The organism is Levilactobacillus angrenensis (genome assembly GCF_003946085.1).
In the GTDB taxonomy this organism is placed as follows: Bacteria; Bacillota; Bacilli; order Lactobacillales; family Lactobacillaceae; genus Levilactobacillus; species Levilactobacillus angrenensis.
In genome coordinates this window covers 114,367-171,515 of sequence record NZ_RHOB01000003.1, presented here as the reverse complement: position 1 = coordinate 171,515, position 57,149 = coordinate 114,367, and the positions used below count along the sequence as shown (strand labels likewise).

The 57,149-nt window shown below is 49.0% G+C and carries 65 protein-coding genes and 1 riboswitch (2 of these 66 only partly in view); of the genes, 61 read left to right on the top strand and 4 right to left on the bottom strand.

Annotated features, from left to right (window positions below):
* The 4 genes from EKM83_RS02745 to EKM83_RS02730 all read left to right on the top strand — a co-directional run.
* Nucleotides 1-291 carry the 3' portion of a UbiX family flavin prenyltransferase gene (locus EKM83_RS02745; protein ID WP_125575112.1) on the top strand. 273 nt of this gene lie to the left of the window's left edge, so only the last 291 of its 564 coding nucleotides appear in the window; its start codon lies off the left edge, out of view; its stop codon occupies nt 289-291.
* 2 nt (nt 292-293) lie between these two features.
* Nucleotides 294-704, top strand: a complete 411-nt coding sequence (gene lpdD, locus EKM83_RS02740) for a prenylated flavin chaperone LpdD (RefSeq protein WP_125575111.1) — start codon at nt 294-296, stop codon at nt 702-704.
* Between the two features lie 669 nt (nt 705-1,373).
* A complete protein-coding gene (locus tag EKM83_RS02735) occupies nt 1,374-1,913 on the top strand; it encodes a hypothetical protein (protein ID WP_125575110.1) in 540 nt (179 codons plus the stop codon).
* Nucleotides 1,914-2,335: 422 nt separating this feature from the next.
* A complete protein-coding gene (locus EKM83_RS02730) occupies nt 2,336-3,034 on the top strand; it encodes a type 1 glutamine amidotransferase (protein ID WP_125575109.1) in 699 nt (232 codons plus the stop codon).
* 366 nt (nt 3,035-3,400) lie between these two features.
* Here the strand turns inward: EKM83_RS02730 and EKM83_RS02725 are convergent, their stop codons facing one another.
* Nucleotides 3,401-4,243 carry an alpha/beta fold hydrolase gene (locus EKM83_RS02725; RefSeq protein WP_125575108.1) on the bottom strand — a complete coding sequence of 281 codons (843 nt, stop codon included), beginning with the start codon at nt 4,241-4,243 and terminating at the stop codon, nt 3,401-3,403.
* Complete coding sequence (locus EKM83_RS02720; protein ID WP_125575107.1) at nt 4,240-4,668, bottom strand: MarR family winged helix-turn-helix transcriptional regulator; 429 nt, start codon at nt 4,666-4,668, stop codon at nt 4,240-4,242. Before EKM83_RS02720 ends, EKM83_RS02725 begins: the two co-directional genes overlap by 4 nt.
* Nucleotides 4,669-5,030: 362 nt before the next feature.
* On the opposite strand from EKM83_RS02720, the gene EKM83_RS02715 reads away from it, so the two are divergent.
* The 26 genes from EKM83_RS02715 to EKM83_RS02590 all read left to right on the top strand — a co-directional run bounded on the left by EKM83_RS02715 (nt 5,031) and on the right by EKM83_RS02590 (nt 28,036).
* Nucleotides 5,031-5,936, top strand: coding sequence for an energy-coupling factor transporter transmembrane component T (locus EKM83_RS02715; protein ID WP_225418606.1), 906 nt, complete (start codon nt 5,031-5,033; stop codon nt 5,934-5,936).
* A complete protein-coding gene (locus EKM83_RS02710; RefSeq protein WP_125575106.1) occupies nt 5,924-7,570 on the top strand; it encodes an ABC transporter ATP-binding protein in 1,647 nt (548 codons plus the stop codon). Before EKM83_RS02715 ends, EKM83_RS02710 begins: the two co-directional genes overlap by 13 nt.
* A 70-nt stretch (nt 7,571-7,640) precedes the next feature.
* Nucleotides 7,641-8,279, top strand: coding sequence for an ECF transporter S component (locus EKM83_RS02705; RefSeq protein WP_125575131.1), 639 nt, complete (start codon nt 7,641-7,643; stop codon nt 8,277-8,279).
* A 15-nt stretch (nt 8,280-8,294) separates the two neighbouring features.
* Nucleotides 8,295-9,344, top strand: a complete 1,050-nt coding sequence (locus EKM83_RS02700; RefSeq protein ID WP_125575105.1) for a prenyltransferase/squalene oxidase repeat-containing protein — start codon at nt 8,295-8,297, stop codon at nt 9,342-9,344.
* 28 nt (nt 9,345-9,372) lie between these two features.
* Nucleotides 9,373-10,083, top strand: coding sequence for a DUF4430 domain-containing protein (locus EKM83_RS02695; protein WP_125575104.1), 711 nt, complete (start codon nt 9,373-9,375; stop codon nt 10,081-10,083).
* Between the two features lie 147 nt (nt 10,084-10,230).
* Nucleotides 10,231-10,791, top strand: coding sequence for a cob(I)yrinic acid a,c-diamide adenosyltransferase (locus tag EKM83_RS02690; RefSeq protein WP_125575103.1), 561 nt, complete (start codon nt 10,231-10,233; stop codon nt 10,789-10,791).
* Nucleotides 10,792-10,838: 47 nt separating this feature from the next.
* A riboswitch (adenosylcobalamin (AdoCbl) riboswitch) is annotated at nt 10,839-10,990 on the top strand.
* Nucleotides 10,991-11,262: 272 nt separating this feature from the next.
* A complete protein-coding gene (locus EKM83_RS02685) occupies nt 11,263-12,402 on the top strand; it encodes a 1-propanol dehydrogenase PduQ (protein ID WP_125575102.1) in 1,140 nt (379 codons plus the stop codon).
* A gap of 145 nt (nt 12,403-12,547) precedes the next feature.
* Nucleotides 12,548-13,117 carry an ANTAR domain-containing response regulator gene (locus EKM83_RS02680; protein WP_125575101.1) on the top strand — a complete coding sequence of 190 codons (570 nt, stop codon included), beginning with the start codon at nt 12,548-12,550 and terminating at the stop codon, nt 13,115-13,117.
* On the top strand, nt 13,117-14,559 hold the full coding sequence (locus tag EKM83_RS02675) for a sensor histidine kinase (protein ID WP_125575100.1): 1,443 nt from the start codon (nt 13,117-13,119) through the stop codon (nt 14,557-14,559). The genes EKM83_RS02680 and EKM83_RS02675 overlap by 1 nt, the downstream gene beginning before the upstream one ends.
* A 121-nt stretch (nt 14,560-14,680) precedes the next feature.
* Nucleotides 14,681-16,114: an ethanolamine ammonia-lyase reactivating factor EutA gene (gene eutA / locus EKM83_RS02670; RefSeq protein WP_125575099.1), complete on the top strand. Its 1,434-nt coding sequence runs from the start codon at nt 14,681-14,683 to the stop codon at nt 16,112-16,114.
* A gap of 38 nt (nt 16,115-16,152) precedes the next feature.
* On the top strand, nt 16,153-17,517 hold the full coding sequence (locus EKM83_RS02665; protein ID WP_125575098.1) for an ethanolamine ammonia-lyase subunit EutB: 1,365 nt from the start codon (nt 16,153-16,155) through the stop codon (nt 17,515-17,517).
* Nucleotides 17,518-17,533: 16 nt separating this feature from the next.
* Nucleotides 17,534-18,460 carry an ethanolamine ammonia-lyase subunit EutC gene (eutC, locus tag EKM83_RS02660; RefSeq protein ID WP_125575097.1) on the top strand — a complete coding sequence of 309 codons (927 nt, stop codon included), beginning with the start codon at nt 17,534-17,536 and terminating at the stop codon, nt 18,458-18,460.
* Between the two features lie 35 nt (nt 18,461-18,495).
* Nucleotides 18,496-19,149 carry an ethanolamine utilization microcompartment protein EutL gene (gene eutL, locus EKM83_RS02655; protein WP_125575096.1) on the top strand — a complete coding sequence of 218 codons (654 nt, stop codon included), beginning with the start codon at nt 18,496-18,498 and terminating at the stop codon, nt 19,147-19,149.
* A gap of 14 nt (nt 19,150-19,163) precedes the next feature.
* The gene (locus EKM83_RS02650; protein ID WP_125575095.1) at nt 19,164-19,772 is read left to right on the top strand and encodes a BMC domain-containing protein; all 609 of its coding nucleotides are present in this window, start codon (nt 19,164-19,166) and stop codon (nt 19,770-19,772) included.
* The gene (locus tag EKM83_RS02645) at nt 19,769-21,247 is read left to right on the top strand and encodes an acetaldehyde dehydrogenase (acetylating) (protein WP_125575094.1); all 1,479 of its coding nucleotides are present in this window, start codon (nt 19,769-19,771) and stop codon (nt 21,245-21,247) included. Before EKM83_RS02650 ends, EKM83_RS02645 begins: the two co-directional genes overlap by 4 nt.
* 29 nt (nt 21,248-21,276) lie before the next feature.
* Nucleotides 21,277-21,585 carry a BMC domain-containing protein gene (locus EKM83_RS02640; protein WP_125575093.1) on the top strand — a complete coding sequence of 103 codons (309 nt, stop codon included), beginning with the start codon at nt 21,277-21,279 and terminating at the stop codon, nt 21,583-21,585.
* A gap of 41 nt (nt 21,586-21,626) precedes the next feature.
* Nucleotides 21,627-22,280, top strand: a complete 654-nt coding sequence (locus EKM83_RS02635) for a hypothetical protein (protein WP_125575092.1) — start codon at nt 21,627-21,629, stop codon at nt 22,278-22,280.
* Nucleotides 22,277-22,912, top strand: a complete 636-nt coding sequence (gene pduL / locus EKM83_RS02630; protein WP_191987394.1) for a phosphate propanoyltransferase — start codon at nt 22,277-22,279, stop codon at nt 22,910-22,912. Before EKM83_RS02635 ends, pduL begins: the two co-directional genes overlap by 4 nt.
* A 9-nt stretch (nt 22,913-22,921) precedes the next feature.
* On the top strand, nt 22,922-23,530 hold the full coding sequence (locus EKM83_RS02625; protein WP_125575090.1) for a hypothetical protein: 609 nt from the start codon (nt 22,922-22,924) through the stop codon (nt 23,528-23,530).
* Nucleotides 23,531-23,558: 28 nt separating this feature from the next.
* Nucleotides 23,559-23,834, top strand: a complete 276-nt coding sequence (locus tag EKM83_RS02620; protein ID WP_125575089.1) for a EutN/CcmL family microcompartment protein — start codon at nt 23,559-23,561, stop codon at nt 23,832-23,834.
* A gap of 32 nt (nt 23,835-23,866) precedes the next feature.
* Complete coding sequence (eutH, locus tag EKM83_RS02615; RefSeq protein WP_125575088.1) at nt 23,867-25,003, top strand: ethanolamine utilization protein EutH; 1,137 nt, start codon at nt 23,867-23,869, stop codon at nt 25,001-25,003.
* Nucleotides 24,993-25,436 (top strand): cupin domain-containing protein, encoded by a 444-nt coding sequence (locus EKM83_RS02610; RefSeq protein WP_125575087.1) that lies wholly within the window; start codon nt 24,993-24,995, stop codon nt 25,434-25,436. Before eutH ends, EKM83_RS02610 begins: the two co-directional genes overlap by 11 nt.
* A 76-nt stretch (nt 25,437-25,512) precedes the next feature.
* Complete coding sequence (locus EKM83_RS02605) at nt 25,513-25,836, top strand: BMC domain-containing protein (protein WP_318531772.1); 324 nt, start codon at nt 25,513-25,515, stop codon at nt 25,834-25,836.
* 63 nt (nt 25,837-25,899) lie between these two features.
* Nucleotides 25,900-26,748 carry an ethanolamine utilization protein EutJ gene (gene eutJ / locus EKM83_RS02600; RefSeq protein WP_125575085.1) on the top strand — a complete coding sequence of 283 codons (849 nt, stop codon included), beginning with the start codon at nt 25,900-25,902 and terminating at the stop codon, nt 26,746-26,748.
* 25 nt (nt 26,749-26,773) lie between these two features.
* Complete coding sequence (locus tag EKM83_RS02595) at nt 26,774-27,220, top strand: EutP/PduV family microcompartment system protein (RefSeq protein WP_125575084.1); 447 nt, start codon at nt 26,774-26,776, stop codon at nt 27,218-27,220.
* 27 nt (nt 27,221-27,247) lie between these two features.
* A complete protein-coding gene (locus EKM83_RS02590) occupies nt 27,248-28,036 on the top strand; it encodes a tyrosine-protein phosphatase (RefSeq protein ID WP_125575083.1) in 789 nt (262 codons plus the stop codon).
* Nucleotides 28,037-28,076: 40 nt separating this feature from the next.
* Here EKM83_RS02590 and EKM83_RS02585 read toward each other — a convergent pair whose 3' ends face one another.
* On the bottom strand, nt 28,077-29,165 hold the full coding sequence (locus EKM83_RS02585) for a helix-turn-helix domain-containing protein (protein WP_125575082.1): 1,089 nt from the start codon (nt 29,163-29,165) through the stop codon (nt 28,077-28,079).
* Between the two features lie 268 nt (nt 29,166-29,433).
* Here EKM83_RS02585 and EKM83_RS02580 point away from each other — a divergent pair, with 268 nt between their 5' ends.
* From EKM83_RS02580 to EKM83_RS02570, 3 genes are all read left to right on the top strand, one after another.
* On the top strand, nt 29,434-29,697 hold the full coding sequence (locus EKM83_RS02580; RefSeq protein WP_191987393.1) for a EutN/CcmL family microcompartment protein: 264 nt from the start codon (nt 29,434-29,436) through the stop codon (nt 29,695-29,697).
* A gap of 24 nt (nt 29,698-29,721) precedes the next feature.
* Nucleotides 29,722-30,789: an oxidoreductase gene (locus EKM83_RS02575; protein WP_125575080.1), complete on the top strand. Its 1,068-nt coding sequence runs from the start codon at nt 29,722-29,724 to the stop codon at nt 30,787-30,789.
* A gap of 441 nt (nt 30,790-31,230) precedes the next feature.
* Nucleotides 31,231-31,935 carry an MIP/aquaporin family protein gene (locus EKM83_RS02570; protein ID WP_125575079.1) on the top strand — a complete coding sequence of 235 codons (705 nt, stop codon included), beginning with the start codon at nt 31,231-31,233 and terminating at the stop codon, nt 31,933-31,935.
* 112 nt (nt 31,936-32,047) lie between these two features.
* Here EKM83_RS02570 and EKM83_RS02565 read toward each other — a convergent pair whose 3' ends face one another.
* Nucleotides 32,048-33,109 carry a helix-turn-helix domain-containing protein gene (locus EKM83_RS02565; RefSeq protein WP_125575078.1) on the bottom strand — a complete coding sequence of 354 codons (1,062 nt, stop codon included), beginning with the start codon at nt 33,107-33,109 and terminating at the stop codon, nt 32,048-32,050.
* A gap of 294 nt (nt 33,110-33,403) precedes the next feature.
* Here EKM83_RS02565 and EKM83_RS02560 point away from each other — a divergent pair, with 294 nt between their 5' ends.
* From EKM83_RS02560 to EKM83_RS02425, 28 genes are all read left to right on the top strand, one after another.
* The gene (locus EKM83_RS02560; protein ID WP_125575077.1) at nt 33,404-33,697 is read left to right on the top strand and encodes a BMC domain-containing protein; all 294 of its coding nucleotides are present in this window, start codon (nt 33,404-33,406) and stop codon (nt 33,695-33,697) included.
* Between the two features lie 18 nt (nt 33,698-33,715).
* Nucleotides 33,716-34,543, top strand: a complete 828-nt coding sequence (pduB, locus tag EKM83_RS02555) for a propanediol utilization microcompartment protein PduB (RefSeq protein ID WP_125575076.1) — start codon at nt 33,716-33,718, stop codon at nt 34,541-34,543.
* An 18-nt stretch (nt 34,544-34,561) separates the two neighbouring features.
* Nucleotides 34,562-36,238 (top strand): propanediol/glycerol family dehydratase large subunit, encoded by a 1,677-nt coding sequence (locus tag EKM83_RS02550; RefSeq protein WP_125575075.1) that lies wholly within the window; start codon nt 34,562-34,564, stop codon nt 36,236-36,238.
* A gap of 23 nt (nt 36,239-36,261) precedes the next feature.
* Nucleotides 36,262-36,942, top strand: coding sequence for a propanediol/glycerol family dehydratase medium subunit (locus EKM83_RS02545; protein ID WP_125575074.1), 681 nt, complete (start codon nt 36,262-36,264; stop codon nt 36,940-36,942).
* 26 nt (nt 36,943-36,968) lie between these two features.
* Nucleotides 36,969-37,490: a diol dehydratase small subunit gene (locus EKM83_RS02540; protein ID WP_125575073.1), complete on the top strand. Its 522-nt coding sequence runs from the start codon at nt 36,969-36,971 to the stop codon at nt 37,488-37,490.
* Nucleotides 37,491-37,510: 20 nt separating this feature from the next.
* Nucleotides 37,511-39,343: a diol dehydratase reactivase subunit alpha gene (locus EKM83_RS02535; protein WP_125575072.1), complete on the top strand. Its 1,833-nt coding sequence runs from the start codon at nt 37,511-37,513 to the stop codon at nt 39,341-39,343.
* Nucleotides 39,343-39,717, top strand: a complete 375-nt coding sequence (locus tag EKM83_RS02530; protein WP_125575071.1) for a glycerol dehydratase reactivase beta/small subunit family protein — start codon at nt 39,343-39,345, stop codon at nt 39,715-39,717. The genes EKM83_RS02535 and EKM83_RS02530 overlap by 1 nt, the downstream gene beginning before the upstream one ends.
* Nucleotides 39,718-40,251: a BMC domain-containing protein gene (locus tag EKM83_RS02525; RefSeq protein ID WP_125575070.1), complete on the top strand. Its 534-nt coding sequence runs from the start codon at nt 39,718-39,720 to the stop codon at nt 40,249-40,251.
* 47 nt (nt 40,252-40,298) lie between these two features.
* Nucleotides 40,299-40,577, top strand: a complete 279-nt coding sequence (locus tag EKM83_RS02520) for a BMC domain-containing protein (RefSeq protein ID WP_318531771.1) — start codon at nt 40,299-40,301, stop codon at nt 40,575-40,577.
* 30 nt (nt 40,578-40,607) lie between these two features.
* The gene (locus EKM83_RS02515) at nt 40,608-41,261 is read left to right on the top strand and encodes a phosphate propanoyltransferase (RefSeq protein ID WP_125575130.1); all 654 of its coding nucleotides are present in this window, start codon (nt 40,608-40,610) and stop codon (nt 41,259-41,261) included.
* Nucleotides 41,262-41,283: 22 nt separating this feature from the next.
* Nucleotides 41,284-41,787, top strand: a complete 504-nt coding sequence (gene pduM, locus EKM83_RS02510) for a PduM family microcompartment protein (RefSeq protein WP_125575068.1) — start codon at nt 41,284-41,286, stop codon at nt 41,785-41,787.
* Nucleotides 41,775-42,038: a EutN/CcmL family microcompartment protein gene (locus tag EKM83_RS02505; protein ID WP_125575067.1), complete on the top strand. Its 264-nt coding sequence runs from the start codon at nt 41,775-41,777 to the stop codon at nt 42,036-42,038. Before pduM ends, EKM83_RS02505 begins: the two co-directional genes overlap by 13 nt.
* Before the next feature lie 18 nt (nt 42,039-42,056).
* The gene (locus EKM83_RS02500; protein WP_125575066.1) at nt 42,057-42,638 is read left to right on the top strand and encodes a cob(I)yrinic acid a,c-diamide adenosyltransferase; all 582 of its coding nucleotides are present in this window, start codon (nt 42,057-42,059) and stop codon (nt 42,636-42,638) included.
* A complete protein-coding gene (locus EKM83_RS02495; protein ID WP_125575065.1) occupies nt 42,638-43,108 on the top strand; it encodes a GlcG/HbpS family heme-binding protein in 471 nt (156 codons plus the stop codon). Before EKM83_RS02500 ends, EKM83_RS02495 begins: the two co-directional genes overlap by 1 nt.
* Nucleotides 43,109-43,115: 7 nt before the next feature.
* Complete coding sequence (locus EKM83_RS02490; RefSeq protein WP_125575064.1) at nt 43,116-44,564, top strand: aldehyde dehydrogenase family protein; 1,449 nt, start codon at nt 43,116-43,118, stop codon at nt 44,562-44,564.
* A gap of 3 nt (nt 44,565-44,567) precedes the next feature.
* Entirely contained in the window at nt 44,568-45,689 is a 1,122-nt protein-coding gene (locus tag EKM83_RS02485; RefSeq protein WP_125575063.1) for a 1-propanol dehydrogenase PduQ, read from the top strand.
* A 30-nt stretch (nt 45,690-45,719) separates the two neighbouring features.
* Nucleotides 45,720-46,901, top strand: coding sequence for an acetate/propionate family kinase (locus tag EKM83_RS02480; RefSeq protein WP_125575062.1), 1,182 nt, complete (start codon nt 45,720-45,722; stop codon nt 46,899-46,901).
* Nucleotides 46,902-46,916: 15 nt separating this feature from the next.
* Nucleotides 46,917-47,261 carry a BMC domain-containing protein gene (locus tag EKM83_RS02475; protein ID WP_125575061.1) on the top strand — a complete coding sequence of 115 codons (345 nt, stop codon included), beginning with the start codon at nt 46,917-46,919 and terminating at the stop codon, nt 47,259-47,261.
* A 13-nt stretch (nt 47,262-47,274) separates the two neighbouring features.
* Complete coding sequence (locus tag EKM83_RS02470) at nt 47,275-48,072, top strand: tyrosine-protein phosphatase (RefSeq protein ID WP_125575060.1); 798 nt, start codon at nt 47,275-47,277, stop codon at nt 48,070-48,072.
* 87 nt (nt 48,073-48,159) lie between these two features.
* Entirely contained in the window at nt 48,160-48,990 is an 831-nt protein-coding gene (locus EKM83_RS02465; RefSeq protein WP_164505567.1) for an NAD(P)H-dependent oxidoreductase, read from the top strand.
* 32 nt (nt 48,991-49,022) lie between these two features.
* A complete protein-coding gene (gene eutJ, locus EKM83_RS02460; RefSeq protein ID WP_125575058.1) occupies nt 49,023-49,874 on the top strand; it encodes an ethanolamine utilization protein EutJ in 852 nt (283 codons plus the stop codon).
* 22 nt (nt 49,875-49,896) lie between these two features.
* Nucleotides 49,897-50,346 (top strand): EutP/PduV family microcompartment system protein, encoded by a 450-nt coding sequence (locus EKM83_RS02455; RefSeq protein WP_125575057.1) that lies wholly within the window; start codon nt 49,897-49,899, stop codon nt 50,344-50,346.
* A 124-nt stretch (nt 50,347-50,470) separates the two neighbouring features.
* Nucleotides 50,471-51,676, top strand: a complete 1,206-nt coding sequence (locus EKM83_RS02450) for an MFS transporter (protein WP_125575056.1) — start codon at nt 50,471-50,473, stop codon at nt 51,674-51,676.
* Nucleotides 51,677-51,753: 77 nt separating this feature from the next.
* Complete coding sequence (locus EKM83_RS02445; protein ID WP_125575055.1) at nt 51,754-52,929, top strand: MFS transporter; 1,176 nt, start codon at nt 51,754-51,756, stop codon at nt 52,927-52,929.
* A gap of 65 nt (nt 52,930-52,994) precedes the next feature.
* Nucleotides 52,995-53,837: an aldo/keto reductase gene (locus tag EKM83_RS02440; RefSeq protein ID WP_125575054.1), complete on the top strand. Its 843-nt coding sequence runs from the start codon at nt 52,995-52,997 to the stop codon at nt 53,835-53,837.
* A gap of 294 nt (nt 53,838-54,131) precedes the next feature.
* Nucleotides 54,132-55,991: an LPXTG cell wall anchor domain-containing protein gene (locus EKM83_RS02435; protein WP_125575053.1), complete on the top strand. Its 1,860-nt coding sequence runs from the start codon at nt 54,132-54,134 to the stop codon at nt 55,989-55,991.
* A gap of 232 nt (nt 55,992-56,223) precedes the next feature.
* Complete coding sequence (locus EKM83_RS02430) at nt 56,224-56,793, top strand: TetR/AcrR family transcriptional regulator (protein ID WP_125575052.1); 570 nt, start codon at nt 56,224-56,226, stop codon at nt 56,791-56,793.
* Between the two features lie 100 nt (nt 56,794-56,893).
* On the top strand, nt 56,894-57,149 hold the 5' portion of the coding sequence (locus EKM83_RS02425; RefSeq protein WP_125575051.1) for a MerR family transcriptional regulator. The gene runs 164 nt beyond the window's last position; 256 of the gene's 420 nt are visible here — the first part of the coding sequence; the start codon lies at nt 56,894-56,896; the stop codon falls past the right edge of the window.

The following is a 57,149-nucleotide window of genomic DNA, read 5'->3' as shown; positions in this document are numbered from 1 at the left end:
GTGGCCAGCATCGCTTACGGCTTCGGCGAAAATTTGGTTGCTCGGGCCGCTGACGTGACCATCAAGGAGCAACGCAAATTGGTCATCGTCCCCCGAGAGACGCCGCTGAGCGTGATTCATTTGGAAAACCTGACCAAATTGGCCAAGCTGGGCGCCCAAATCATTCCGCCGATTCCTGCCTTTTACAATCATCCGCAAACCATTCAGGACCTGGTCGACCACCAAACGATGAAGGTGCTAGATGCCTTTGGGATTGCGGTGCCGCAAGCCAAACGTTGGGAGGGGGATTAAGCATGCCACAATTTCGGGTAACACAGGAAAATTATACGATTACCGCCGACTTGACGGTGATCGGCCGAGACCTGCTGATCGTGGTGACCGGCGGCAGCAATCCCCACATTGGCGATGTGACCACGCTGACCAAGGACACCCCGCTGCAAACCATCAAATACCCCAGTCATGACGGTCGTTTTCACAAAGATAATTTTGTGGGCGAACGGGTGGCCCGCGTGGTGCAGCCAGTCTTACCAGGCAGCTGTACCGTGACGGCCGGGATTCACGTCAACCAGATTACCAAGGCCCAAATCGCGGCGTCGGCACCGATGGGCGAGGAACTTGGTCGCCAAATCGTGGCTTGGCTGGCCCAACATCCCGTAGAAGCGCCAACGCCCGAGTATTACAGCGATACGGAACAGCCGCGTTGATGACCAGATTGGTTGTGAACTAAAGGTTGAAAGATGAAAATTAGCTAGAAGTATCGGCATCACGCAACTCATGGCATAAAGATTAGTCGTTTACAGCTTCGTAGTGTGTACTGGCCGCCTACCGTCCGCCAACTATGGGTTGGAACGCGGTGGGCGGACCGGACCGAGCCTGAGAAACGGTCTCGGCCTCGCTTTGAGCCGAAGGTCGCGTCTCAAAGACGCCAGTTATCTAAGCGGCATGAACCGCGCCGCTAAGATAACTCCCACGGCTGAACCCATAGTTGGCGGACTCTCGGCTACAAGTGTGCGTGCTAGTAACGGTTGACTTAGCCCCAGTTAGCAGTTGATTTAACACCTATTCTTTAAAACACCATCTTGCTGATAATCGCCAACCCCGCCGGAGGCAGCCAGAGGTGGAGCCAGCTGTGTCGAACCGGAAGACCGTTCCACAGACTGGAGGTGTTCCCCATAGCAGGCGGAATCTCTGGCTGACGCAGGCCCTGGTTTCACTAGTTTTAGTGAACAGGATACTGTCATTTCGGAAATTGCCACGTTAATGCCACTTTCAATCTTTGGTTGTGAATCTGTAACACTTTCTCCCGCCGACCAAGTGTATAATTGGAGGTAACAAATGGGCTGGACCCGTTTGGAATCGGGGAGGATTCACACATGAAAAAAATGTTAATGGGACTGGCCGTACTGGCCACCGTGGCCACGGTGGGTTCCGGCCAATTGCTGACACCAACTACGGCACAAGCGAAGGCGAAAACCACGCTGAAGACGCTGCCTAAACGTTACCGTCACACCTGGTATCATTACGCCAATGGCCAGCTATCGACGCTGACTTTTAGCAAACGAAAGATTGCCGGGCGAACTTATTATGAGCGGCACCAACCGGCGGTGAAATACTTGGCCCACATCCACGCGCACAAGTTGACGACGACCAAGTTTCGGCGCCACGTTACCTGGAGTGCGGCCACGTCGGTGCGAGCTCACCGCAGTCAGTGGCTCAACATTCGGGGCTGGAATCAGGGCATGGGCGACGGTGATTTTTACCGGGTCATGACCAAAACGGTGCACGGCAAACGGGTCCAGGTTTTGAGCCAAGCTGGCGGTGCCGGTGTTTGGACGGCCGCGCACTATTACCAGAGCAAACAAGTCGCTAAGCAGCGTGGTACCAAGCATTTCAGCGGGGAAGTCTACTACTAGTGGCGGTTGGAAATAACATGGTTCATTGAATCTTCAAAGTGATAGTACTCTGTCAACTGAAATTAGTGAAATCGGAGACTGCGTCGATCAGGGATTGGTATTCATCTGAGATCATGTGTTAACCCTAATTTGAAGGGCACTTAACTGCCACCAAGGGTTAGAGTTGTTTCACGGAGAAACGACTCTTGTAGCCGTTAGTTCGCCAAATATGGGTTCAGTCGTGGGAGTTGCCTTAGCGGCGCGGGTTCATGCCGCTTAGGCAACTGGCGTCTTTGAGACGTGAATTTCGGCTCAAAGCGAGGTGGCGAGACCGCTCCTTGGCTCGTCCCGTCCGCCCACAGCGACCCAATCCCATATTTGGCGAACGGTAGGCGGCCAGTATGAACTGTGTTATTGAATTGTGAATTAGGGAGGAATCAAACGTGCGGGTGAACGTGTTACAACAGACGCCTGACGAAGGTCCTGGCGCTATTCAGAGTTGGGCCAACGCCAATCGGCATGAACTTTACATTTACCATCCCGCCGAGTTCGGTCAACTACCGACCGCGGACCAGACGGATATGTTGGTGATTTTGGGTGGGCCGATGAGTCCCAATGATGAATTGCCGTGGATCAAAGCGGAACGGCAGCTGATTCAACAGCTCTTAACCGCGCACAAGCCCATCTTCGGCGTTTGTTTCGGGGCACAGCAGATTGTCAAACAACTGGGCGGAGCTGTGCATACGGCGCCGGCCAAGGAAGTGGGCTGGGCACCGGTCACGCGGCAAAGTACTGCGATTCCGGGCGTCCCTGCCGAAGTGACTGTGCTCCACTGGCACGAGGAAATGTTTGACCTGCCAGCATCAGCCCAGTTGCTCTTCTCCAGCGCGCATCTGCGTAATCAAGGTTTCTTGCTCGGCGACAACGTCATCGGCCTACAATTTCACCTGGAACCGTTACCGAATAACGTGCGGGAAATGGTGGTCAACGATGGTGACTACGCGACCGGGTCCGTCCTGGGCCAAACACCACAGCAGATCCTCGCCTACCCGGAATCGGTCGAAACGGAATCGTTAACGTTTCGGCTGTTGGACTTTATTACCAAACATCGCTCCGTGGCAGGTCAGGGTCAGTTGAGCTAAATGCGGTGTCTACTCTTACAAACGAAATTCAATCGCTGTTTGTGACCTCCTGGGCAACCGTCTTAAGAAATTTTTACGGTTTGCGGGCACGTCATTGCAAAAAATAAGCGAAAATACACCGGTAACGCGCGTCTATTTGACGACGGGTTACCGGTGCATTTTTAAATTTACTAGAGGTTGAAAGATGAGCATTGGCTAGAAACATTGTCACCACGCGACGCATGATTTAAAAATTAGTCGTTTACAGCTTCATAGTTCCTACCGTCCGCAAAATCTGGGTTAGAGCGCTGTGGGCAGACCGAACAGAACACTGTCGTTCCGGGAACTACCACTACCGCGTTAATGCTACTTTCTTTAGGGTTTAATTTACCCAAAATACCGAATAATCAACTGCGCAATCGTGCTGGCGTGAGTCTCTAAGGCGAAGTGGCCGCTGTCGAGCAGGTCGACTTCGGTGTTGGGGTCGTCTTGCTTGAAGGCCTCGGCACCGGGATAAATGAAGGAGGGGTCATTCTTGCCCCAGACCGCCAATAACTTTGGCTGGTGTTGCCGAAGGTAGGCTTGAAATTGGGGATACTGCTTAATATTATTTTGATAATCGAAAATCAAATCCAGTTGCCGTTCCGCGTAGCCGGGCGTTTGGGTGTAGGCGATGTCCAACGTGTAACCGTCGGGACTGACCGTGTGTGGCGCGGTTCCCGTGAGGTATTGGCCCCGAATCGTCGCGGGGGCAAAGGCTGTCCGGTAGCGGTCACGCTTAGCCGGGGTCGGGTGGTCCCAGAAATCTTGGCGGTCGGCCCATTTTGCGCCCAAGCCCGCCTGGTAAACGTTGCCGTTTTGACTGACGATACCGCGAATCCAGTCGGGGTGGGCGGCGGCGATGCGAAAGCCGATTGGCGCGCCGTAGTCAAAGACATAAATGTAGGCGGGTCCCAAGTCAAGCGCTTGCCAAAAAGCCGTCATGATGTCACTGAGGTGGTCAAAGGTGTAGGCAAACTGCGTGTGGTCGGGTGCACTAGATTGGCCGAAGCCAGGGTAGTCCGGCGCAATCACGTGGAAGTGGTCGGCCAAGGCCGGCATCAAGTCGCGGAACATGTGGCTGGCTGAAGGGAAGCCGTGAAATAAGAGCATGGTCGGTAGACTAGGATTGCCGGCCTCGCGGTAAAAAATCTCTAAGTCATTAACGTTAAGTGTGTGGTAGCTGATCATAAGGTATCCTCCCGTAATTTTTGATTGTTTTTCGTCAATAGAGCCGTCATCGGGGCCTTGGTGTCACCCAGTACGTGGTCAGTGGCGGCGCTAAAAGTGGCGAGGCAGTCGTTGGCCGTGCGCAGAAAGTCGGCACTAGTGGCGGTCAGATCAATGCTGGTGGCCCGTCCCTGCGCCGTGAGCGTGACTAACTGGCGATTGGCCAGCGTTTTGACCATCCGTGAAATGCTGGAACGCTCATACCCCAGCTGGGTGCTTAGTGTCTTGATGGTTTGGGGATGCTGATCTTCTAGGGCCAACATGATGTAGGCATAAGCCGGTTTCATCCCGGTCGGCGCATAAATTCGGTCAGCCAACTGCTCGACGCTGCGCATGTAGCGCGCTGCCGTGAAGTAAGCGCAGGTGGTGGTAAAGTGATGAGCCATAGGTATCGTCCTTTCTTTATCGTGTACATACACAGTACAACGTTTTTTAAGAAATTGCAAGGCCAACGTTGACCAAGAGATAATAACCTGTCGGCAAATTGTGAAAAAGATTGAAAACTGGCTGTAATCCAGTCATTAAGCGGCGTTGTTCCCGTCAAGCCCCCATCTTTTTAATTGTGGGCTAGCAAAATAGATAAGCAAACTGGTATAATTTCTACCCGTACCGACAAGAATTCCTTAAAAACGCAAAAAAACACCATTGGTAGTACAAAAAAGGATAATCTTAACAAGATATTGTGGACCTTCCGCAGTTAAAAATGATAAGATAGAAACCTGGAAAACGGTTTCAAGAAAGCGGGTGGATGGAGACCATGCGGGTCGGGATCTTTGATGAATTGACATTTTTTAGCCGAGTCCACCCCTTAGTGGCGGCAGGTTATTTTGTTGAGCTCTTCACATTACTGCTGATTTTCAACCACTTGCTGTTGACGCTGGCGCTCTTCGCCGGGCTAAGCGGCCTGTGCAGTTGGTACTTCAACCGCCAAAAGGTGCTGAGTACGCTCAAGGGTGTCGGTTCACTGATGGTCCTGATCTGGCTGTTCAATGTGGTGTTGAATCAGACCGGGGCTCACGCCTTGTGGGTCGGCCACCTAGGCAGCTTGACGTTTCGCGTGACTCAGACGGCGGTCCTCTACGGGCTGACCATGGCGCTGTCACTGGGAGGCATGATCCTCGCGTTCGTGCTGTTCAATGGCGTGATTACGACGCCCAAGCTCAGCTACCTGCTGTTTCCAGTAGTCCCGCGGTTGGCCATGTTACTGACGATTTCGTTGCGGATGGTCAATCTGTTTACGCAGAAATTTCGCCGGCTAGTCATGTTACAAAAGACCCGGGGAGTCGTGGTCAGTGAAGGGTCCTGGCGACTGCGGTTGCAAAAGACCGGACGTCTCTTACGCATCCTCCTGATCGATTCGGTCTCTTCGGCTATGGAAACGGCCGTGTTGATGGAGGCGCGTGGCTTTGGCAGTAAAAAACGAAGCCACTACCAAACGTACCGGTGGCAGGCAATGGATGGTGCCTTTGGTCTGGTGAGTTTGGTCATGTTCGGGTTAGTCATTGGCCTGCGCACGTTTGGCTGGGGCTGGACGGGGGATATCACCCAGTTCACCCTGATTAATGGCAGCGATGGGTGGTTGGCCGTCAGTGTGATTTTATTTACAAGTTTACCGTTGATGGGTGAGGTGGGGTACCGCGTATGCGAGAATTGATCAAAAGTGAGCACCTGACGTTTACCTATGCCGGTCAGACCACCCCGACGTTGACGGACATTTCCCTGCAGATCCACGCGGGAGATTTTGTCACGATCGTGGGGGCGACGGGCAGTGGCAAGACCACGTTGCTCAAACAATTGAAAAAAGAATTGAAGCCAGCGGGCACCCAACAGGGGCAGGTGACCTATCAAGGCACGCCGGTCGCGGATTTGACCAGTGACGTCAGTGCCCAACAGTTGGGTTACGTGGCGCAAGACCCGCAAGTCCAGCCCATCATGGCGACGGTGATTGAGGAGCTGGCGTTTCCCTTAGAAAATTTAGGCTACTCCGCCGCGGCGATGAATGGCCGCATCGCTGAGGTCGCTAATTTCTTGGGGTTGAATCAACTGCTCCATTTGCCCATCGAAGACTTGTCCGGGGGCCAACTGCAGCTGGTCAACTTAGCGTCGGTGCTGGCCCTCAAGCCGCAAGTCATCTTGTTGGATGAACCGACCGCCCAGTTGGACCCAACCACCGCCCAAAATTTTCTCAATATTTTACAGCAGGTGCATGACGAGTTGGCCATCACCATCGTGTTGACGGAGCACCGGTTGAGCCGCGTGTTGGCGTTGGCGAACCGGATGGTCCTATTGGAACACGGTCACCTGACCTACGATGGCCCTGTATCGGCAGGCTTGGTGCGGATGCAGGCGGATGCGGCATTGCGGCCGTTTGTGCCAGCGGTACCGGCGTTCTTCTTGGATCAGCAGTTGCCGGTCAGCGAGTTGCCGCTAACGGTGACGACGGGCCGCCGGGTGATTGCCCAACACGGGTGGCAGTTTACCGCGGTGTCGGCGCAACCATCGCGTCATAGCACGCCGCCCAGTGACTTCAGTTTGACGGCCGCTGGCGTTTCGCTGCGTTACCCAACGACCGGCGACATATTGCATCAGGTCGACCTCAACGTTGACCCGGGCAGTTGGCTAGCCATCATCGGCAAGAACGGCTCCGGTAAATCCACGCTCCTCAGTGTGCTGGCCGGCTTGCGGAAACCGCAGCACGGTAAGGTCAAGCTCGACCAACACGTGGTGTGGAAGATGAAAAATGGCGACCGCCTGCAGCGTCTGAGTTTCCTGTCCCAAAATCCCACGGAGCAATTCAGTGGTGATACGGTGACCGAGGAGCTCACGGCGCAGGCCCGGTTGGCGGGGGATGCGTCAGCTGAGCGGGTGACCGACTTGCTCACGACCTTTCAACTGACGGCGGTCGCTGAGCAAAATGCCTTTGACCTCAGTGGCGGTCAGCAACAGTTGCTGGGGATGGCCTTGGCGCTGATCACGCAGCCGGAAGTCTTGTTGCTAGATGAACCGACCAAGGGATTGGATCCGGCAACCAAACTGCTGGTGGGGCGCGTCTTGCAGCGGGCCCACGCTGCGGGATTGACCATCATCATGGCGAGTCACGACATGGACTTTTGCGCTGAGTTTGCCGACGCTTGCACCTTCATGTTCGACGGTCGGCTCAACCAGCCGCAACCGACGCGTCAGTTCTTCACGGAGAACTTCTTGTCAACGACGGCGGTCAACCGGCTGGTGCGCCAGCAAGTTCCGACGGCGTTGTTTAGCCAAGACGTGACCCGCAAAACCATTTAAGGAGGTGAGAATTATCGAACAGCGTGGTTGGTGGAAAAATAGTTGGAACCTCGTCGTGCCGGTAGTATTGATGCTGGTGGTGCTGAGCGGCATGTTGTTGGTGAAGGGCCATCACTTTATCATCTTCAGCTTTGCCTGCTTGGCTTGTAGCTTGTTGCCGGCTTACTGGCACTTTGAGAAGCGGCAAATGGGCACGCGCCTGCTGGTATTTTTGGCGGTCATCGTGGCGCTGGGCGTCATCGGCCGGGTACCGCTCGCGGCGATTCCCAACGTGCAGTTGACCAGTTTCGTGGTGATCGTCAGTGCCGTCAGCCTGGGACCGGAACTCGGCTTCGTTTCCGGGTCCATGATGGCGTTGGTCTCTAACCTGTTCTTGGGACAAGGACCGTGGACGCCATGGCAAATGTTGGCCTGGGGCCTGATGGGCCTGACCACCGGCTTGTTGGGCCGGACGTCGTTGAAAAATAACGTCTGGATCATGGTCGTCTGGGGCGCCATCTGGGGCTTTTGGTTCGGCTGGATCATGGATCTGTGGTACGCGTTGGCGTACGTGCGGCCGTTACGTCCGGCCAGTTTCTTCCTGTCGTTTGCGGCCAGTCTGATGTTTGACGCACTCCACGCCGCAACCAATGCCATTAGTGTGTTACTCCTGTACCATCCGTGGCGTAAGCTCATGGACCGTTTGATTACGAAATACAATATATTGTAAAAGGGGATATTTTTCATGTTGAACAATAAGTTAATCGCAGCTTCATTAACCGCCGTTATGGCTTTAGGGGCCGTTGTCCCAGTCATGGATGTCAACGCCGCTAGCGTCAAGGTTGCTTCCAAGAAATCACAAAAGAGCAAGCAAAAGGCGCTTTATACATACGCAAAGAAAATGATGAAACAAAATAAAGATGGTGTTAACGGCACAGCAAAGATCTTTAGCAAGTCCGCTTACAAGACGACTGGGGCCGCTTCAGGTTACGCAGACTTTCTGTTGGGCTTGAAGAAGCAAGGCTACAAGTTCAGCAAGGCCAATAAGAAGCTGGTCAAAAAGAATTTGATCATTAACAGTAAGAGTGATCCCGCTACTTTGGCTACGGCAATCATTGGGCTGCAAGCAATTGGCGTTAACCCGACTAAGTACAAGCCAGCCGGCGCTAAGAAGAACATGAACTTGGTCAACAAATTGTACAAGCAATCCATGGCTAAGCAAACGGTCAACGTTCAAAGCCAAGCCTTGGTTGCCGTTTCTTCCAACAAGAACTTTAAGAAGCCTAGCAAGGCGAAGTTCTCCAAGAACTCACTGAGCTTAAAGATTGCTAAGAACAAACAATCTAACAATGGCTGGGCATATAACAACACGGCTGCCAGCGTAGACAGTGATACCACGGCAACGGCGGTCAATGCCATGATGATGAGCAAGAGTAAGAACAAGACGGTCAAGAAGGCCGAAGTGGCTGGTCGCAACTACTTGAAGAAGAACATCTATAAGAGTGGGGCTTTTGGTTACACTTACAATGGCAAGGAAAATCCAAACGCCAACTCCACGGCCGAAGGGATCTTAGCCTTAGCTACGACCAAGACGTCTTACAAGTTCGTCAACAAGAAGGCTATCAAGAAGAGCCAAACGGCAACGCCATTGAAGGCGATGTTCAGCTACGTTAAAGCGGATGGCTCCATCAAGGATGCTTACAGCATGGTCTTGGCTTATGGTCAAGTTAGTGTTGCTGCTAGTGCCTACCACAATGGCAACTACAGCAAGAAGTTAGTTTACGCGTTCAAATAATCAATCATAGAGTTAAGGGGTAGTTGGCATGAAGAAGACCAGGTGGATCATTGCGGCGGTCGTCGCCACGATTTTAATCATCGGTGGTGCGCTGGCGTTTCAACAGAGTCGCCAAACGCAGGCGGCTGAGCCGGATACGGCGGCGGTGGCGACGAGTTCGTCATCATCGTCATCGTCCGCAGCCAGTGCGACGAGTAGCTCGGTAGCCAAGAAGAAACACCATAAGGCGTCGACGAAAAAGACGGCAACCAAGGCGAAGTCAACCTCGTCATCAACGGCGGCTACAAAACACGAAGCGGCCACGAGTAGTCATGCGGCAACGGCGGCTAGTGTCGCAACGCCAAGTCAGCACGCGACTAAGAAGTCAGCGACCAAGGCCCGTAAGACGACGCGTCACACTGCCACGGCGGCGAAACCAGCCGCCAAGAAGACCAAGTCAACGCCAGAGGCCCACTTGGTGGTCAGCGGCTACAAGAAGACGTTCTTCGACGGCAAGGTCAAGCTGACCAGTAAGTCTAACGCGTTCACGGTGCTTCAATCTTCTAAGCTCAAGATCCAAGCCCAACAAGGTGTGGTCGTCTATGTCAGCAGCGTCAACGGTCTCGCCCAAAACGATGTCAAAGTCGGTAGCGGCTGGAAGTACCGGGTCAATGGCAAATTTATCGACCAGGCGGCTAACAAGAAGGCTGTTAAGGATGGCGATAAGGTGCATTGGTACTTTACGACTGAAGGGTATTGATCGGGGCACACAGCAGGTAACTTCCTGTTGTATTCACTTGATGTAAGCGCTATACTATTTGTGAGAACTTGGCAAAGGCGCCAAATAAGTCACTCAGCGACGAGTGGTTTATTTGGTGCTTTTCTTTTTTGTAAAGGAGGAATCAGCATGCAATTATACACAGGTGTCGGCGACAAGGGGATGACCCGGTTGGTTGATGGCGCCAAGGTTAGTAAGGACTCGGACCGTGTCTGGGCTTATGGCACAATTGATGAGTTGAATACGTACTTAGGATTGGCGATTGCGGAGTTGGACGATAAAGAAACGGCTTTGAAATCTGAATTAACGCGACTCCAACATTGTCTATTTGACTTGGGAACTGATTTTGCTAATCCCAAATTAAATTGGGATAACATGCGCTTTGACCCACAATATGTTGAGTGGATTGAACATCGGATTGACGTTTACCAAGATGAGCCGCCAGAGATTTCCCGCTTTATTTTACCAGGGGGCAGTAAGGCTTCAGCACTGTTTCAGATTTGCCGGACGGTGACGCGCCGTGCTGAACGGCAAATCGTGACCCTTGCTTGGTCGACGACGTTACCGCCAGAATTATTGGTTTTTGTGAACCGTCTGTCAGACTATTTCTATGCGTTGGCCCGGGTAATTAATTACCGCACGGGAACGCCAGAAGTCTTCTACGAACACGGCAAAGAAGTTTTTCACTAAATGAAATAGTGGTAAAAATTTACTAGATGTGGTATTCTGAAGTTACCAATTGACAAGAAGTACTTAATTAGATGGAAATCGGTGTAAATCCGGTACGGTCCCGCCACTGTGATTAGCAGGGTGCTCCTGCTATTAGTCAGATCTTTCTATTAGGTTACTTGTGTGACATTTCATCCCGAGGAATGGGTGGAATGTTTTTAAGTTCAATTACAGGCACAATGGCGTGCTTTTCTGGACGTAGACAATGGCGTCTACGGGAGACTGCAATTTTTATTGCGGTCTTTTTTTTCGGAATTTTGTTGACAATCGAGCATGTAAGCGCTATATTAAGCGTGTAAATAAAATTGAAAAGTTCGTACAATGGCGTACATAAAAAAGCAATGGTGCTTAAGGACACTCCTTATTTGGGGTATCCTTAAGCACCTTTTTCGTTTTTATTTACAAGTATCTGTTGTAAAGGAGGTTGGGAGTTTGGAGAAAATACAGTTTAAAACTCAGATCTGGACTGGTGATGGCTCGCTGAAGGGCCTTGAAGATATCAGTGGACAACGGATCTTTGTGGTAACTGACCCGTTTATGGTGAAGTCAGGAAGTTTAGATAAGATTACGGTCCATTTGGAAAGTAAAAATGAACTGGAAGTCTTCTCAGACATTCAACCCGACCCACCCGTAACTAAGATTGTCACTGGGATTGAAGCCCTACAAAAGTTTAAGGCAACGTTATTGGTTGCTGTTGGTGGTGGTTCCGCAATCGATGCGACTAAGGCCATGAAATTCATCCTGAAGAGAATGACGAAGGGTGAAACGGACTTAGATTTGATTGCGATTCCCACAACCAGTGGAACTGGCTCAGAGGTCACGAACTTTGCAGTCATTACCAATGCTGATAAGGGCATCAAGTACCCACTGGTAACCGATGATATTTTACCAAAGGTAGCGTTATTAGACGCTGAACTAGTGGCCTCAGCACCACAGAACATTACCGTTGATACCGGGATGGACGTGCTGACCCATTGCTTGGAAGCCTATGTCTCAATCAATGCGAATGACTTCTCAGATGCATTGGCTGAAAAGGGATTCCAAATGGTCTTCACTTATCTGGAACGCGTCAGCAAGGACGGTTCGGACATGGAAGCTCGGCAAAAAATGCATGACGCATCCTGCATCGCGGGGATGGCCTTCAACATGGTTAATTTAGGCTTGAACCACGGTATCGCCCATGCTGCTGGTGCACAGTACCACATTCCACATGGTCGGTTGAACACCATCCTGATGCCACACATCATTGCTTACAACGCAGAGATGGATTCAGGCATTATGGAGAAGCCAAATCAAGCTGCTGTTAAATATGCTAACTTAGCACGGTTGATTGGCATTCACGTGGCTAATCCGAAGATTGCAGTTCGTAGTTTGATCAACACCATCATTCAGTTGCGTAAACGTCTGAAGATGCCGGCAACTTTCCAAGAATACGGCTTAGATTCAGAGCTTTTTCACACAACTGAAGACGAGATTTCAGTGGCAGCATTGAAAGACCGTACGACGTCAGCTAATCCACGGGTTCCTGAAGCAGCTGATGTTAAGCGGATTCTCGAAGACAGTTTTTCCTAGCATTGACACCCTCATGATACTCACCTTATAATACTACCACCAGGGATCTATCTTGAAAAATATTCAGCTTAATTGTTAATCATGACGAGTATAGTATGGCTAATAATTGCTGTAACTGTGATTATAACGATGAGGAGCGATTATCATGAAGGAACGTATTGTAATTGTGGATGACGAACCATTAACCAGAATGGACATTCGAGACATTGTTGAGCAAGCAGGGTACCAAGTTGTCGGTGAAGGCAGCGATGGTTTCGAGGCTATTGACGTTTGTCAGAAAGAAAAGCCTGATCTGGTGATTATGGATATCCGGATGCCTATCCTGGATGGCCTGAAAGCTGGTAAGAAGATTTTAGCAGATCATTTGACCCGGTCGATCGTCTACTTATCCGCCTACAGTGATGAAGAGGATACGGATACGGCTAGTAGAATTGGTGCGGTTGGCTATTTAGTGAAACCCCTTTCAGAACGATCATTGCTCACAACTATACAAGTAGGGCTGGCGAGTGGTAAACGTGATCAGCAATTGGCACAAAAGGTTGATGATCTGGATACCAAGTTAGCCCAACGGAAAGTGATTGAACGGGCTAAAGGGATTTTGATGGAACAGAACAATTTGACTGAGGATGCGGCTTACAAGATGCTTCGTAATTTAAGTATGAGTAAGCGGCAGTCGATGAATGAAATTGCTGAATTGATTGTGATGGATGCCTAATGAGTGAATTCGAAGAGTTGTGTCAACAATATACGAGCTTAGATCAAGCGGATATTGACGTCTTGTTAGACCAGACTCGGGTAATTGAACGAACGGCGGCCTATCGTAATTCAGATGTATTCATTGATGTCCGCAACGAGTATAACAATCAAGCGGTTGTGATCTATCACAAGTTGCCAGTTGATGTTCCGTCGCTGTATCATCGTAAGGTGACTGGTAAGGAAGCCTTACGGACCAACGAGCCAGGGGTGTTTCATACGTTAGAGACCCAGTTGTCATCCGTTGATTTGCTAGCGGAAACGCAAGAACAGCGCTTGATTCGCCAACGGATCTATCCAATTTTAAATGAGGATCGGACGATTGGTGTGACAATCGTTGAGTCGGATGCGTCGCACGATGTGTTGGATAACTTCCAAAGCGAAGACACGCAGTCACGGTATTCAGATGTGTCTGCGGCAATCAAGATGTTCGGGCGATTGGATGCGACAATCACAGATCAACTAGCCGATGCTATTCTGGGGTTTGATCACACTGGCCGATTAGTTTTAGCTAATCACACGGCAATGGCCTTGTATAAGAAAGTCGGGTATATCGGTAGCATTATTGGGCTGGATTACGAAAACTTATCTTTGGATGGGTCACGGTTCGCTACAGTACGTGAGCAATTACAACAAGTTGGTGATTCAGGCCAACCGTTAACCTACAGTTTCAATTACTTAAGTTACTTTTTCACTGAGCGTAAATTCTGGAATGAAAGTAACCAGCAGCTGGTGGTATTGATTCAAGACAAAACGGACGTCAAGGCTAAAGAAGCCGAAATCATTTCTAAGTCCGTGGCGATTCGCGAGGTCAACCATCGCGTTAAGAATAACCTACAGTCAGTTATCTCATTGCTCCGGATTCAACAACGCCGGTTGCAGGGGGATGAGGCCAAGAAGGCACTTAGCGAAAGCATCAGCCGAATCATGGCAATCTCGTCAACTTATGAGCTGATGTCTAAGCAGTTGGATGATCATACCAGCTTACAATCAGCGTTGCACTTACTGGTCACGCACTTCAAGCAGCTGAGCGATGAAAATCAACAGTTGGATGTGAAGTTGAAAATTGACCCACAAATTACTGTGGATAGTGAACAGATTGTGACGATTTCCATTATTATCAATGAGTTATTGCAAAACGTGATTTCTCACGCTTATCCAGAGGGCTGCGTTAAATGCGGTCACGTGGCAATCGTGGGGACCACTAATCAAGAAATTATTACGCTACGAGTCACGGATGACGGTGTGGGGTTTGACCTCGACCAAACTCGGGCAGGTAGCTTGGGTCTGACAATTATTCGAAGCTATGTGAAGGATAAATTGTTGGGCCGCTTGAAAATTGAATCGTCGGCACAAAAAGGTACCGATGTGTGTTTCTCATTTGATCAAAAAACACAACGCTGATGTTGTGCTAAAGCAATGGGGCTTAAGATCAAACTATTTTTCTTCGTGGAAGCAGTGGCTTTTGCGCGAGTAAAAATGGCTTGACCTTAAGCCCCATTTTTTTGGAAAGGAGGGAGGATATATGCAAGATGATCAAATTTTGAGTGTCGGGATTGACTTGGGAACATCGACTACGCAATTGATCTTATCACGCTTGACCGTGAAGAACTTTGCCGCGGCGTTCTCAGTTCCACGAATCAACATTTCAAAAAAAGAGGTCATCTTTCAAAGCGACATCATTTTTACACCACTAGCTTCACAGAACGAGATTGATGCAGATGCGATTACCAAATTCGTGGCGGATCAATACCGGGCTGCAGGCATTAACAAGAGTGATATTCAAATGGGTGCCGTAATCATCACTGGCGAAACGGCGCGAAAGGAAAATGCAAGCGCTGTTACGCAGGCTTTGAGTGGTTATGCGGGTGACTTCGTGGTGGCAACGGCCGGACCGGATCTTGAAAGTATCATTGCCGGAAAGGGTGCTGGTACCAATGTCACCGCAACGAAACGTCGCCGTAATGTTGTCAATATGGACATCGGTGGCGGGACCAGTAACCTGGGGCTGTTCAGTGATGAGGATATCCTTGATACAGCTTGTTTCGATATCGGGGGTCGTTTGATTAAGATTACCCCTAGTACCAAAGAGATCACGTATATTTCACCTAAAGTTAAGCAGTTGATTGAAAAGCTCAACCTCAGCATTCATGAGGGGATGACGATTACTACGCAGCAGTTACAGCCAATTATTGATGTGTTGGTCAACGTCCTGGAAAACAGCATTGGGGTGGGTGAGAAGAGCCCATACTTTGATTTGTTTATTACCAATCACGCGTTGCATCCAGAACACAAGATTGACGGTGTGACTTTCTCTGGCGGGGTGGCCGATTGTCTGAATGAAGAATTGCCAGCTGATGTCTTACGTTATGGTGATATTGGCCTATTGCTGGGATATGGCGTCCGACATTCGCGAATCTTTAAGGACAAGACCATCTACCCATCAGTCGAAACGATTCGGGCGACAGTGGTCGGCGCTGGTTCTCACACCACAGATGTGACGGGGAGCACGATTGCTTATACCGATGGCATTTTACCATTACGGAATCTGCCAATTCTCAAAATTACGAAGAGTGATGAGAATTTAGCAGAGGATGAATTAGCGCAAACAGTTGAAGAAAAAATCAACTGGTACAAGGTGCAAAACGAGCTAACCAACGTTGCATTGGCTTTCACTGGCAAGCACAGTCCTTCCTTCAGCGATATTCAGCGGTACGCCGCCGGAATCGTCAAAGGCGCACAGGTCTTGATTGATAAGCATGAACCCTTGATTATTATGGTTCATGAAGATATGGCTAAGGCCCTGGGACACAGTCTTTTCGCTAAGCTACCTGAACATTATCCGTTCGTTTGTATCGATAGTGTCAAGGTGGAAAACGGCGATTACATTGATCTGGGTGAGCCAGTCGCCGGTGGTGAAGTCTTACCGGTCATTGTGAAAACGCTTGTATTTGGTTAAGAACTTAAACGCAATTAATTTGCAAAGGAGGCAGCAGAATGATTTTACAAACAAGATTATCTGATCAGTTATACAGCTTTGGCTCAGTCAAAGAAGTGTTAGCCAAGGCCAACGAATTAAAGTCCGGTGACGAACTTGCTGGAGTTGCCGCTAGTGATGCTACAGAACGGGTGGCTGCGAAAGTTGTTTTGGCCCAATTGACCTTGAATGACATTTACAACAATCCAGTAGTGCCTTATGAGGATGATGAAGTTACCCGGATTATCATCGACGGTGTTAACAAGCGCATCTTTGACAGTATTAAGAACTGGACGGTCTCAGATCTGCGTGAATGGATCTTGTCAGATAGCACCACTGACCACGACATTAAGCGGGTTCGGCGTGGCTTGACTTCCGAAATGGCTGCGGCCGTGACGAAGTTGATGACCAACATGGACTTGGTGGTTGCTGCTAAGAAGATTCATGTTGAAAAGACAGCTAATACCACGATTGGTCGGCCAGGGACCTTCTCCTCACGGCTACAAACGAACCACCCAACGGATAACGTTGATGGGATCATGGCTGGGGTTATGGAAGGTTTGAGTTGGGGTGTTGGGGATGCCGTTATCGGTTTAAACCCTAATGATGACTCAGTTGACAGCGTCTCCAAGATTTTGAACAAGTTCGAAGAATTCCGTTCTCAATGGGATGTGCCAACCCAATGCTCTGTCTTGGCCCACGTGACGACTCAAATGGAAGCCATTCGTCGTGGCGCACCTGCTGGTTTGATTTTCCAATCCATCGCCGGCTCTGAAAAAGGGAACACGGCCTTTGGGATTAACGCTGATATGTTAAGCGAGGCTTATGACTTAGGCTTACATCAAGGGCAAGCTGCTGGACCTAACATCATGTACTTTGAAACTGGTGAAGGTTCAGAATTATCTGCTGATGCCAACTTCGGTGCTGATGAATTAACTATGGAAGCTCGGTGCTACGGATTTGCTAAGAAATATGATCCATACATCGTCAACACTGTGGTTGGGTTCATTGGACCAGAATACTTATACAACTCCAAGCAAGTTATCCGTGCCGGTCTTGAAGACCACTTCATGGGTAAGTTGCAAGGTATCTCCATGGGATGTGATGTCTGCTACACCAACCACATGAAGGCTGACCAAAATGATGGTGAAAACTTAGCCGTGCTCTTGGGCGCTGCGGGGTGCAACTACATCATGGGTGTGCCACATGCCGATGACGTTATGTTGAACTATCAATCAACTGGATTCCAAGAAACCGCCACGATTCGTGACATCTTCGGTTACCACCCAATTAAAGAATTTGAAGAATGGATGGAAAAGATGGGCATCGTTGAAAATGGTCAATTGACTGCCCGCGCTGGTGATGCTTCGATTTTCTTAAAATAAAAGGAAGTGATACGACATGGATGAAAAAGACTTAAAGTCAATGATTGAAAATATCTTGGCAGATATGACGGATGATAAGAAAGCTGCAGCAACGACGACTACTACTGATACGCGTTCTGCTGCAACGCCGGCTACCAACGATTCAACTGTTTCCGGTGACGTGCTAGATGATATCACCAAGATCGATTTGAAGAAGCAATTCTTACAAGATGATCCCCATGATCGCGAAGGCTATTTGAAGATCAAATCCTTTACGCCTGCACGGTTAGGAATGGGACGTGTCGGTACCCGTTACAAGACTGCTTCAGTGTTGCGCTTCCGGGCAGATCACGCGGCTGCGCAAGATGCTGTGTTCAGTGATGTTGATCCTCAATTGCCAAAAGATATGGGCTTCTTTGAAACTCAGACGACTTGTACCTCTAAAGATGAATTCCTGACGCGGCCTGATTATGGACGGAAATTCTCTGATGAAACGGTTGCTGCCATCAAGAAGAACGTCACCCCTAATCCTAAGATTCAAATGGTTGTTGGTGATGGGCTGAGTTCCGCGGCAATTGAAGCTAACGTGAAAGAAATTATTCCAGCTATCCAACAAGGGTTGAAGGTTTACGGCTTAGGCTTTGAAACCAAAGACGTCATCTTCGTTAAGTATGCCCGGGTGGGTGCAGAAGACCAAATCGGTGAAGTTACTGGTGCTGATGTTGTCTGCATGTTAGTCGGTGAACGGCCAGGATTAGTTACTGCCAAATCTATGAGTGCTTACATCGCTTACAAGCCAACCATTGGGATGCCTGAAGCCAACCGGACCGTTGTTTCCAACATTCATGATGGTGGGATGCCAGCCGTTGAAGCTGGTGCTTACATCGCTGAATTATTGGACAAGATGGTTCGTTTGAAGAAGTCTGGGATTGACTTAAAGGCTGCTGAAAACGCTGGTGCCTAAAGTTACAGCTCAGATCCGAGAGGAGGAATTATACAGTGAAAGATAGTGCAGTTAAAGCCAATGTCCTCAGTACGCGACTTATTCCGAATGTGGACAGTGAGTTAGCCAAATCCTTAGATCTCCCGAGCGATATTAAGAGTTTAGGATTGATCACTTCTGATTGTGATGATGTGACTTATGTGGCCTTGGATGAAGCAACAAAAACCGCCGACGTTGAAGTCGTTTACGGCAAGAGTATGTATGCTGGTGCCGGCAACGCGTCAACCAAATTAGCTGGTGAAGTTATTGGTATCTTGGGTGGTCCTAGTCCCGCTGAAGTTCGTAGTGGACTGGATGCCTGTGTACGGGTGATTGAAGAAGAAGCGCATTTCGTTAGTGCTAATGACGATGATAGTATCGTTTACTTCGCTCACACGATTTCACGGACGGGGAGCTACCTTTCTAAGGTGGCCAACACAACTGAAGGTGGCGCCATCGCCTACCTGATTGCGCCGCCGCTGGAATCCATTTACGGCGTCGATGCAGCAATGAAAGCCGCTGACGTTCAGATGGGTGTCCTCTATGGTCCGCCTTCGGAAACCAACTTTGGTGGTGCGCTGTTGACAGGTAGCCAATCTGCTTGCAAGGCGGCCTGTGATGCGTTTGCCACTGCAGTAAAAGAAATTGCCAATAATCCGCTAGTCGACTAAGGACGTGAACAAAAATGACAGTTGAAAGCCTAGGCATGATTGAAGTTAAAGGTTTTCTCGGTGCTGTCGTTGCCGCCGATGCCGCGCTGAAGGCCGCTGACGTTGAAATGCGCGACCTCAGAATTACACGGGGTGGTCTGGTAACGGTCCTACTTACAGGAGACGTTGCGGCAGTAAATGCTGGTGTTGATGCTGGCGTTGCTAGTATCGAACAATTTGACTGCCTCATCTCTGAGCATGTTATTGCTCGGATGGATGGTCAGACAAACACGATGGTCCAACCACCGTCGCCAGAACCGACACCAAACGAGTCGGATGAACCACAAGCACCAGAAGATAACGACGCAGCTACGAGTGATGACGTGGTAACGCCTAAGCCATCAGTTGAGACGCCTGCAAAGCCGGTTGAGCAACCAGCTGCACCGGCTGAGACAACCGCAAAGCTACCAAGCGATTGGGCAACTGATCGAACAACGTTAGAGAAAATGCGCGTCGTGGACTTACGGAAGCAAGCCTACCGAATGAACATTCAAACGCTAACGAAGAAGCAGATCAAGATGGGGAACAAGCGGACATTAGTTCAAGCAATCCTGGACGATCTGCAAAGGAGGAATAATTCTTGAGTCTAACAGATGCAGATTTACTATCAATTCAAGAGGTGCGGACGTTGCTCCATCAAGCAACGAAAGCCCAAAAGATTTTCAGCCAATTCTCCCAAGAAAAGGTCAACGAAATTTGCCAAGCGATTGCTGACGCAGGGGTTGCCAACGCTGAGCGATTAGCGAAGATGGCCCAAGAAGAAACTGGATTTGGGATTTGGCAAGATAAGGTTATTAAGAACGAATTTGCTTCTAAAACCGTTAATGATCGTTACCGTGATTTGAAAACGATTGGTATCTTAGGAGAAGATTCAGACCACAAGACCATTGACATGGCTGTGCCAGTTGGCGTTATCGCCGGCTTGATTCCATCGACTAATCCAACATCTTCAGTCTTTTATAAGGCGTTGATTGCGGTTAAAGCAGGGAATGCCATCGTCTTCTCACCACACCCGAACGCCAAAAATTGTATTTTGGAAGCCATTAAGGTGACGAGTGAAGCAGCTTACCAAGCTGGTGCACCAGCCGGATTAATCTCTGGTATGACGGCACCCACCTTGGAAGGTACCGACGAGCTGATGCACAACGAAGAGACCAAGTTGATCTTAGCCACTGGTGGGACGGCCATGGTTCACGCGGCTTACTCTTCAGGGACACCTGCCTTAGGGGTAGGTCCTGGTAACGGTTCAGCCTTCATCGAAAAGAGTGCGGATGCTGCGTTAGCTGTTAAGCGCATCATGGATTCAGAAACGTTTGATAACGGGACAATTTGTGCCTCAGAACAATCTGTCATCGTCGAAGATGCTAATAAAGATGAAGTTCGTCGGGAACTGGAAAAACAAGGCGGCTACTTCTTAAATGATGAAGAACGGGAACGAGTTTCTCACTTTATCTTGCGGGCTGACGGTACGATGAATCCACAAATCGTGGGTAAGTCCGTTCAAGTCATCGCTGACTTAGCCAAAATTGAAGTGCCACGTGACACGCGAGTTCTGATTGCCCGGGATTCTGAAGAAAATGTTGGGAAAAACGATCCGTTCTCTCGCGAAAAGCTAACGCCAATCATGGCTTACTTTGAAGTGAAAGATATGCAAGCGGCCGCTGACTTGACTAACAAGTTATTGATGAATGAAGGGGCTGGTCACACAGCCATCGTTCATTCAGAAAACCACAAGTTGGTTTGCGAATACGCTGCAATGGTTCCTGCCTCCCGGGTACTGGTCAACACACCAGGTTCCTTAGGTGGTATCGGTGCTACTACTGGGCTGAACCCAGCCTTGACCTTAGGCTGTGGCGCTATCGGTGGTAGTGCTAGTTCTGACAACATCAGTCCACTGAACTTGCTGAACCTGAAGCGCGTGGCCGTTGGTGTTCGTGAGATTGAAGATATTCGTGGTGCAGCAAGTAGCGTTGCTCAAGCAGCACCAACGTTGTCGAGTTCAAACCAGCAACAGTTGGTCGATGAATTGGTTCGTCAAGTTTTAGCAACAATCCAATAAGACTACACACAATTTAGGAGGAAATTATTATGTCAAACACAAACGCTTTAGGTATGATCGAAACAAAAGGTTTAGTTGGTGCAATTGAAGCTGCCGATGCCATGGTCAAGGCTGCTAACGTTACTTTAATCGGTAAGGAACAAATTGGTGCCGGGTTAGTAACTGTTATGGTTCGCGGTGACGTTGGTGCCGTTAAGGCCGCTACCGATGCCGGTGCTGCTGCTAGTGAAAAGGTTGGCGAATTAATTTCTGTTCACGTCATCCCTCGTCCACACAACGAAGTCGATGCTATCTTGCCTCACATGTTAGGCGACAACGCTAACCTCGACGAAGACTAATCATGGATGGTCTTTACTAGACTCGTGAAAGGAGGTGCCTCTTGGACAAATTACTAACTGAAAATTCGGTGCGACAGCTGATGCGTCAAAACAAGTTATCTAACCAAGATCAATTAACGTTACCAAGAGGTACTATTTTGACCCCAGCTGCTCGGAGCTTTTTGGGCGAGCACCAGATTAAAATCAATCAAACGAATGCAACATCGGTTGCGGTTCAAGCCAAAGAAGCGGTAAAACCTAATCAATGGCTCGGCACTGTGTCGCTAACGATTCCGACGGTTGACTTTAATCAGCTTTCCCGTTTTGGTACGCCGCTTATTCGCTTACAATCTACGTTGCGCAAGCAATTCCTATTGCTGTTGACTTTGCTAAGTGAACAATCAGAGGAGATTGACCAGGAAATTGTGACCGAGTTAGTCGAGTTCGTCAACTCCTTACTGACAAAGACATTTGATCAGATTTTGACCAATGCGGATTGCCCAACAGATAAGTTACAGCTGACAGCGTTAAAGCTCGGTCAGACCAATATGCTGGGGGTCCAGCAATTGCAAAGCAGTATTGGTGAGGTTGCCATTGATTTAGCGGATTACGTCCGCATGCAACCAGAGCTCCAACAGGCTAATTATTGCCAAGCAATCGTGCAGTGGCAAAACATGATTCAGACTTGGACACAGACAATTTTAGAGAGTAGGTGATGAAGACGGATAACTTAAACGATATTGTTGAAGCAATCGTTGCGGAACTGCGGAAGAAGACTTCATTTGAAATTGAGGCTTCGGCACGGCACATCCATCTTGATCAGCCCACCATTGATGCATTATTTGGTGCGGGACACCAGTTAACACCCAAGCGTCCCTTGTCACAACCAGGACAATTCGTTTCTGAAGAACGATTGACGCTGGTCGGACCTAACGGCAAAATTGCAAACGTTGCCGTATTAGGACCCGCTCGGAAGCAATCGCAGGTTGAATTGTCACTGACAGATGCGAGAACCTTAGGCGTGACGCCACCGTTGCGTGAGAGTGGTCATTTGGACCAAACGCCAGGGGTAACGCTAGTCAGTGCGTCCGGCAAGTCTGTCGGCATTGAATCTGGTGTCATCGTTGCCCAGCGTCACGTACACATGACGCCCAGCGATGCCAAATTATATGGTGTTAAGAATGGTGATGTCGTCGACGTTAAAATGACCGGCGACCGGGGCTTGATCTTTGGTAATGTTGTCATTCGCGTAAGTGATCGATTTGCGACTCGGATGCACGTCGACTTTGACGAAGCAAATGCTTGTGGACTCACGAAGGGCATGCGGGGAACAATCTATAAAAAGTAGGTTTTAGATATGCAGTCTGCTGATTTAGAAAAGCTGATTCAAGCGATTACTAATCGAGTCGTCGCACAGCTTGGAGAAGCAACCCAAAGTGACATTCTCTTTCCAGAGAAAATTGAAGCGTATCCTGCAGCTTATGTGCACAGACTTTCAGCTGACTTTCATTTCAAGTTTGAGACAAAGCAGGATAGCGATGCTATCCTGCTTTGTCTTAGTCAGATGACTTTACCGCAGCTGTTGGCAGTCGTCAAGTTAACGTCAATTGACGAAGTCACGGCGACAGTTATTGACTTCTTGCTAGCAGGAAAGCCAGTTTGGATCTTTGACAAAGCGCCGAAGCTGGCAACGTATCGTCAACGGACAAGGTACGGTGTTTGGCGACAGCTGCAAGCAGCTTTGCAGGCATTGGAAACACTGGATATTCACTTTATTAGTGAGGATCAAGGCTTTGAACAACAACTGGCCTCGCTCAAACGGCGCCAGGTAAAAACCGCGCCTAAGCGGCAGTTTGTGAGTCGATTAGCTTTAGAAAAGCGGTGGCAAGCCGGCAACCGTCAGCTTGCGCCTAACGAAGTGCTGACCGATGAAGCTGCAGAATGGGCACAACGACATCAACGCTAGTTAGACAAGTTGAAGGGAGGCTGACGAGATGGTCGTCGGTGAAGTAGTTGGTAATTTATGGTCAACCAAGAAAGTCGAGTCACTTTCGGGAGCTCGGTTTTTACTAGTCAATGTTACTGATAAGCGAACTGATAACCAGCCTTGGCAGACTCGGCAAATTGTCGCGCGTGACATGGTCGGTGCTGGTTTTGGTGAACAAGTTTTGGTGGTTGAGGGGTCAGGTGCTCGGGTCGTAGATCAGGGTACACCAGTTCCAATCGACGCCACCATTGTCGGTATTATTGATTCGATTGATGAACAGTAACGTTTTTCATTTAGAAGGGAGGCAGTTCAGTTATGGGAATTAATGAAATTATTATGTATATTATGGTGTTCTTTATGGCTTTAGGGGCACTGGATAAGATGATTGGCAATAAGTTTGGTTTAGGTGCCAAATTTGAAGAGGGGATTATGGCCATGGGATCCTTGGCCATGTCCATGGTCGGGATTATCATTCTGGCCCCCATCTTGGCAAAGATTTTATCGCCAGTGATTGTGCCATTGTATCGGGCCTTAGGTGCCGATCCATCCATGTTTGCTACGAGCTTGATTGCAATTGATATGGGTGGTTTCCAGTTAGCTAAGCAAATGGCGCTGGATCCTCAAGCAGGGTTATTTGCTGGGGTCATTCTTGGCTCAATGATGGGGCCAACTATCGTGTTCTCCATTCCAGTAGCCTTAGGAATTATCGACAAGAAAGATCACCGTTTCTTAGCCACCGGGGTACTTTCAGGAATGGTAACGATTCCAATCGGCTGTTTTGTTGGTGGATTAATGATGGGGATGCCAATCGTTTCCGTCTTGAAGAACATCGTGCCAATTATCTTATTTGCCGTTTTAATTGCTTTGGGGCTTTGGTTCAAGCCTGAAGGAATGATTAAAGGGTTCTCTGTGTTCGGTCAAGCCATTATTATCATTGGAACCTTTGGGTTAGCACTCGGGGCGATTCAATCGATGGTTGGTGTGACCTTGATTCCGGGTATCGCTAACGTTCGTGGTGGTATCCAAGTCGTTGGTAGTATCGCCATGACACTGGCTGGTGCCTTCACCCTGGTTTACGTGATTACAAAGGTCTTCCGCAAGCCACTGATGAAGTTAGGACAAGCAATGGGCATGAACGAGACGGCTGCTGCTGGATTAGTAGCAACGCTTGCCAATAATATTCCAATGTTCGAAATGATGAAGGACATGGACGACCGGGGCAAGATCATTAACGTGGCCTTCGCGGTATCCGCAGCCTTTGTCTTCGGAGACCATTTGGGCTTTACGGCCGGAGTGGCGAAGGAAATGATTTTCCCAATGATTGTCAGCAAATTAGTTGCCGGGATTACCGCTATCTTTGTGGCGATGTTCATGGCTAACCGGGTTTTGGGAAAGCAAAAGAAGACTGAAGAAAAACTAGAAGAAGGGAACGTGGCAGTAAATGAACATTGATCGCGCACAGATTGAAGAAATCGTTCGGAAAATTGTGACGGAAAAGCTGAGTGTTAAAAAGACGATTACTCCGGATGGGTTAGTTGCAATTGATTTACCAGCTTGGGATGTTTCCGAGGATGATCGAATGGACACGGGAAACCCCACGGATCAAGTTTATACCAAGGACTTCTTTGATTTGAAGGAAAGCCCACGGTTAGGGGCTGGTTTGATGGTCATGAAGAATAGTACGTTTGACTGGACCTTGAACTATGACGAAGTGGATTACGTTATTGATGGTACCCTGAGTGTTATCGGTAAGAATGGGACGGCAACAGCTAATGCTGGCCAAATCATTCTGATTCCTAAAGGAAGTAAGATCAAGTTCTCCGTACCTGATGCCGCCCGCTTCATCTACATTACTTATCCGGCCGATTGGGAAAATCAAGCTTAGGTCGTAACTTAATAGAAAGGAGGCTAATGCCATGAGTCTGACGAACACCAGTGAACACCGGACAGAACCAGAACGGATGATTCAAGAATACGTGCCTGGCAAGCAGATTACCTTGGCCCACGTTATCGCCAATCCTGACAAGGATGTTTTTAAAAAGTTGGGGTTAGACGACAACAACTCAGCCTTGGGTATCCTAACGATTACGCCCAGCGAGGCGTCGATTATTGCCAGTGATATTGCGACCAAGTCTGGGAGCGTTGATCTCGGTTTCATCGATCGATTTAGTGGATCGGTCGTACTGTGTGGGGAAGTGTCAGAGGTTGAGGCTTCCTTGGAACAAGTGGTCGGTCAGTTGAAGACAATCTTGGACTTCTCAGTCTGCAAGATCACTCGTACTTGATGAGGAGACTTGCTGGATGTATCCATGATAGCGAAAAACTTACGATAAAGTCGAGGAGAGAATATGGTGACAAAACAAGCATTAGATTTGGCCGTGGTCAATCAACAGCTACAACAATTTGCCGAGGTCGTGAACACTGATCACCCAACTCGCCCAGTAGAACCGCAAGAACGGTTACGAGTTGGTGTTGATCTCGGGACGTCATCGATTGTATTGACGGTCCTGGATGAAGACAATCAGCCCTTGTACGGCGCGTTTGAATATGATCACGCGGTTCGAGACGGCATCGTAGTGAACTTCATGGAGTCCGTACAGATTTTGAAACGGTTGAAAGCTAAGGCTGAAGCAGCACTCGGCACGATGCTAACGACTGCTTGTGGGGCAATCCCACCAGGAACTGGTGAGAGTGCTTCCAAAATCGTCAGCAATGTGATTGAAGCTGCTGAATTGGAATGTCGTCACGTGGTTGATGAGCCCACGGCAGCTGCCTCATTTCTGCAGATGAAGACGGGGACGGTGGTCGATATTGGTGGGGGAACCACTGGTATCAGTATCTTTAACCGTGGTAAGTTGGTGGAAGTGTTGGATGAAGCTACTGGTGGTTTTCACATGACGTTGGTTTTAGCTGGTTATCATCATATTCCGGCGGACGAGGCTGAGTTGATCAAACGAGATCCACAGCGGGAAAGTGAAGTGTTTTCAATCATTCGACCAGTTGTGGATAAGATGGCAACAATCGCTCGCGACACGGGGACAACACCTGTTAAGGAACCTGTGATTGTGGTTGGTGGGGCAATTAATTTCAAGGACTTTGTCAAAGCTTTCAGCAAAACGCTGAAGTTGCCAGCCTACAAACCGGCGTTTCCACAATATGTCACGCCACTAGGTATTGCGATGTATGATCACGACTAGCAAGCTGGAAAGGAGTGGAATCAAGATGAAGAAACCGATATTTATTGGCGCTGTCGCTTGTGGGAAGACCACTCTTTGTCAACGACTGTTGGGACAAGCCATCGCTTACAAGAAAACACAGGTAGTTGAGTTCTATAAGCATAATCGCATGATTGATACGCCAGGAGAATTCATGGAGCACCGGGAATATTACAGTGCACTGACCGTGACGGCTGTAGATGCGGATGTCATTGTTCTCGTCCAGAGTGTGACAGATCACCGGCAGACATTTTCGCCGGGATTTGGGAGCATGTTTCCCAAAGATAAGATTGGTATTGTGACCAAGATTGACCTGGCTGAAGATCCAGCAGATATTGACTGGGCAGTCGATCAGTTGAAGGCGGCGGGTGCCAGCCAGATATTCTGTGTGTCGGCGAAGACTAATACGGGGATGACGGCTATTACAGATTATCTGGAAATCACGGAAGCATAGTGGGACTGTTGTGAAGGAGGGAAAGAGATGGCACGGCAACGCGTGATTCCCGTCACGGGTGGTATGAATTTTCGCGACTTAGGTGGTTACACGACCGCGGATGGCCGTACCGTGAAATGGCAAAAGCTATTCCGAGCCGGTCATCTCTCAGCATTGACCCTTGCAGATCAGCAGTTACTCTTGAATCAAGGCGTGACCGTGGACATTGATTTTCGCTCAACAGCGGAATTGGCACAATTTCCGGACCGGTTACCCAATGGGATTTGCTTCAAGCATCTACCTGTGTTTGATGATGACGAAACGGAAAGTACGGGGACGGCGGTTACTCTTCAACAACAGTACGCCCGTAATGCTCAGGGTGGTTACCAACAAATGCGCCATGTTTATCGACGGTTAGCAACCATGGCTCAACCACAACAGGCTTACCGACAATTTTTCCAGTACTTATTGGCGCAAGGTGAGCAGGAAGGCATTTTGTTTCATTGTTCAGCTGGTAAGGATCGTACTGGCTTCGGGGCAGTCCTACTACTCTCAGCGTTAGGCGTGACGCCAGAACAAATTTTGGCGGATTATCTACTGACCAATGATTTGTCACAAGCGCGAGTGGCAGCCAGAATTCAGGCAGCTAAACGGGCAGATATGAATGCCAACTTTCTGCAGTCAATCCATGACTTGTCCATTGTCACCGAAGATTACCTGTACCAAGCGCTAACCCAGATTGTGCAGACGGCTGGCGGTATGTCAGCGTACCTGCATGATGTGATTGGCTTAACGGATGGTGAGATTCAACGGTTACGGGAGATTTATCTGACGTAAACAAAAGGTCCCGGCCAAATTATTGGCGGGACCTTTTGGCCTAGTGCGCATAGTTCATGTAGACCCATTGAACCACTGACTTATCTTGCACCCGGACCTCATCAACAGATTGTAAAAGTTGTTGGCCATCGACGGTGAATACCCAGCCACGGGTACCAGCCGAATCGGTTAGGTCACCAATCTGAGTGACGTAGGTCGTGCCGTCGTCAGTGTCTGAACGGTACGTGATTCCTCGGTGCTTGAAGTAGGCCCGCGTCACGTCATAGACGGAGTCGGTGGCCTGCCAGTCAAGATCTCGAGGAATCGTGTAGACCTTTTGAATGGCGTGGTTATGCTGCCGGAATTCTGATGGGGTCAAATGCGTTTTTCGTTTGAATATTTTCGTGAAGTAACTAGTTTGAGCGAATCCCAATTGTGTTGAGATTTGGTTGATGGGGATAAAAGTAAGGGCTAGCCGCTCCTGCGCTAACGCAATCTTTTGGTTGTTAACGTATTCAACAAAACTGACATGTAGGTACTTTTTGAATAGCCGGCTCAAATAAGAGGGCGACAGGTAAGCTGCCTCTGCCACCTCATGTAGAGACAATGATTGTTGCACGTGTTGACGAATGTAGGCGACGGCTAGTTTGATACTTTGGTAAGCATCATCACTGCTGATTGGTTGGCCGTTGATCATGGTAGTTGCCAGGTCATCGGTTGCTAAGGACTCTGATGGGCCATTGTGGGGGAACATCAGGCTGTTGAAGTAGTTCAATTGCTTGATTTGATTAGGCTTGAGTGGTTCCCAGACCTGAATAGGCACGTCCGCCTGGGGGAAAGTCTGATGAAGCACATCCGTGAGGTAGGTTCGAGCCAATTCCAAACGCTTTTGCGACACACTATTCGCGTCACACAGCATCAATCCCCAGAGTTGATTTCCCCAACTGATGGGGAATAGCGCGAAGCTAGTTAGGTCCTCGTTGGCCAAGTTACTTTGGATGGCGGAGTCGTTTAGAAAAACCAGGTTGTTCTTAAGTAAAATTCCATTGAAGCCATAGCACAAAGTTTTAATTTGGGTAAGACTGGTGAACTTGGCTAGAGCTTGCGCCAAGTCATGGTAATTTTCTTGAGTTGGTGAAAAACTAGACATAAAAGACCCTCCTCGAAAAAGTGGATGAGTCCCCATTGACTCAATGATGTATCCGTTAACATCTAACCAAATTGTAACGAAAAAGTAGCATTATTTCAAGATTCAACAAAATAGCACTGGTATTTTCTTGCAGTTGCTGGCAAAAAAATACTAATTAATGAGATTGGTTTCAATGAGCGCTAGATTCTGAAAACGGTTTACACTGCGGTATAATAGGGAATCGTGACTGTTGATAGCAAAAATAAGTGAGGATTGATGACTTGTGTATATGGCAAAAGTAGTGGGTAGCGTAGTGGCTACAGCAAAGGATCCCTCTTTGGTGGGGCGCAAATTAATGATTGTTCAACCCATTGATTCCAATGGTGAAGCAGTGCGGCACGAGGAAGTCGCTGCTGACGCAATTGGTGCGGGAATTGGGGAGTACGTCTTGCTAGTACGAGGGGCGGGCGCTCGCCAGGTTCATCAAGATCCCGGTATTCGAGATGTAAATGATTGCGCAATTGTAGGAATTATTGACCGGTTTGATAACTAAGTTTTAGGAAGGTTGAGGGATGTCATGGGTGAATTTCAGTATGAGCGACCGTATACGTTTGCCAATGGGCTTCGCCTGCGCAATGGGTTTTGTCTGGCACCGTTAGATTTACGGACCTCGTTGTTTGATGGCGCTGTGAGTCAAAATGATTGCACATTTTATCAGCAACATACAGGCCAAGTCGGTTTGAGTATTGTGGGCTCGTTGTACGTTGCGCCAGCGGGGAGCACCGTGACTGGTTCGATGAGTATCGCGGATGATCAGCAGATTGCCGGACTGAAGCAGTTAGCTGCGGCCATTCATCAGCAAGGATCACGAGCCGTCGTCCAGTTGGTTCATGCCGGACGAATGACGAATCACTTTGCTACGAATGGTGCGCCAGTCGTTGGTCCGAGTGCAATTCGCGGGACCCATGGCCAAGTCGACCAACCCCAAGCCCTGACCACAGCCCAAATCGATACAATCGTTGCCGACTTTGGTGCGGCAACTCAGCGGGCAATTGCGGCGGGGTTTGATGGTGTCGAGATTCATGGTGCCAATAGCTTTTTGCTTCAACAATTTATGTCGCCATTATCCAATCAGCGTCAAGATGATTATGGTGGTAGTTTGGTCAATCGCATGTATTTTCCAATGCGAGTCGCACAACGGGTGTTAACTGTCGCTACCCGAGCACAGCGGCCCTTCGTGGTGGGCTACCGCATCTCTCCCGAAGAAATTGAAGCGGGAGGCCTGAGCTTGGCGGACAATCTCGTGTTAATCCGCGCATTATCGCACCTGCCATTGAGCTACCTAAGCTTGTCGTTACGCGATTATGCCCAACCCGCGGTGACGCTAGCAACGCAACGACCAGTGGCTGAATTGGTGAAACGGTTCGCGCCACAACTCCCATTAATGATTGCCGGAGGAATCCGAACGCATGCGGATGTTGCCCGAGTAGCTGATCTCGGCGCCGACTTAGCCGCTGTGGGTCAGCAAATGATCGTTGATCCTGCGTGGCCGAAAAAGTTCCGCCAGCCTGAAACTTTGAAAGGAAAGGCGGATTGGACAGCCACAACTCTAGGAATTCCCGAAAGTATTTACCGTTATTTGTAAGCGAAGAAAGCAGGGGTCTGGGACAAAACATCCCAGACCCCCTTTTATGCCAACTTTAAATGGCCGAAACGTGCGCCAAAAGGCAGCCGGTTCCGCTTGAAACTGATAACTGAAGGTTGAAAGATGAAAATCAGCTAGAAGTATTGTCACCACGCGACTCGTGACGTAAAAAATAGTCGTTTACAGCTTCGTAGTTTGAGCTGGCCACCTACCGTCCGCCAACTATGGGTTGGAACGCGGTGGGCGGACCGCAATTACGGGTCACTAGAATTTGTTAAGCACACTAACTTTCAAGCGATACTCTTAAATTTGACAAAAATGGTGTTTTTTAGCCGTTTCTTCTTGCTCAAAAGTTAACAGCACAAAATTTTGCAGTTATTTCTTGCTAAGATGAAATTACCAATGAGAATTGGTAATACTTAGAAAAGGCGGGTGTCGATTTTGAATGGATTTATAGGCGAGTTTTTTGGAACCATGATCCTGATTCTCCTCGGTGCTGGGACTGGTGCGGGGCTGAACTTGAATAAGTCTTACGCAAAAGGATCCAGTTGGCTGTTCGTATGTACTTCCTGGGGTTTGGCGGTTACCATGGGGGTCTACGTTGCCGGTGCGCTAGGTTCAGATGGTCATTTGAACCCAGCCGTAACGATTCCGTTTGCCCTGTTTGGTCTTTTTCCTTGGTCACAGGTTTTGCCATATTTACTGGGCCAATTCCTTGGAGCATTCGTAGGGGCAGCAATTGTGATTCTGCAATTTGCACCACACTTCAAAGCCAGCAAGGGTGAAGCGGAAGGCAATACCGTGGGGATCTTTGCAACGCGGCCAGCTATCAAATCACCATTCTATAACTTTATCTCTGAAACCGTAGCCACCTTTGGGTTTGTCTTTATTCTCTTGAACCTAGGTGACTTTACCCAAGGCTTGAAGCCATTTATCGTGGGGACTTTGATCTTAGTCATTGGTACTGGATTAGGGACGACCACCGGGTTCGCCATCAACCCAGCTCGTGACTGGGGTCCACGGTTGGCGTACACGATTTTACCAGTACCAAATGGCGGTAGTGGTGAATGGTGGTATGCTTGGGTACCAATGTGCGGTCCATTACTGGGCGGTATTATCGCGGCAGCTATCAAAGTAGCGCTGTGACCGGTCCTATCCGTTAAATGAAAAGAGGAACCAGCTTTTCGTGAAACAACCACAAACGAAATCCCATACCAGTTGACGAGCATGCGTCACTGATATGGGATTTTTTATTGATTTAAAATCTGGTGGTGTAGAGCCATTGAATCACTGCAGTATCGGTGTCAATGACAGCATCGGCCGGATGGGTAGACTGTTGGCAGTCAACGGTAAAGACCCAGCCGCGTGACCCAGAATCAGTCAGATTACCGATTTGGTTGACGTAAGGAGCACCGTCAGCGGATTGGATAGCAAAGTCGGCTTTTATTTTTTTAAAGTAACGCCGAGAAATATCGAAAATGGTATCATCTTCTCGCCAGCTCAGGTCTCGCGGGATAGTATGTACTTTTTGTACGACGTAGTGATTGCGTCGGTAGGCCAACGGCGACATGCCCGTCGCTTTCTTGAAGGCCTTGGAGAAGTAGCTATTGCGTGAATACCCTACTTGCCGGGAGATCACGCTGACCTTGTTGCGGGTCGTCATTAAGTATTTACAGGCCAGTGCGACCTTCTGGTAATTCACATAATCAATAAAATTGATGTGCATATATTTTTTAAAGATACGGCTTAGGTAAGAGGGGGAGAGGAAAACGTTTTGTGACAAGGATTCCAGTGAGATTGGTGTCCGAATGTTATTTTGAACATATGTCAGAATCTTGTCGATGTTGGAGGGCCCGCCGGCGGACCGTTGTGGCTGTTTGATGGCCACCGACGGGGTGATTCGGGCGAGGGTTGGTTTGAACAACATGGCGAATTGACGCATTTGTGAAATGTTTTGGGCACTCAACGGGTTCAAAATTTCAATGTGGGCATTAATCAATTCCCCCAACGTACTGTTGGCAATGCTTTCAATATAAGTCTTCGACAGGTTAACGCGCTCCTGGGAAGCACTGGTCGCATCGCAAATAACGAAACCGATAATATTATCTTTCGCAATTACGGGGAAAAGCGTAATGGTGGCAGAATCTTTTAGGTCCAAATTGTGTTGAATGTCACTTAAACCGTGGTAAATGTTACCATCTTTCAATAAAGTGTCACTAAAATCATAAAATGACGTGTCAATTTGACTGATTTTCGAGAACACTTGGATTGATTCTGATAACTCGGTGTAGTCAATTTTGTCGGGAACACTAATGGGCATAGTGATTTTCCTTCCTGTCAGCAAATAAAAATATAGATGCCGTTAATAGATTCTCATTTATTGTTAATTTTAAAGGTGTCGACAAGAAAAATCAAGAGAGCGCTTACATTTTTGCGCAATTCTTGTCATTTTTGAAAAAATTGCGGTTAAGGTCTCAATTTTTGCTCTGCTTGTGATTTATCCCTCAAAATAATAAACTCGAACTTCTTTATAATGAAAGTGTTTTCAAAGACAACAAGCCACGTCCGTTAAGCTGAGGTGGCTTGATTCTATATTTTTGGGAGGTATCACCTTATGGAACAAGAAGCATTAGGAATGATTGAAACACAAGGTTTAGTGGCTTCAATCGAAGCGGCCGATGCCATGGTCAAGGCGGCCAATGTATCCTTGGTTGGCCAAGAAAAGATTGGTCATGGATTAGTAACGGTGATGGTTCGTGGTGATGTTGGAGCGGTTAAGGCTTCTGTTGATGCTGGAGTTTCCGCTGCAGAAAATATTGGCGACGTAGTTTCTAACTATGTCATTCCTCGTCCACATACGGATGTCGAAAAGCTCTTGCCAAAAACTGCAGCTGACTCTGCCAAATAAGATTAGTGGTTGATAGAGATGACAGAAAATAAAGATGTGATTCAAAAAGTTGTCCAAGAACTATTGAAACGTGGAATCAATATTGATCCTAAGGAAGCTATGAGTTCGTTGGGAGGAAAGAAAATGGAAACCAAGGACCTTTTAAACTCAACGAGTGTGGTTCCTGAATTTGTGGGCACTCGGGAGATTGGTGACACCATTGGTATGGTTATTCCAAGTGTTGATCCGCTATTGCTTGACCAGTTACACGTATCCAAGAAATACCCAGTCTTAGGCATTTTGAGTGCACGTTCAGGTGCGGGTCCACATATCATGGCCATTGATGAAGCCGTTAAGCAAACGAATACTGAAGTCGTAGACATTGAATTACCACGGGATACTAAGGGTGGCGCTGGCCACGGTTCCTTGATCATCGTGGGTGGCGAAGATCCATCAGATGCTCGCCAAGCCATCAACGTGGCCTTGGATAATTTGAGCAGAACGTTCGGCGACGTTTACAACTCAGCTGCCGGACACTTGGAATTCCAGTTCACGGCTCGGGCATCAGGTGCTTGCAACTTTGCCTTCGGTGCGCCTGAAGGTAAAGCATACGGCCTGATTTGTGGTGCGCCAGCTGGTATTGGTGTCGTTATGGCAGATACCGCTGTCAAAACAGCATCAGTCAATGTCTTATCATTCGCATCGCCAAAGCACGGAACGAGCTTCTCAAACGAAGGTATGGTTCACATCAGTGGTGAATCCGGTGCCGTTCGGCAAGCTGTTATGGCCGGCCGTGAAGTTGGGTTGAAGCTGTTATCCGAATTGGGCGACAAGCCTGTTAACGATTTTCCATCTTACATTAAGTAGTTGGGAGGAGGATTTTAATTGAAACGGCAAAAACGATTTGAAAAACTTGAAAAGCGTCCAGTACATTTGGACGGATTTGTTAAGGAATGGGACGATGAAGGTCTTGTTGCGATGCACAGCAAGAATGACCCGGCCCCAAGTCTCAAAGTTGAAAACGGTGTGATTACTGAATTAGATGGTAAGAAGCGCGAAGACTTTGATTTGATTGATCAATACATTGCGGAATATGGGATTAACATCAAGAACGCTGAAAAGGCGAACGCGATGTCTTCTAAGTCCATTGCCAAGATGCTGATTGATCCAAACGTTTCTCGTTCCGAAGTCATCAAAGTTACGACGGCCTTAACGCCAGCCAAGGCTTCAGATGTCATCAATCAATTAAACTTTGCGGAAATGATCATGGCGGTTCAAAAGATGCGGCCACGGCGGACACCATTTACGCAAGCTCACATTACCAACACGTTGGACAACCCAGCAGAAATTGCTGCTGATGGTGCCGAAGCTGCTTTGCGGGGCTTCCCAGAACTTGAAACCACCACGGCGGTTGCCCGTTATGCCCCACTGAACGCGATCTCCTTAATGGTTGGTGCACAAGCCGGTCGTCCTGGGGTTATCACGCAATGTTCCGTTGAAGAAGCGGTTGAATTAGGATTAGGGATGCGGGGCTTCACTGCGTATGCCGAAACGATTTCCGTTTACGGGACCGATAAAGTCTTTACCGATGGTGATGATACGCCATGGTCTAAAGGATTCTTAGCATCTTGCTACGCTTCACGTGGTTTGAAGATGCGGTTCAGTTCCGGTTCTGGTTCTGAAGTACTTATGGGGTACACGGAAGGCAAGTCCATGTTATACCTGGAATCTCGTTGCATTTACATCACCAAGGCGTCAGGTGTTCAAGGCCTGCAAAATGGTAGTGTTAGTTGTATCGGTATTCCTAGTGCGGTACCAAGTGGGTTACGTGAAGTGCTTGGTGAAAACTTGATGTGCATGATGATGGATCTTGAATGTGCTTCCAGTAACGACCAAACCTTCTCTCACTCCGATATTCGTCGGACTGAACGGATGTTGGGTCAATTCATTGCTGGGACTGACTACATTTCTTCCGGTTATGCCGGTGAGGAAAACTCTGATAACACCTTCGCTGGATCTAACATGGATGTCTTGGATTACGATGATTACGAATCTATGGAACGTGACTTGGCTGTCAATGGTGGGATTTTACCAATCACTGAACAACAATCAATCAAGATTCGGAATAAGGCTGCTAAGGCCATTCAAGCTGTCTTTGATGGCTTAGGTTTGCCAGAAATCACCGATGAAGAAGTCGAAGCGGCTACTTATGGTAGTACTTCAGATGATATGCCAAAGCGTGATATGACTCAGGATATCAAGGCTGCACAAGACTTGATGGATCGTGGCGTCACGGTATCTGACATTATCAAGGCCTTGGATGACCATGACTTAGACGACACTGCCCAAGCGGTCTTCAAGTTAGCCCAACAAAAGATTTGTGGGGACTACCTGCAGACGTCTGCTATCTTTGACAAGGATTGGAATTGCATTTCCGCTGTTAATGATAACAACGATTACATGGGTCCTGGAACTGGTTACCGTGTCTGGGAAGATGAAGATCAATGGAACAAGATCAAGAATATCCCATGGGCATTGGATCCACAAAAAGTTGACTTCTAGCATCAGGTAAGGAGGTAAGTTCAGTGAGTCAGGAAATTGATGAGACGTTACTCAAGAATATCATTCGTGATGTTTTGGGTGAAATGAAGAGCGCTGATACCCCGATTTCGTTTAAAGGCGGGGCAGTTGCAACGGACGGTCCAAGTCAAGAGAACAGTGTTGATTGGTTCAAATCAACTGGTGTTGCTAAACCAGGACGGTCCAAGGATGAAGTTGTTATTGCGGTGGGACCAGCATTTGCCACAGTGATGACACAAACGATTATCAAGCAATCACACAAGGATGTCTTGCGGCAATTGATTGCCGGCATCGAAGAAGAAGGATTGAAAGCCCGGGTCATTAAGGTTTACCGGACGTCAGATGTTTCCTTCATCTCGGCTGAAGCGGATAAATTATCTGGTTCTGGGATCGCGATTGCCGTTCAATCTAAAGGGACGACCATTATTCACCAAAAGGATCAAGATCCACTGAATAACTTGGAACTCTTCCCACAAGCACCAGTATTGACCTTAGATACGTTCCGGGCCATCGGGAAGAACGCGGCGCAATACGCCAAGGGCATGTCCCCAAGTCCTGTACCAACGGTCAACGACCAAATGGCACGGCCACGGTACCAGGCGCTGGCAGCCTTAATGCACATTAAAGAAACGAAGCAGGTTGTTGTTGGTAAGCCTGCCGAAGAGATCGACGTAAACTTTAATTAACAAGTAAGTGATTGGAGGCATTATTGATGAGTAGTGAAGTAGACGATTTAGTTGCCAAAATTATGTCGGAATTAAACGGCAACGGTGGGACGGCGACACAAGCGCCATCTACAGACTCAGGCAAGGATGATCCAGACCTGACGGCGCAAGACTTCCCACTATTCAAGAAGCACCCAGACTTGGTTAAGTCACCATCTGGCAAACCGTTGAAGGAAATTTCTTTCCAAGACATCGTTGATGGCAAGGTGGATTCCAAGGAATTGCGGATTGCGCCTTCAACATTGAGAATGCAAGGGAAGATTGCTTCTGAAGCTGGACGTTCACAAATCCAAAACAACTTCCAACGGGCCGCTGAATTAACGGTCGTTCCTGATGATCGGTTACTGGAAATGTACGGGGCTTTGCGGCCATACCGTTCTTCCAAGCAGGATCTGTTGGATATCGCGGATGAACTGGAGAACAAGTACCACGCACCAATCTGTTCCAACTGGTTCAAGGAAGCTGCAACCAACTACGAGAAGCACAAGAAGCTGAAGGGCGACAATTAAAATAAGTTAGGGGTTTTAGCATGACACGTGTGATTGGTGTAGACATTGGTAATTCCTCGACTGAAGTCGCTTTAGCAGATGTATCAACGGATGGAAATGTTAAGTTCTTGGGTTCGGGGATTGCCGCAACGACCGGAATCAAAGGAACCAAGAAAAACTTGATTGGTGTTAAGGATGCCATCAACCGCGTAATTGAAAGTACGCAAACTGACTTGCAGGATGTTGATTTGATTCGAATCAACGAAGCTACCCCGGTAATTGGCGATGTGGCCATGGAAACCATTACGGAAACGGTTATTACCGAATCAACGATGATTGGGCATAACCCGGGAACTCCGGGTGGCGTGGGGACTGGCTCCGGCTATACAGTAGACTTACTTCATCTCCGTGAACAAACTGATAAGCAAAAGTCCTACATTGTCATTGTTGCTAAAGAACTGGATTTCGCGGATGTGGCGCAACTCATTAATGCTTATACAGCTAGTGGTTATCACATTACGGCGGCCATTCTTCAAAGTGATGATGGTGTGTTAGTTGATAACCGACTGAACACTAGGATTCCAATCGTTGATGAGGTTGCCCGGATCGACAAAGTACCGCGCAACATGCTAGCAGCTGTTGAAGTGGCCCCACAAGGTCAGGTTATTTCACAATTGTCTAACCCATACGGGATTGCTACACTGTTTAATTTGAGTTCCGACGAGACGAAGAACATTGTGCCAGTCTCTCGAGCACTCATTGGTAATCGTTCTGCTGTTGTCATTAAGACACCTAAGGGAGATGTTAAGGCCCGTGTGATTCCAGCTGGGTCAATTATAATCGAAGGCAATAAGGGTCATCAGCAAGTTAACGTGGCTGCTGGTGCGCAAAGCATCATGGATAAGATCAACGTCTTCGATCAGATCAACGATATTACTGGAGAATCAGGCACCAACGTTGGTGGGATGCTCGAAAAGGTCCGCCAAACGATGGCTGATCTCACTGGGAAGTCCAATCGCGACATTGCGATTCAAGATTTGCTGGCCGTCAATACCTCCGTGCCCGTTAAGGTACGAGGGGGCTTGGCTGGTGAATTCTCGATGGAACAAGCCGTTGGTATCGCCGCCATGGTTAAGTCCGATCATTTGCAAATGCAGGTAATCGCGGACTTGATTGAAAAGGAGCTGGGCATTCCAGTTGAAATTGGTGGTGCTGAAGCTGAATCAGCAATCTTAGGTGCTTTAACGACGCCTGGTACCACTAAGCCAATTGCCATTTTGGACTTGGGTGCTGGTTCTACAGATGCCTCCATTGTCAATAAGCAGAATAAAAAAGTTGCAATTCATCTAGCAGGTGCTGGTGATATGGTGACGATGATCATTAACTCTGAATTAGGGTTAGATGACATTTACTTAGCAGAGGATATCAAACGGTATCCTCTTGCTAAGGTTGAGAACCTATTTCAGTTACGGCACGAGGATGGCTCTGTCCAGTTCTTCGAAAAGCCGTTACCCGCTAACTTGTTTGCACGTGTAGTAGTCCTCAAACCAGATGGGTATGAACCAGTCCCTGGTAACTTGAGCATTGAAAAGATTAAGTTGATTCGGCAGACCGCTAAGAAGCGGGTCTTCGTGACGAACGCCTTACGGGCATTGCACCACGTGAGTCCAACGGGGAACATCCGTGATATTCCATTCGTGGTTATCGTGGGTGGTTCAGCACTGGACTTTGAAATTCCAGGCTTGGTCACGGACGAGTTGTCGCACTACAACTTGGTTGCTGGTCGCGGGAACATCCGGGGGATCGAAGGCCCACGGAATGCCGTTGCGACTGGATTGATTCTTTCCTATGCTGACGAAAGTAGGCGACAGTAATGGCTATAGATAAGGATCGTCCTTCTATTCTCATTGCGTTGCTGCCAGAGGATGGATCAACATTGCCGGCACGTTTACAACCAATGTTGTTAGGCATTGAAGAAGAACAGATTCCATATCAGTTGGTATCCAGTTCAGATTCGACGGCTAAATCAGCGGTTGAGCGGGCTTACGATGCGGCAATTGCGTCAAGATTGTCTGTTGGGGTCGCGTATGACCAACAACAGATTGTGGTTCACTACAAGAATTTAGCACCAGAGGCGCCCCTCTTTACGGAACCGATTACCACAGCGCGGGAAACGAGAATCGTCGGTGCCAACGCTGCGCGATTAGTCAAAGGTGTGCCATTCAAGTTACAAGGGCAGGTGAGCTAAGTGGAATCAATTGGATACGTTGAGGTGATTGGTCTTTCTAACGCGGTTATTGTGGCTGACCATATGCTAAAGGCGGCCTCGGTATCAATCAAGCACATTGAAAATGCTTATGGTGGTTACATTACCGTGTCTGTTACGGGGGATGTGGCTGCCGTAGAAGCTGCGATCGAAGCCGGAGTCGCGGATAGTCGGGTCAACGTGGTCAGCACGAATGTCTTGGCTAATCCAGCTGAAGGCGTTCCTGAACTGGGCGAGACGGATGTCTTTACCCAGCCGGCAACACCAAAGCCGCAGCCTAAGCCAAAGCAACCAGTCAAGTCAGCTAAGTCAACGACGACTCAGGCTGCTAAGACTAGTCAGCCAGCAGCCAAGGCAACGCAGGTTCCGGCAGTCAAGGCTAAGACGACGCCGGCAACCACCAAGCCTAAGCCAACGGCCAAGAAACCAACCAGTCGTCGCAAGACTAGTCGCCGGCCAGCCAACAAGCGGTCAACGACGAAGCCGACGCAACCGAAGGATAAACCAGAAAGTTAGCCTCTCTAAGAGTTAGAGACTATGAGTCAGAAAATTAGGAGGAATTTATCATGAATAACGCACTTGGAATGATTGAAACCAAAGGCTTAGTTGCCTCTATTGAAGCGGCCGATGCCATGGTCAAAGCGGCAAATGTTTCCATGATTGGGCAAGAAAAGATTGGGAGCGGGCTGGTTACGGTAATGGTTCGCGGTGATGTTGGTGCCGTTAAAGCTGCTGTCGATGCTGGCGTTCAAGCCGGTGAAAATGTTGGGGAAGTTGTGACCTCTTACGTCATTCCTCGTCCACATTCCGAAGTTGAGGAAATTTTACCAAGCGGCAAGTAATGTTAGAAGATTGGATGATTACTTATGGAATTGACTGAAGAAAATTTACGGTCTTTGATTCGGCAGATTGTGACGGAATGCGCTGACACTAACGCAGATCCGAATGCTATTCCGATTGGCATTTCAAATCATCATATCCATTTGTCTCAAGCAGACTTTGACCAACTCTTTCCTGGCCAGCAGATGGAAAAGTTCAAGCAATTGAAACAGCCTGGTGAGTTCGCTTCAAAGCAAACTTGCGATATTATCGGGCCTAAGGGCACCATCAAACACGTGCGGGTCTTAGGGCCTTGCCGGTCACACTCACAAGTTGAAATCGCAAATTCTGAGACGTTTACGTTAGGGGTTCCAGCACCGATTAGATTGTCGGGACACTTGGATGGGACACCATCAGTGAAGTTGCGGACTAAAGACGGTGAGGTCACGGTCCAAGGTGTGATCGTGGCTAAGCGGCACATTCACATGAGCTTAGAGGACGCCAAGCGTTTTGGGGTCAAACTGGGTGACACGATGATGGTTGAAATCAACTCGGACGGTCGTCATACGATTTACGATGATGTCATTGCCCGGCCGCGGAAGGACTTTACCCTTGAAATGCATCTGGATACGGATGAAGCCAGTGCGGCTAATGTCAAACCAACGACAGTGGCCCACATCATTCCGAGAGTCCAGTCGACATTTTAATCATGAAAGTTGGTGACGACGAATGGACCGTGTGATTGCAGAAGTTCTCAAGCGAATCGCGGAACGAAAAACCAAAATGAAAGCGATTCCCTACTCCGAACGGGGCCCATTACCAAGTGAACGAACATTGATTGATTTTGGGCAGATTACTTTGCAGGGCATGACGATTGCGTTGTTGTTGGATTTGTATCAGGTCAAAAAACAAGAGCCGTGGGTGGCTTGGTTACTGAAGGGCATTAGTTACGATGTGCATTTTACCTTTCAAATCAATGCCAACATGGTGAACTTCATTCCGCTAAAAATGTTGCGTGACTGGCCAGTAACGTTTGAGATCGGGTCGACGCAGTTAGTGAAAGCATTTTACCAGCGTAGCATTGGTCGCGCAGAGATTGCGGCCTTACCTGACCACACGCTGTTAGTGGTCTCACCAACGCAACGCTTAACGGTAGAGGCATTGACCGTAATGGCACAAAAGCACATCACTAAACAGGTTAGGACTGATGAAGATTGTATATGGCAAAAGTAATTGGTAGCGTCGTTGCAACGCAAAAAGATCCTTCATTAGTCGGCCGCAAGTTGATGATCGTTCAGCCGATTAATGCCGACGAGCAGCCGACGCGTTCGCAAGAAGTGGCGGCTGATATGGTTGGCGCTGGGATCGGTGAACGGGTATTACTCGTCCGTGGTGCCGGTGCACGGCACGCCACGGTCAATGATGTGCAAAAGGATGTCAACGATTGTTCAATTGTCGGCATTATTGATAGTATCGATGTCTGATTGAAGGAGATGATGGCAATGCCAATTTATACTAAAGGTGGCGACAAGGGATCCACGAGTCTGTATGACGGTCAACGGGTCTCCAAGAATTCGCTCCGAGTGGATGTGTATGGGACGTTTGATGAACTGAACGCTAATGTCAGTTTGGCTGACAAGTTCTGTCAGATACCGCGGAACGTTGAGCTCCTTCAGTGGGTTGAGTACCATATGTTCTTCCTTCAAGGAGAAATTGCAACGCGCCATGCAACCACCTTTCAGCAGAATAGCCGCATGATCACAGTAGAAGATGTTCAGTTCTTAGAGCACGCTATTGATGAATACACCGCTAGCTTGCCTAAGGTGGACAGCTTCATTTTACCGGGGTCCAGTACCGCTGGGGCACAACTTCACGTTTGCCGGACAGTCTGCCGGCGGGCGGAACGTTTGCTGGTGGCTTTTATGCAAGATAACTTTGTGCGACCAGAGATTGAGCAGTACGTCAATCGGCTGTCAGATTTCTTCTACATCATTGCGCGTTCAGAAGATCATGAACAGCAGTTGCAGAAGATTGAAGATCAAGTTATTAAGCGTTACCGACAAGCGGTGAAGGAGAGATCATGATGGATGCGCAACAACTCAGTCAAATTGTTAAAAAGACTTTGGCCAAGCAAACGACCGCGCAATTGTTTGATCTGAAAAAGATGGAACGGGTCGTTGATGCTGCCGTGGCGAAGGCCAATTCATTGGATGTCGGCGTCACGATTTGCTTGATGGACATCACGACGACTGTGCAACTACAGTATCACATGCCCAATGGTATTTTAGCAGGCGCATTACTGGCACCCAAGAAGGCCTGGTCCGCAATTGCCATGCAAGAACCGACGAAGGATATCAGTCAAGATATTCAGCCGGGCGGACCGTTGTATCAAATGGAAACCATGCTTGACGGTAAGCTGGTTTCCTTTCCGGGAGGCATTCCGCTCCGTGTTGATGGTAAATTGATCGGGGCGATTGGCGTTAGCGGTGGCCGGGTTGAACAAGACCAGGCGATTTGCGAAGCAGCCGTCCAGGAATTTTTAAAGGAAGTGTGACGGAGATATGCAGACGAGTGATTTAGAGCAAACAATTCGGAAAATTTTGAAAGAAGAGTTGGCTAAGCAATCGACGACGGATGCCGAACCAGCTACCGAGTCAGCACAACCTGAAGGACTTGGTAACGGAATCTTTAAGACGGTGGACGATGCGGTTGCTGCTGCCAAGCAAGCACAAGAAATTTATGCCGATAAGCCATTGGTTTTCCGGCGTAAAGTCATTCAAGCAATTAAAGATGGTTTCGGTCCTCACTTGAAAGAAATTGCGCAGGCCATTAAAGATGAGACTGGCATGGGAACTGTTTCCGCCAAGGAGTCCAAGCTGAAGAACGCCCTGTTCAATACACCCGGCGTTGAGCTGTTGGATCCCGAAGTCAAGACCGGTGACGGTGGGATGACGATGTATGAATACACGCCATTCGGTGTCATTGGGGTCGTGGGACCAAGCACGAACCCTGGTGAAACGGTCATCAACAATTCCATCATGATGCTTTCTGGTGGGAATACCCTGTTCTTCGGAGCCCATCCAGGCGCTAAGAACATTACGCGTTGGATGATCGAACACCTCAACAAGTATGTTGAAAAGGCAACTGGGATGAAGAACATGGTCGTTTCTCTGGAAGTGCCATCAATTGAATCTGTTCAGGAAATGATGCACCATCCAGATATCGCCATGCTCGCGGTTACTGGCGGTCCAGCAGTGGTTCACCAAGCCTTGATCAGTGGGAAGAAAGCTATTGGTGCTGGCGCTGGGAACCCACCAGCAATGGTTGATCAAACGGCCAACATTGATTTGGCAGCGCATGATCTGGTGACCTCCTGTGCCTTTGACAACAACATTCTGTGCACGGCTGAAAAAGAAGTCGTTGTCGAATCAAGTGTCAAAGACGAACTGATTCAAAAGATGCAAGCCGACGGGGCCTTCTTAGTCACGGACCAAGACCAAATTGCCACGTTAGCTAAGATGACCATTCAAGATAATGGGACGCCGAGCCGGAAGTACATCGGGAAGGATGCCACGTTTATCTTGGACGCCGCTAAGATTTCTTACACCGGCGATCCGAAAGTGATCATCTTTGAAGCGGCTAAGGACCATCCATTGGTTACGACAGAAATGTTGATGCCAATCTTGCCAATCGTTAGTTGCCCTGACTTTAAGGCTGTCTTACAAACGGCGGTTGAGGTTGAAGGTGGCCATCACCACACGGCTTCCATTCACTCCGAAAACATGCCACACATTAACCAAGCGGCTCATCGAATGAACACCTCGATCTTCGTTGCCAACGGACCAACCTTTGCCGCAACGGGGGTTGGCGATGATGGTTACTTTACTGGCGCCGCAGCATTTACGATTGCGACACCAACCGGTGAAGGGACGACAACGACCAAGACCTTTACCCGTCGCCGCCGCTTCACTAGTCCAGAAGGATTTTCGTTGAGAAACTGGGAGGCTTAGATTATGGAAGAATTTCAAATTCCAACTAAGGTATTCTCCGGGGTCGACAGTCTTGACTGGTTGAAACGATTACGCAATAAGCATATTCTGATGGTGTGCGACTCATTTCTACCGGGTACTCCCACGTTAAAGGGCATTCGGCAACGCATTGATCAGTCTAATCAGGTGAGTGTCTTCTCAGACGTGAAGCCTGATCCGCCATTGGATAGCATTATGGCGGGGGTATCACAGTTCAATGAGGTTAAGCCAGACGTCATGATCGGTATCGGTGGCGGCTCAGCGATTGATACTGGGAAAGCCATTCGCTTCTTCGGTGAAAAGATCAATCACAGTCATTTGGAAAACTTCGTGGCCATTCCAACCACTAGTGGAACTGGTTCTGAAGTCACTAACATTGCCGTGGTCTCAGATACCAAGAACAAGACCAAGGTGCCATTGAGTGAACAATATCTGACGCCAGACGTTGCCTTGCTGGATCCACAGCTGGTCATGACGGCACCAAAGAGTGTGACTGCTTACTCTGGGCTGGATGTATTGACTCATTCGCTGGAAGCGCTGGTCTCTAAGGGGGCTAACACGATCACTGATGCCTTAGCCGAAAAGGGCATTGACGTGATTACCCATGATTTGGTAGACTGCTATAAACATGGGGATGACGTTGAGAAACGCAAGACGATCCACGAGATTTCTTGTGGTGCCGGGATGGCATTTACCAACGCCGGCTTAGGATTCTGCCACGCGATGGCCCATCAATTGGGGGCCAACTTCCACGTGCCTCATGGCTTAGCTTGTGCAATGCTTTTGCCACACGTTGTGGCTTACAATGCCAAACACTCTGACCTGGCATTGCATAAGTATGCTGCAGCAATTCGCAAAGCCGGGTTGGCTTCCCACGGCTTGAGTGATCGGTTGACGATTCAACGGTTGCTCTCACGGATCCGTCAGATGATGATTCAAATGGATTGTCCGCAAACGTTACGGGCCTTTGGTGTCGATGTCAAAGACGCTGAAGCTAAGACGCAAGTTGTCATTGAGGACGCTAAGTTGGACGCGACGTTCCCTGGCAATCCAGTCATCCCATCTGATGATGATCTGAAGGCCATTTACCGGAAAGTGATTCGGTAAATATTCTGGAGATAGAAGGAAAGATGACGTATGCCAAAAATCTTATCTGTTAATGCGGGGAGCTCCTCGTTGAAATTCAAATTGTACGCCATGCCGGCAGAAGACGTTGTGATCAGTGGCTTGGTTGACCGAATCGGCCATTCCGATTGTATTTTTACTTATGAATATCAGGGCACAAAACATAAATCGGTTCAAGCTGTCCAGAATCATACGGAAGCGGTCCAACTGGTCACGGACGCACTGCTAGACAGTGGTGCGATTCGAGACAAGTCAGAAATCGTTGGGATTGGCCATCGGGTTGCCCATGGTGGCCGCGACTATACACAATCAACCGAGATCACACCGGTGGTCCAACAGAAGATTGATGAACTCTCGGACATGTCACCTTTACACAATCCGGTTAACCTGTTGGGAATCGAAGCGTTCGAAAAGCTTCTGCCAGACGCGCGTGAAGTGGCGGTCTTCGATACCTCATTTCATAGCACGATTCCGTCAAAGGCATATATGTATGCGCTGCCATTTGAATACTACGAAAAATATGGTATTCGGCGGTACGGATTTCACGGGCAGTCTCACCAGTACATTTACAGTGAGGTCAATCGGCGCTACGATCGTGACTTTTCTCGGAAGATTATTTCCTGTCACTTGGGCAATGGTGCCAGTGTTTGTGCCATCAAGGACGGCAAGTCGGTGAACACGTCGATGGGCTTTACGCCCCTGGCCGGTCTGGTCATGGGGACACGTTCAGGAGATGTTGACCCTAACATTTTGCCGTTCCTGGCAGAAAAGGAAGATCTTAGTGCGGCGGATGTTCGTCAGATCTTAAATCATAAATCTGGTCTGCTGGGCCTCTCGGGCGTTTCCAATGACGTTCGAGATGTGCTTAAAGCAGAAGCGGATGGCAATAAGCGTGCCGAGTTAGCCTTGCAAGTGTACGTACACCAGATTCAAACCTATATTGCGGCGTACACGGCTGACCTGGGTGGCTTGCAGACGCTGGTCTTCACGGCGGGTGTCGGCGAACATTCAGCACCGATTCGTGAACGGGTCTGCGCGGCTTTGGGGTACTTGGGCGTGAAGATCGATGCAGACGCGAACCAGGATAATGATCTCGATATTTCTGCGGCTGATAGTCGTGTGAAGGTCTTGGTCATCCCAACGAACGAAGAATTAGTTATTGCCCGGGAAACAGAGAAAGTCTTAGACAGTTAGGAGAAGGTGGACGGATTGGCTCGAGATATTGCGCGTTCAATTCAAGAGTATGTTCCTGGTAAACAGGTCACGCTAGCCCACATCATTGCTAACCCGACACCGGATATTTTTGAAAAACTGGGTATCCAGACGGACAAAAATGCTTTAGGTATTTTAACGATTACGCCTAGCGAAACGTCGATCATTGCCGGCGATATCGCCACAAAAGCCAGTAGCGTCGAATTGGGATTTATCGACCGCTTTAGTGGCTCGGTCGTGATCGTTGGCGAGGTTTCCGAAGTGGACGCCGCCTTACGCAAAGTGGTCACCACCTTGCGAGATCTGCTAGGCTTTGATGTGACTGACATTACGCGGACTTAATGGAGTGGTGTAAATGCTGACACAACGAGTAATACCCTTAGCAAGTGCTCTCAATGTCCGTGAGTTGGGGGGCTATTCGGTGGGTCATCTGCGGGTGCGTGATCATCGACTCCTACGGTCAGGTAGTCTGGCTCACCTAACGCCGGCAGATCAACAACGGCTAGTCGATTATGGCGTGTCTACAGTCATTGACACGCGGTCGCGAGCAGAATGGCAGCCAGCGCCTGATCAATTGCCGAGCACGATTCGCGTCTGTCATTTGCCACTCTTTGACGATGACGAGACAGAGAGTACTCAAACCATTCAGCAGCTAAATGCCTACTATTCAGCCGATGCCAACAACGGGCGGCGGCGAATGTTACGTGTTTACCGGCGACTGGTCTTACAGCAACAACCTCGTCGCGCTTATCGACGGTTCTTTGAACTGTTGGCAACTGTTGGCGCGGACAACACGGTCCTGTTCCACTGTACGTCTGGTAAGGATCGAACTGGGCTGTGCGCCTTGTTGTTGCTAGGTGCGTTGGGTGTCTCGACGCAGCAGTTGAAGCAGGACTACTTGTTGACCAACCAGTTCTGTCTGCCGCGAATCGTGCAACGTGTCCGCGAGTCCCAACGCCAAGGGATGAACGCTAACTTTCAGTCATCGATTATTGATTTATCAACGGTATCGCTGGATTATTTTGATCAAGCGATGACATTGATCAACGGTGAATTCGGTGGCATCAAACCATACCTAGTTGACTTCGTTGGGTTGTCGCCCTCGGTGATCCAACGATTGCAACGAATCTACTTAACATCAGATTTGGCATGAAAAATTCCCGATGACTAGGTATTTTTGCGCCTAGGTCGTTGGGATTTTTTATCAGACAAGAGGAACGTTGAAGAAGGTGTGAGAAATTTGAAACGAATTGGATTATTAGCTGGTAGTCTACGAGCAGAATCTTATGCGCGTAAGGTCGCTCGCAATCTGGGATTGTTGGTACCCAATACGGTACTGGCCGAGCCTATTTCGATTGCCCATCTGCCGTTGCTTCATGACCATTTGAGTCGTCGCGAACAGGACGCTTGTCAGGCATTCAAGGATCAGATTCAACGGATGGATGCCTTTTGCATCGTCACGCCAGAGATTAACCGCGGGATCCCCGGATGCTTGAAAAACGCCTTGGACATTGCCTCGGTATCGTATCAGGGGAGCTTGTGGGAACACAAACCAGTGTTGATTGCGTCAGTATCTACGGGTAAGTTGGGTGGCCTGAGTGCCAGTCAACAACTCAAACAGTTGGCGCTAGTCTTGGGCATGCAACCAGTTCAGCCCACTGAAATCTATATTAGTGATGTCCGTCGGCTGTTTGCGGATCATGAGATATTGACGGACGATTCGGTCTTACCGTTCTTGAAAATGGCAATCGACAATTTGATTGCAGCGATGCCAGGAGAAACGGTAGCAACGTCTCGACTGACCTTTCAAATTGGAACAGATAAAATTCGGCTGTTACAACAGGATAAGCAGGTCGGTCAAGCGACGTTCCAATGGAGCACAGGCTTATTGGTCATCTCAGGTGTCACCATTGAACCGGGATTTGAGCGCCAGGGCTTGGCCAGTCAATTGATGTTGAAATTGGTGATGATTGCCCGGTTATTTGGCTTAAGTATTGTTGCGGGATGCCCTTATTCACAAGCATTCTTTAAGCAACATCCGGCCTTGGGCAAGGCGCTGTGTCTACAGTAACTTAGTGAAATCTTGATAGTGAGGTGACAGATGTGCTAACGAAAAAACCGAACTTATTAGAAACGGCCAATCAACAGTTGAGCCAATTTGCAGAAATCGTCAACGGTGATCACGCGACCCGGGATGTAACGGCGGAAGATACGTTACGCGTGGGAATTGACTTGGGGACTTCTTCCATTGTGATGGTGGTGTTGGACCAAGACAACGAGGTCATCTATGGGAACTTTGAATACGATCACGCTGTCCGCGACGGCTTGGTCGTGAACTTCATGGATTCCGTGCGCATCTTGATGCGGCTCAAGCAACAAGCAGAAGACATTCTCGGCCAACCACTGACCACGGCCTGTGGGGCAATTCCACCTGGAACTGGGGATGGCAGTGCTAAAATCGTGTCTAACGTCATTGAATCCGCCGGCTTTGAGTGCCGAGCAGTCGTCGACGAACCAACCGCTGCGGCCAAATTCTTACACCTGAAGGATGGTACCGTCGTTGATATCGGTGGTGGGACCACTGGCATCAGTATTTTTAAGCGTAAACGACTGGTCTATGTGACGGATGAGGCCACCGGTGGGTCGCATATGACCTTGGTATTGGCGGGACACAATCACTGGTCTATGGATGAGGCTGAAAAGGTCAAACGAGATGTGTCCCGTGAAACTGAGGTATTTGCCACGATTCGACCAGTCGTTGAAAAAATGGCGGCGATTACCAGCTCGGCTACTGACGGTCGACCGCAACAACCAGTCATTGTTGTGGGTGGGGCTATTAACTTTAAAGACTTCATCAAGACATTTAGTAAGGCATTGGGAACCACGGCTGTGAAGCCCAAGTTCCCGCAGTTCGTCACGCCGATTGGTATCGCCATGTATGATCAGGATAACTGAAGGTGAAGGGACGCTGAGTGCAATGAGAAAGGCAATGTTTGTAGGCGCCATTGGGTGTGGTAAAACCACGCTGGTTCAACGACTACATCATGAAACAATTAGTTATGACAAGACACAAGCGGTTGAATTCCGGGGTAGTATCATTGATACCCCAGGTGAATTCGTGGAACATCGCTATCTATATCCCTCACTGATGACGCTGTCGGTAGGGGCCAAGGTCATTGTCGCCATTCAAAGTGCACTTGATCAGCGCGCCGTCTTCCCGCCAGCTTTTACGACGATGTTTCCAGTTAAAACGATTGGTGTGGTCTCCAAGATCGACGCTGCCAGTCCTGAACAAATTACATATGCCGAAGAGCGGCTGAAAAATGCCGGCGTTCAACAAATCTTTCAGTTGTCTTCGGTGGCTGGGACTGGTATTACGGAATTTGAAGAGGCGCTGAATCAATTAACGGTTGGCGTCGAGGCGTAAATTGAATGACAATTAACGGACATTTTGCTGAGAAATTTGGGCAAAATGTTTTTTTCTGACCATTTTGACTGAAAAATAAGGTACGCTAGAAGGAATCAAGTAAAAATGAGACGGAGGTTCATCCATGACAAAATACCGGTGGCAAGCCAGTGCCTTAGTTCTAGTGGCGTTTATGTTGGGTTGTAATGAATTTATGGTCGTCGGCGTGATTTCTGACATCGCGCGGTCCTTGCGGGTGACGGTAGCGACGGCGGGATATTTGGTGACGATTTTTGCCATCGTTTATGCAATTAGTACGCCGCTGATTACGGTGCTCGCGAACCGATTTAGCCGGTACAAAACGCTGATGGTGTTATTACTCATCTTTTTGATTGGCAATACTTGGAGTGGATTTGCCACGAGCTATGGCTGGTTTTTGGTCTCACGGATGTTGACGGCCGCGGTTGCTGGGGCAATCGAGTCGCTGATTATTTTATTTGCCAATGACATTGCGCCGCGACACAAACGGGCGATGTTGATCTCGTGGCTGGCTGCCGGCTTCAGTATCGCTTCAGTCGTGGGGGTGCCGATCGGAACCGCGATTAGCACGGCGACCAGCTGGCACGTTGCTTTTCATTTGATTTCCATACTTAGTCTAGTGACCTGCCTCGTGATGGCGTTCCTCTTGCCACGGCATTTACCGCAGACGCCGGGTGGTATCAAAGAGCAATTAGTTTTACTGACAGACAAACGGATCTATTTGGGAGCCATGCTGATTCTTTTCTCGGCGGCCGCGCTATACGCTTATTACACGTACATTCGTCCGTTGTTGACCACTGGGCTGGGATTCAGTACCACCGCATTAAATTGGTTATTGTTCGTCCTGGGGATCATGAGCATCTTGGGTAACCGACTGTCCGGAACGGTGGCGGAACGGAGTGGGTTGAAAACCATGCCCCGCTTCTACGTGATCGACATTGGGTTGTTACTGCTCTTGCCGTTAGCGATGACCAATCAAGTCACTGGCTTTGGGTTGTTTTTGATTTTGACGCTGATCATTTCCGTGGTCAATTCACCAATTCAGATTCACTTCTTAGATGTGGCTGAAGCCGATTACCCGCAGGCCACCTTACTGGCGTCGTCGTTAAATGCCATCTTCTTTAATATTGGTATTTCCGTGGGGTCGGCCACCGCGTCGATCGTTCTAACGCATGGCGGCCTCAATCGACTGGGATTGGGTGGCGCCGCGTTTGCCGGGTTATCTCTGATTGTCGCCATCATCTTGAATCGCGTGATTGCTCGGCATCAGTCGATTGACAGTCCACAGACGACGGCGTCACGAAATCAATGAGTCGTTTGGCTAAATATTTAGCCGCCAATAGTGTAATCTGGTAATTAGAAATCTATGAAAAACAGAGGAAAACGTTTATGAACAAGTATCGTTGGCAAGCCATTGTGTTTGTCTTAGTCGCGTTTATGTTGGGGTGCAATGAGTTTATCGTGGTCGGGGTCCTATCCGACATCGCCCAGGAGTTTCGGGTCCCCGTGGCGACGGTCGGTTATTTGGTGACGATTTTTGCCACCGTCTATGCCGTGAGCACGCCGTTTATTACGATTTTGACCAACCGTTTCAGTCGTTATAAAACGCTGATGACCTTGATGGGTATTTTCTTGGTCGGCAACACGCTCAGTGGGTTGGCCATGAGTTTTCCGATTTTATTGGTGTCGCGAATCATCACGGCCGTGGTGGCCGGCGCCATCATCTCTTTGATCATGACCTTTGCCAGCACCATTGCGCCGCGCGAGAAACGGGCAGGTTTGGTCTCGTGGATCTTCGCTGGATTTAGCATTGCCTCCGTCTTTGGGGTACCCATTGGCACGGCGATTAGTACCAGTTACAGCTGGCATGATGCCTTCTATCTGATTTCGATCATTAGTGCCATCACGTGTGTCTTGCTGGGCTGGTTATTGCCGCGTCAGGTGGAACAGGTTCAAGGGAGTGTGAAGAACCAACTGGTCTTGCTAAAGGATCGCCGCGTAATCGTGGGCATCGCGTTAGTGCTGTTTACGGCCGCCACCATGTATGCATACTACACCTACATTCGACCATTATTGACAACGGCCTTGGGCTTCAGTACGACTAGTTTAAACTGGCTACTGTTCTTGATCGGTATCATGAGTATCCTCAGCAATCGCTTCTCGGGGATGCTGGCCGAACGCAACGGCTTACGGGTCATGCCACGGTTTTACATTGCCGACGTGATTTTATTGGCACTATTGCCATGGGGGTTATCCAGCAAGTTTCTGGGGCTTGGCATGCTGTTAGTACTGAGCCTGATCGTCACCATTTTAAATTCCCCGATTCAGATTCATTTTCTGAATATTGCGGAACAAGATTACCCGCAATCCACCGTCTTAGCCTCGTCTTTAAACTCCATCTTCTTTAATTTTGGGATTTCCTTGGGGTCCGCCACGGCTTCGGGGATGCTAGGCACCGTGGGCCTCAACCATATCAGCTGGGGTGCCGCTGGATACGCCGCGATTTCCTTGGTCCTGGCAGTGGTGTTGAACCGAGTGATCAAACGCCATCGGCAGACGGCATAGTTCACATCTGGAAATAGTTGCGGTAAGCTAAACCTATTGGTAATTACTCTACAGGAGGCTTTCTAATGACGACAATTCCCAATGTAACGTTAAACGACGGCTATCAAATGCCCGCGATTGGTCTGGGCACCTTCCAAATTCGGGGTGGCCAAGGTGTCAACCAAATTTTAGCGGCCATTCACGATGGCTACCGCAGTTTAGACACGGCAACCAACTACGACAACGAAGGTGCGGTCGGAGAAGCGATTCGACGGTCCGGGATTCCCCGGGCGAACTTCTTTGTGACGTCCAAATTGCCAGGCAAGTATCATCAGTATGCGGATGCCACGATGGCGATCCAGGAATCCCTGTACCGGCTGGGGCTGGACTATTTTGACCTCTACTTGATTCATTGGCCACTGCCCAAGCGCGACCATTACGTTGAAGCTTGGCAGGCAATGATTGATGCGCAACAGCGCGGGCTGATTCGCTCCATCGGCGTTTCTAACTTTGAACCGGAACATTTGGATCGGCTCATCACCGAAACCGGTGTGACGCCGGCGGTCAATCAAATTGAGATTCATCCCTACTGGGTACAAGAAAAAATGCTGGCCGCTGATCAGCAACGAGGTATCGTGACCGAAGCTTGGAGCCCCTTGGGCCGTGGCAGTGCCGCCTTGCAGGAACCAGTGATTCAACAACTGGCACAAAAATACGGGAAAAACGTGGGCCAAATCATTTTACGGTGGCACACGCAACGGGGCATCGTGCCCATTCCCAAGTCCCGCAACCTGACTCATCAACGGACCAATTTGGACCTCTTTGACTTCGAATTGACGCCAGGTGAAGTGCGGGCCATCAACGGACTCAATCGGCCGGATGGGCGCCTCGAAGGCCAGGATCCCAACACCTACGAAGAATTTGACTAAATCGTCCCGTTAGTAAATGACCAACTGGATAATTTGCACGCACGCGTAATCATGATGATTGCGCGTTTTTTGTTGGCTAAATGGCGTTATACCGGCATTAGTGGACAACTTAGCGCTGCCGCCGTCAATCAAATAACGATTAAATCTGTCAGTTGGGTGGGGCGTTGACAAAAACAGTTGTTAGCAAATTGAATCACTAACCCCTTCAGTCCTAACCCGGCTATAGTGACTACAGGGTGTGGGATTGTCAGGAACATTTAGTTAGAATTTTGATGGATTGGAGGAGGATTACAGATGCGAAGGAAGATTTATCGGACCCTGGTCGGTCTGGTCGTGACTGTGGCCGTCTTCCTGGTTGGGGGATTACTGTTGAACAACGTCACGGCTCACGCGGCGGAGGTCTTGACCTCTGGTCTTCAGTCAGGCGACGCCACCATTACAGATATTGAAGGTAATCCAGTGACGAATGGCAGCCAACTGGATAAGTGGACGAGTTATTCAGTCCAATACAATTGGGCGATTCCCGATGGGCAGGCCATTGCGACCGGTGATACGGCCACCGTTCATTTACCAACTGGCGCTGTCGCGGAACATGATACCACGGTATCGATTCTAGACGATACGGGTCACGAGGTTGGCATCTTTACGATCAAGGCCGGTGAAACGACTGGCAGTATCATGTTTAACGATGTGTTTGCTTCGGTCGGCACTAACCGTCGCGGGACGTTACAATTCTATGTTAAAGGCACGACGGTCACGAATGCTGATGGCAACGACTGGGGATTGAACAAGATTGGCTGGATCAGCGAGAAAAATCCAGATGGTTCGCCAGCCAAGTTGACTTGGAACATTGCGTTTAATCCGACTGGTAAAAACGTGGGCCACGCGGTTGTGACGGACACGCTGGGGGCCAATCAAGAATTTATTCCCGGCTCCGTGGTAGCGGAAACTGGGGAGTATGTCACGAAGAGTACGTTTGTGTCTAGCGGGACGACGACGCCGACCGTGAGCCAAGATGGCAATCGGTTAACGTTTACCTTTGATAACGTCACCACCGCCATCAACATGACCTATCAAACGCGGCCAACAACGCTGGATAATGGCGGCAGTTGGACCAATCAAGCCGCTTGGGACGGTAAGACTGTTGGGTCGCAAATTGCTTGGGGCGGCAGCGGCAGCGGATCTGGTGAAGTCGGCACTGGCGAAGTCGTCTTGAACAAGCAAGCAACTGGCACAGAAGAAATGTTGACTGGCGCGGTTTATCGGTTGCAAAAGGCTGATGGGACCGTGGTTGCCAGTGATCTGGTCACCAATGCAGATGGCCAAATTGTCTACAAGAACTTACCGGTTGGTGATTACGCCTTCGTTGAAACGACACCGCCAGCAGGCTTTGCCCTCAATGATACGCCGTTACCATTTACGATAACGGCTGGTCAGACGACACCAGTCGAAGTCTTTGCAACTGACCAACGGGAAAATAGTGAAGGTCCCGGTGAAGGCGGTAATCCGGAGAATCCTGGGCAACCAGGTCCTGGTCCGACGACGCCAGTTGAACCAGAAAATCCGGAGAATCCTGGGCAACCAGGCCCTGGTCCAACCACGCCAGTTGAACCAGAAAATCCAGAAAATCCTGGACAGCCAGGCCCTGGTACGCCCACGCCAGGTGAGCCGCAAAACCCTGAGGCGCCTCAAGAACCACAAAAGCCTGAGGTACCACAAGAACCGCAGAAGCCTGAAGTGCCACAAAAGCCTGAAGTGCCACAGAAGCCACAGAAGCCACAGAAGCCAACGGTGACGCAACCGCAAAAGCCACAAAAGCCACAAAAGCCACAAAAGCCAACGGTTACGCAGCCAACGACGCCACAGAAGCCGAGTCATTCAGGCGCGGCCACCACGCCGGCGGGCAGTACGACTGGCTCGTCTGTAACTCCAAGTGGCCCGGTAACTGGCAACGTTACTGGTAGTCAATCGGCGACTACTGGTGCGGCTGGTCAACAGAATGGTCATGCCACGGCGAACGGGACTAGTCCAGCATACAGTGGGAACACGTTGCCACAAACCGGCGAACAGCAGCACCCCGCTATTCTCTGGATTGGTTTAGGATTACTCGCGTTTAGTAGTTTAGGCGTGATTGTTTATCGGCGTCATGAATAGTTAGGAAAGGCGTCATCTGGTATCGCCAGGTGGCGTCTTTTTTATAAATATATTTGTAACGGGATTAACTATCCTTGCTGATGATTATATGCTATGATGGTCGCTGAAGCAAGTAAAATCTTTCCCGAATTTATCGGTATGCTGTGGGTCGGTAGTCGTCACCGTTGGCCAGTTTATTTCGCCGGCCGTTCACGGTATAATAACCTCAAGATGTTAGAGGGGGAGAACAATAATGGTAAAACGACGGACATTATCGCGAGAACAAGTCTTGGATCAGGCCAACGACATCATTGCCAGTGAGGGGCTGAGTCACCTGACGATTCGCGCGTTGGCGGGGCGACTCGACGTGCGGCCCCAGTCTGTTTATAACTATGTTGACAGTTTAAATGATTTGCTGGACCAAGTAGGGGTCACCTTTGTCAATGAGATTGCGGATCGCTTGATGCGGCGGTTAGTCGGGGTTGCTGGAAAGGAAGCACTCTGGGTCTTTGCCCAGGAATTCCGGGCAGGCTGCAAGCAGCAACAGCATTTAGCACCATTGTTACTGAATCCCAATGACTTGCAGCAATTGACCGCTACGCACCAGGCGCTGGTCGACCTGTATCAACAGATGTTCAAGAGCCTACATTTAGATGAAGCCGGCAACACGGCCTTGGTGGAGTCCACGCTGTATCGGTCGGCGCTATTTGGCTTCATCGTTCAAGAAATTGGCGGCTTTTTGCGGTTGCCAGCTCGGAAGGTCGATCAGCGGTTTGACCAAACCATGCAGTTGGCCATCGACCAATTTACCACCATTGAATAAGTCATTCGCCAATAATCAAATTTTTTAGTCATTTTCGCTTGCCTTAGAGTGCACTTGAAGGTGTTTACTAGTCTTGTTAGCAAGTAGAGGAGGGTCAGCAATGGCAGAGCAGCATTATCGTATTGGGGAGTTCGCCAAGTTGGTGGGCTTGTCTTCGTACACGTTACGGTATTATGAAGATCAGGGCTTGATTCGGCCCCAACGAGATGGCAACGGCGTGCGTTACTACACGACGCAAGACATCCGGTGGGTCGGGTTCATCTTACATCTCAAAGGGACCGGCATGCGACTAAACGAGCTGAAACGATACGTGCGCTTGCGGGCCGCCGGTGACAGCACCATCGCGGAACGCCGGG

Bases quoted from the DNA above. Each gene is read 5' to 3' on its own strand.
- lpdD (WP_125575111.1), top strand. From the start codon at position 294: ATGCCACAATTTCGGGTAACACAGGAAAATTATACGATTACCGCCGAC.
- EKM83_RS02735 (WP_125575110.1), top strand. From the start codon at position 1,374: ATGAAAAAAATGTTAATGGGACTGGCCGTACTGGCCACCGTGGCCACG.
- EKM83_RS02725 (WP_125575108.1), bottom strand. From the start codon at position 4,243: ATGATCAGCTACCACACACTTAACGTTAATGACTTAGAGATTTTTTAC.
- EKM83_RS02720 (WP_125575107.1), bottom strand. From the start codon at position 4,668: ATGGCTCATCACTTTACCACCACCTGCGCTTACTTCACGGCAGCGCGC.
- EKM83_RS02715 (WP_225418606.1), top strand. From the start codon at position 5,031: ATGGAGACCATGCGGGTCGGGATCTTTGATGAATTGACATTTTTTAGC.
- EKM83_RS02710 (WP_125575106.1), top strand. From the start codon at position 5,924: ATGCGAGAATTGATCAAAAGTGAGCACCTGACGTTTACCTATGCCGGT.
- EKM83_RS02705 (WP_125575131.1), top strand. From the start codon at position 7,641: ATGCTGGTGGTGCTGAGCGGCATGTTGTTGGTGAAGGGCCATCACTTT.
- EKM83_RS02700 (WP_125575105.1), top strand. From the start codon at position 8,295: ATGTTGAACAATAAGTTAATCGCAGCTTCATTAACCGCCGTTATGGCT.
- EKM83_RS02695 (WP_125575104.1), top strand. From the start codon at position 9,373: ATGAAGAAGACCAGGTGGATCATTGCGGCGGTCGTCGCCACGATTTTA.
- EKM83_RS02690 (WP_125575103.1), top strand. From the start codon at position 10,231: ATGCAATTATACACAGGTGTCGGCGACAAGGGGATGACCCGGTTGGTT.
- EKM83_RS02680 (WP_125575101.1), top strand. From the start codon at position 12,548: ATGAAGGAACGTATTGTAATTGTGGATGACGAACCATTAACCAGAATG.
- EKM83_RS02675 (WP_125575100.1), top strand. From the start codon at position 13,117: ATGAGTGAATTCGAAGAGTTGTGTCAACAATATACGAGCTTAGATCAA.
- eutA (WP_125575099.1), top strand. From the start codon at position 14,681: ATGCAAGATGATCAAATTTTGAGTGTCGGGATTGACTTGGGAACATCG.
- EKM83_RS02665 (WP_125575098.1), top strand. From the start codon at position 16,153: ATGATTTTACAAACAAGATTATCTGATCAGTTATACAGCTTTGGCTCA.
- eutC (WP_125575097.1), top strand. From the start codon at position 17,534: ATGGATGAAAAAGACTTAAAGTCAATGATTGAAAATATCTTGGCAGAT.
- EKM83_RS02650 (WP_125575095.1), top strand. From the start codon at position 19,164: ATGACAGTTGAAAGCCTAGGCATGATTGAAGTTAAAGGTTTTCTCGGT.
- EKM83_RS02640 (WP_125575093.1), top strand. From the start codon at position 21,277: ATGTCAAACACAAACGCTTTAGGTATGATCGAAACAAAAGGTTTAGTT.
- EKM83_RS02625 (WP_125575090.1), top strand. From the start codon at position 22,922: ATGCAGTCTGCTGATTTAGAAAAGCTGATTCAAGCGATTACTAATCGA.
- EKM83_RS02620 (WP_125575089.1), top strand. From the start codon at position 23,559: ATGGTCGTCGGTGAAGTAGTTGGTAATTTATGGTCAACCAAGAAAGTC.
- eutH (WP_125575088.1), top strand. From the start codon at position 23,867: ATGGGAATTAATGAAATTATTATGTATATTATGGTGTTCTTTATGGCT.
- EKM83_RS02610 (WP_125575087.1), top strand. From the start codon at position 24,993: ATGAACATTGATCGCGCACAGATTGAAGAAATCGTTCGGAAAATTGTG.
- EKM83_RS02605 (WP_318531772.1), top strand. From the start codon at position 25,513: ATGATTCAAGAATACGTGCCTGGCAAGCAGATTACCTTGGCCCACGTT.
- eutJ (WP_125575085.1), top strand. From the start codon at position 25,900: ATGGTGACAAAACAAGCATTAGATTTGGCCGTGGTCAATCAACAGCTA.
- EKM83_RS02595 (WP_125575084.1), top strand. From the start codon at position 26,774: ATGAAGAAACCGATATTTATTGGCGCTGTCGCTTGTGGGAAGACCACT.
- EKM83_RS02590 (WP_125575083.1), top strand. From the start codon at position 27,248: ATGGCACGGCAACGCGTGATTCCCGTCACGGGTGGTATGAATTTTCGC.
- EKM83_RS02585 (WP_125575082.1), bottom strand. From the start codon at position 29,165: ATGTCTAGTTTTTCACCAACTCAAGAAAATTACCATGACTTGGCGCAA.
- EKM83_RS02580 (WP_191987393.1), top strand. From the start codon at position 29,434: ATGGCAAAAGTAGTGGGTAGCGTAGTGGCTACAGCAAAGGATCCCTCT.
- EKM83_RS02575 (WP_125575080.1), top strand. From the start codon at position 29,722: ATGGGTGAATTTCAGTATGAGCGACCGTATACGTTTGCCAATGGGCTT.
- EKM83_RS02565 (WP_125575078.1), bottom strand. From the start codon at position 33,109: ATGCCCATTAGTGTTCCCGACAAAATTGACTACACCGAGTTATCAGAA.
- EKM83_RS02560 (WP_125575077.1), top strand. From the start codon at position 33,404: ATGGAACAAGAAGCATTAGGAATGATTGAAACACAAGGTTTAGTGGCT.
- pduB (WP_125575076.1), top strand. From the start codon at position 33,716: ATGACAGAAAATAAAGATGTGATTCAAAAAGTTGTCCAAGAACTATTG.
- EKM83_RS02540 (WP_125575073.1), top strand. From the start codon at position 36,969: ATGAGTAGTGAAGTAGACGATTTAGTTGCCAAAATTATGTCGGAATTA.
- EKM83_RS02535 (WP_125575072.1), top strand. From the start codon at position 37,511: ATGACACGTGTGATTGGTGTAGACATTGGTAATTCCTCGACTGAAGTC.
- EKM83_RS02530 (WP_125575071.1), top strand. From the start codon at position 39,343: ATGGCTATAGATAAGGATCGTCCTTCTATTCTCATTGCGTTGCTGCCA.
- pduM (WP_125575068.1), top strand. From the start codon at position 41,284: ATGGACCGTGTGATTGCAGAAGTTCTCAAGCGAATCGCGGAACGAAAA.
- EKM83_RS02505 (WP_125575067.1), top strand. From the start codon at position 41,775: ATGGCAAAAGTAATTGGTAGCGTCGTTGCAACGCAAAAAGATCCTTCA.
- EKM83_RS02500 (WP_125575066.1), top strand. From the start codon at position 42,057: ATGCCAATTTATACTAAAGGTGGCGACAAGGGATCCACGAGTCTGTAT.
- EKM83_RS02495 (WP_125575065.1), top strand. From the start codon at position 42,638: ATGGATGCGCAACAACTCAGTCAAATTGTTAAAAAGACTTTGGCCAAG.
- EKM83_RS02490 (WP_125575064.1), top strand. From the start codon at position 43,116: ATGCAGACGAGTGATTTAGAGCAAACAATTCGGAAAATTTTGAAAGAA.
- EKM83_RS02485 (WP_125575063.1), top strand. From the start codon at position 44,568: ATGGAAGAATTTCAAATTCCAACTAAGGTATTCTCCGGGGTCGACAGT.
- EKM83_RS02480 (WP_125575062.1), top strand. From the start codon at position 45,720: ATGCCAAAAATCTTATCTGTTAATGCGGGGAGCTCCTCGTTGAAATTC.
- EKM83_RS02470 (WP_125575060.1), top strand. From the start codon at position 47,275: ATGCTGACACAACGAGTAATACCCTTAGCAAGTGCTCTCAATGTCCGT.
- EKM83_RS02455 (WP_125575057.1), top strand. From the start codon at position 49,897: ATGAGAAAGGCAATGTTTGTAGGCGCCATTGGGTGTGGTAAAACCACG.
- EKM83_RS02450 (WP_125575056.1), top strand. From the start codon at position 50,471: ATGACAAAATACCGGTGGCAAGCCAGTGCCTTAGTTCTAGTGGCGTTT.
- EKM83_RS02445 (WP_125575055.1), top strand. From the start codon at position 51,754: ATGAACAAGTATCGTTGGCAAGCCATTGTGTTTGTCTTAGTCGCGTTT.
- EKM83_RS02440 (WP_125575054.1), top strand. From the start codon at position 52,995: ATGACGACAATTCCCAATGTAACGTTAAACGACGGCTATCAAATGCCC.
- EKM83_RS02435 (WP_125575053.1), top strand. From the start codon at position 54,132: ATGCGAAGGAAGATTTATCGGACCCTGGTCGGTCTGGTCGTGACTGTG.
- EKM83_RS02430 (WP_125575052.1), top strand. From the start codon at position 56,224: ATGGTAAAACGACGGACATTATCGCGAGAACAAGTCTTGGATCAGGCC.